This window comes from Mesorhizobium intechi (genome assembly GCF_002879535.1).
In the GTDB taxonomy this organism is placed as follows: Bacteria; Pseudomonadota; Alphaproteobacteria; order Rhizobiales; family Rhizobiaceae; genus Mesorhizobium; species Mesorhizobium intechi.
Window position 1 is genome coordinate 1 of the sequence record NZ_PNOT02000198.1, and the last position, 40,678, is coordinate 40,678.

Sequence of the window (40,678 nt, forward strand, 5' to 3'; positions counted from 1 at the left end):
ATATAGGCCCGCCCTCCCAAATGATTGAAGGTCACGACCGTCGTGGCGACAAGCCGGCGGCACAAAGCGGACTCTTCAACCAAAACGGACAAACGGAAGTCGAGATGGCGATCGTCCTCGCCAAGAATAATCTCATGACGCCGCCGATCGTAGACGCGAAAGAAATCGATCCTGTCGGTCGCAACGTCATCGCGCAACTCAGACGATGTCTTAAGACCAAACCCCGCAACCAAAGTGTCCCTGAGAGCTATCAGCCAGCCGACCCACCGCGCCTGACCCATAAGCACATGGGCGGCGAGACGTTCGGCGTCGCCCGTCGCATGGCTCGGCAGATCGATCGCGAATGCGTCAGCGAAACCTGCCTCGGCGTAGAGCGGCCGAAGTGCGGAATGTTGCGGCAGATCGACTCGAGCAACGCGCGCCATGGATGTTCCGCCCCGGACTGAATGGAAGCGAAGAGTTGGAGCATTCCACTAGCACGAACGGGCTCTCCATCAAACGTATCAAGCAACTTCTGCTGTTGACCCCTCCCAGGCCGGCGGCCTTTCCCCGGCATCCAATAGCCATTGCCGCACGGCCTGTGTCGGCTCGGGGTGGCGCTGCTTTCTCGGCATCACGACATGAAAATCCTGCGTGCCGCGCATTTCGCCGCTGACCGGCTGGACCAGGCGGCCAGCGGCGAGGTCGGCGGCGACGAGGAAGCGGCTGGCCAGCGCTATGCCCTGGCCGGCGATGGCCGCGTCGATGGCGAGGCTGGTCTGATTGAAGCGCATGCGCTTGAGTTCGGCCGTCATCTTCAGGCCGACTGCCTTTTCCATGAATTCCGGCCACAGATTGTGCGCGTCGTGCAGCAGGACGTGATGCTGGATTTCGGCCGCCGGGATTTCGGTTGCGCCGGCCGGCAGCAGGGCCGGACTGCAGATTGCGACGATCTGCTGGGGAAACAACAGGTCGACGATCAGGCCCGCGCCGAAGGGCGGGCGGCCTTGCCGCACCGCGATGTCGACGCCGTCGGCCTGGAAGCTCGACAGGCTCTCGCTGGCCAGCACGCGCAGGTCGACCAGCGGATTGTCGGCCATGAAATCCTGCAGCCGGGGGATCAGCCATTTGGTGGCGAAACTCGGCGTCACGCTGATCGTCAGGCGTGCCGGCTCGGGACGCAGCAGCAAGGTCGCCTCCGAGATCAGGTCGAAGGCGCGCCGGATGTTGGGCACATAGGCGCGGCCCTGATCGGTCAGCGCCAGGCCACGCGGCAGCCGCTCGAACAGCTTGGTGCCGAGATGGACTTCCAGGCCGCGAATGTGCTGGGCCACCGCGCCCTGGGTCACGTTCAGTTCCTCGGCGGCGATGCGGAAGTTGAGATGGCGCGCCGAGGCCTCGAAGGCGCGCAGCGCATTCAGCGGCGGCAGGCTGAGGAAGGCTTCGGGCATGCAGGAGTTTTTCTACTGGTTGATTTCAGGCATTCTGGTTCGAACCGGGTAACAAAACCAGCTATATCACCGTTCCAATCCTGAAAACACCGGTTGCGGTGCCCGCCAACCCTGGAAGGAAAATCCGATGAGTGTAGAAAAAGTGGCTGTTGTCGTGGCCGGTGGCAGCGGCATGGGGGCGGCGGCGGCCAAGCGCCTGGCGGCGGATGGGTTCAAGGTCGCCGTCCTGTCCTCCTCGGGCAAGGGCGAGGCGCTGGCCAACGAGTTGGGCGGGCTCGGCGTCACGGGCTCCAACCAGTCGAATGACGATCTGCAGCGCCTCGTTGACCTGACACTGGAGCGCTTTGGCCGCATCGACGTGCTGGTCAACAGCGGCGGCCACGGCCCGCGCGCGCCGATCCTGGAGATCACGGACGAGCAGTGGCGCACCGGCATGGACGTCTATCTGATGAACGTCATCCGACCGGTGCGCATCGTGGCGCCGCAAATGATCAAGCAGAAGGGCGGCGCCATCATCAACATCTCGACGGCCTGGGTCGCCGAGCCGAACGCAATGTTCCCGACCTCGGCGGTGTTCCGCGCCGGAGTGACCGCCTACACCAAGATCTTCGCCAACACTTATGCATCGGACAATGTGCGCATGAACAATGTGCTGCCGGGCTGGATCGACAGCCTGCCGACCGTCGAAGAGCGCCGCGACAACGTGCCGATGCAGCGCTACGGCACAATGGAGGAGGTCGCCGCGACGATCGCGTTCCTGGCATCGGAGGGGGCGGGCTATATCACCGGCCAGAACATTCGCGTCGATGGCGGTGTTATCCGGGCACTGTGAGGCGTCGACCAGGCTTGGGCTCCTCGCTCCCGCGGAAGTGGGGGGAGGTGGCCGCGAAGCGGCCGGAGAGGGGCCCTCGTACGCCAACGCGGCCTGCGCAGGGGCATTCGCCTGGGACGACGAAACCATCCGCCAGCTCGCCGCGACGCTGGTGCGGGCCAGCCATGCCCACCCGGCGCTCAAGGCACGGATCCTGGCGGCCTGGCGGGGCTAGGGGCCGCTGCCGATTTCGCAATCGTGCCGGCTGGCGGATTACGCGGTCAGGGCTTCATGCTGGTCGAAAAGCGTGGGAAGCTCGGAGGCCGGCATCGGGCGGCCAAAATACCAGCCCTGGACGTCCGTGCAGCCATTCTCCCTGACCAGCCTGTACTGATCCTCGTTCTCGACGCCTTCGGCGGTCGTCGTCATGCCGAGCGTGGTGCCGAGTTCGGCGACGGCCTTGACGATCGCCCGGCTTTCGCTGCTCTCGCACATCAGGCTGACGAAGCTGCGGTCGATCTTGATGCGGTTGAACGGGAACGACCTGAGATAGCTCAGCGAGGAATAGCCGGTACCGAAGTCATCCATGGCGATGGAGATACCGAGGGCGCGCAGACTGTACAGCGTGTTCAGCGTGTTTTCGTTGTTCGCCAGCAGCACTGACTCGGTGATCTCCAGTTCGAGCCGTGACGGCAGCAGGCCCGAAGCCGCGAGCGCCGCGGCAACCTGAAGCGACAGCCCTTCCTGTTTGAACTGGGCCGGCGAAAGATTGACCGCGACCTTGACGGGTTGGGGCCATTTCGCCGCGTCGGCGCAGGCACGCCGCATGATCCACTCGCCAAGCGCGTCGATGGCGCCCGTCTCCTCGGCCAACTGGATGAACTCCGACGGCGCCAGCAGGCCGAGGCGCGGATGGTTCCATCGCACCAGCGCTTCGAAGCCGGTCAGCTGCGAGGTCTTTGCGTCGTGCAGCGGTTGATAATGCAGGATGAACTGTTCTTTTTTCACGCCGAGCGCCAGCTCGGATTCGAGTTGGCGCCGCTCCTGCAGTCTTGCGTCCATGCCCGGCTCGAACGACCTGCAGGTGCCGCGGCCTTCCATCTTGGCCTTGTACAAGGCAAGGTCGGCATTGCGGATAAGGGTTTCCGAATTTTGCCCGTCGTCGGGAAAGACGGCGATGCCTATGCTGCCGCCGATGTTGATCTTGTGGCCCTGGATGGAGAATTCGTCGGACAGGGCATGAATGACGCGGCTTGCCAGCACGCCGGCCTCGTCGTTGCCGTCGAGCAGGAGCTGAAGGATGACGAACTCGTCCCCGCCAATTCTGGCGACCATGGCGGTTTCGCCGGCATGGTGTTTCAACCGCGTCGCCACCGCCCCGAGCAGTTCGTCGCCGATCGGATGGCCGAGCGTGTCGTTGACCGGTTTGAAACGGTCGAGATCGACGCAATGGACGGCCAGCTTCTCGTCGTCCCTGAGGCTTCGCAATGCCTCGTCCATGGTTTCGGCCAGGAGGCCCCGGTTGGGCAGGCCGGTGAGAATATCATGCGTGGCGAGGTGCTGAATCTGGGCGGTGCGTTGCTCGACCCGACGCTCAAGGGTCTCGGCGGCCTCGACCTGCATCGTCATCGTGCGCCCGATCGCGTACCAGCAGGCCAGCGCCAGCAGCGTGACCACCGCGACCGCAGCATAGCCGGCCAGTTCGAATTCACGCACGGACTGGACTTCCAGGTTGTTGTCGAACCGGCTGTTGGGGAAACCGGCCCACAGACGCCATGCGCTTCTGGGATCGTTGAGCGAGAGCGGGATGACTTCGGAATAGATCAGATCGGGGTCGGCCGCCGTGAAGGCACGGGAATCCGCCGCCAGGGCCGTCGACATCTTGTGCTGGTCGGATTCAAAGCCGTAGCCTGAATTGACGATGACATAGTCGCTGCTCGGCAACAGTTTCCGCAGCGCCGAGGTGAGCATGATCGCCGAAACCGAGCCGCGCAGGTTGCCATCCTGGCCGAACACCGGGACCGAAAGGATGAAGCCTGAGCGATCGGCATCATTGCCGGTATGGATGAAATCGGTGTTGTCGCAGGTGATGAGCTCCTTCGTGCCGATGATCGGCACGTTGAGCCCGTCGATGGCGCTCGAATTCGGATAGTTCGTCTTCAGCCAGGCGAGCTGTTTGGCCAGCTCGTGGTATTCATAGGTCTCGACCTCTTCCGGCGGGCGGGTCAGTGCGTTCTCGTTCAGCTTCGCGTGTTTGGCATCGGCAGCGGCATCAGATCTCGCCTTGGCATTCACGATCAGCTGGTCGAATTGGAGGATCGGCTCCTCGAGCTTGCCGGTCACCGCATCGAAACGGTCCGGATTGAAATCCAGCGGCAGGAAATAGACCTCGGAAATCGAGACATTGTTGGCGAGGTTGTTGTAAATCTGCTGGATCGTCGCGCGGCCCTCATCGCCAAGGTTCGTGCCGTGCCGGTCGAGGTTCCGCACGCTCGGCAGATAGCTCAGGGTGCGCACATTCTCGTAGACGGCCCGCAAGGCGTCCTCGACGGTCTTGGCCGTCGCCCTGGAGGCTGCCTGGGAGTTCTCGACATAGCGCTCCCTGGCCAGCGCGAAGTTTCGCTGGGCATCGATATGCAGCGCCGCCAGCGTCGCCGCCCCGGTTAACAGGATCACAACAAATCCGGCCGCTCGCCTGAATGCGTTCATCTGCGCCCCACTATCGATCAACGAGGATTACCGCAGGGCGGTTTAGGAAGCGCTAATGGAGAAGGTCTTTCTTTACTTGTCCCAAGCGTGCGGCGCATCCAATCCGGCAAGATCGAGGCACCTTCTTTTGACCGGCGGACAGGCCAAACCGGCCAAGGCGGTTCAGTTCGCCGGCGCCGCCCGCTGGTCGGCGTCGGTAAGCGTTTGCAGGAAGGCCACGATGTCGTCGATCTCGACGTCGTCGAGTGCCGGCCTGTCGCCGGGCTTTCTGCCGTCGAAGGGCGGATCCTGATTCAAGTTTCCCCAGTAAGCCTTTGGCAGATCGTCGTATTTCCTGACCGTGCCATCGGCATTCCTGGGGTACCAATGGCCTGGATCGGTGTCGCGGCTGGCGTAGAAGGCGACCACCTCGCGCAGCGTGTGGAAGGCGCCATTGTGGAAGAAGCTCTTGCGCAGTGCGACGTTGCGCAGGGTCGGCGTCTTGAACAGGCCGCAATATTCGGTCCGGCCCTTGAAATCGGTGCGCAGCGGGCCGCACAGGCCAAGATCGACATAGGCGGGGTCGGCATTGGCCGGAATGGCGGCATTGCGCGGCACGGCGATGGCGATCAGGCCGAAATCGGTGAATTGCGGCGGCTCGCCGTCATTGGCCGGTTCGCTCAAGTGGCAGCTGGCGCAATTGCCCTTGGTCTCGTCCTCGAACAGCGCTCGGCCACGCAATTCCTGCGCCGTCAGTTGCGCCTTGCCGGCCAGGAAGGCGTCGTAGCGGCTGGAATAGGGATAGAAGTCGGCAGCGCTCTGCTCGAACGTGCCGAGCGCCTCGGCGGCGGCGGCGAAGGCATCGCCCGCGTGGTCGAACACGTCGTCGCCGAAGGCCGCCTTGAACTCCGCGGCATAGGCGGCCTTGCGCAAGGCGGCGGCGACGGCGGCCTCGTCCTTGTTGGCCATCTCGAAGGGCGAGAGCAGGGGGATCCTTGCCTGGTCCTTGCCATGGTCGGCGCGGCCGTCCCAGGTCAGCCCGCCGGTCGGGCCATTGTCGACGCTTTCGTCGCCCTCATCCTCGGAATCGTAGAAATGCTCGGTGAAGGCAGGCGCCGCCTGCAGGTAGCGCAGCGACGGCACGGCGCGCAAGCCCGGCCGGCCGAGGTTTGGACCGCCCATCTCGACCGGTGCTGCCGACGCCGGACCGAAGGCGTGGTGCGGGTCATGACAGGACGAGCAGGCCTGCCTGCCGGAAGCCGAGAGAGCCGGATCGAAGAACATCTTCCGGCCAAGGGCGGTCAGCGCCTCGGCTCGGGCGAAGGCGTCGGCGCGTAATAGCGGGCCAGGGTGGACGCTGCCTGTTCCGGCATGGACAAGGGCCACCGGCAAGGTGATGGAAAAGCCGAACAACGATGCGGCGGCGGCCGCGATCATCAGGCGTTTGCCTCGTCCTGCCGTCATGAATTCCACGTCCATTTCGCTCAGCGGTTAGGGTCGCACTGCAACCGATTGATGACTGGTCCGGCCCTCACGAAACCGAATTCGCGCGGATCAGCGCGCGGCCGATCGGCTTCGGCGTCTCGCTGCGCAGCACCAGTGCCGTGGTCACCGCGCCATGGCGCGCCACGGCGTCGACGATGGTTTCAAGGTGGGCGGGCGAGGGCACGACCACTTTCAGGATGAAGCAGTCCTCGCCGGTCAGCCGGTGCACCTCGGTAATCTCGGGCATTTCGGCGAACTGCTTCAGGCAGGGGCGGATGTGCTCATGCGTGGTGCGCACGCGGATGATGGCCATCATGCCCAGGCCGAGGGCGGCGGGATCGATCAGCGCGGTGTAACCGGCAATGACGCCGCGCTCCTCCAGCCGCTTGACCCGCTCGGAGGTGGCCGGCTGAGACAGGCCGACCCGCCGGCCAAGCTCCGATATGCCGATGCGGCCGTTCTCCTGCATGGCCTCGATGATGGCGATGTCGGTCGGGTCGAGCGGCGCGCGCTCATCGCTGATCTTCACGGTCACATTGAATCCATCGGCGAGGGAATGATTTTTCCGATGGTTTCCCATTCTCGATGCCAGCGCAAGACGCCACCATGCGTCTGTGATCGATAGGAGCAAGGCGACATGACGCATTTCATCATCCTGCCGGGCAGCGGCGGTTCCGGCCCGGCGCATTGGCAATCGCGCTGGGAAGACGCCAATCCGGCGATGCGGCGCTTCCGGCCCTCAAGCTGGGACCTGCCCGATTTCACCGACTGGCTGGCGGCGCTGGAGGCCGCCGTGGTCGCGGCGCCCGAGCCGCCTGTATTGGTCGCGCACAGCCTTTCTTGCCTGCTGATCGCGCATTGGCAGACAGTTTCGCAAAGGCCCGTGACGGCGGCCTTGCTGGTCGGCGTTCCCGATCCGGCGTCGGCGGTCTTTCCCCGATATGGCATGGCCTTCGCCGGGATTCCGCAGGGCAAGCTGCGCTTTGCCTCGCTGGTGGTGACCAGCACGGACGATCCCTATGGCTCACAGCAGTATGCCGAGGCGCGGGCGAAGCAATGGGGCAGCCGCTTCGCCGTGATAGGGCCGTTCGGCCACATCAATGCCGAAAGCGGCCTGGGCGATTGGCCGGAAGGTCTCGAACTTCTTGACGCTCTGGTTTGCGAGGCCTGAAGGCGCTCAGCCGCCATTCACCAAAGCAAGGATGAGCTTCTGCAGATTGCCGCCCTGGCCGAGTTCGACGCGGTCGAAATCGCGGCTTGCCTGACGCTGCGCCTGCGAGAGAGCGGACAGGCGCGTGGTCATCTCGGCGCGGATCTTGCTGCACTTCGGATCGTCGGCAACCGTCAGGCCGACCGTCGCCGCCTCGATCTTGCGCACCATGTCGACAATGGTGGCGCCATGCACTTTTTCATGGGCGCTGACGCCGGCGAGGAACACCTCCCAGTTCTTCTGGACAGCGGATGGCAGCGGCGAAGTGGGGCTGGGCAAGGTGTAGGTGATGATCAGCTTCGGTTTCGCCGACACCAGCACGCAGGCTCCGGCCCTTGCCTGATAGTCCCTGGTCCAGGTCAGTTTGAAATTGGTGTGGGCGATGGCGCGGGCAGCGCCGACATTCGGCCCGTTCTCGCCGATCGAGCGATAGAGTTCCGCCCCGGACTGGCCTGAAATGGCATAGGTTTCGACCCTCTCGACCGGCTTCCACTGTGCATGGGCGGTGACAGGCAAGGCCACCAGGACTGCCAGCAGAAGATACAGGCGAACTCTCGACACAACGCTCTCCAAGGCGGGACCGGCCGTGCTGGACTGGCAATGCCACCGGCTCGCTTTTCCTATATGCTGCCGGCGAGTGCTGCAATTGTCAGGGGGAAGTCATGAAAGCTGGATATCTCGTCGTCGCTGGTGCCGTGGCCGCATTGCAGGCCGCGCAGCCGGCTCTTGCCGCGTCGTGCGGCGGCTGGAGCGCCAAGATGGAGGAAGACGAGGGCGGCAGCGTGCTGACCGCCTCGGTCTGCGGCGGACAAAAAGGCGACGCGCATCTGATGCTGGCCTGTTTCGACAAACCGGTGCTGAGCTACGATCTCGGTGCAAGCGGCCAGCAGTTGGAGCCCGGCCTCAGCGGCGTGTTCGACTTCAAGGCCGAGGGCAAGACGGTGACGAAGACGCTGCAGCTGGAGGCCATGTACAATTACTTCGTGGTGGACCTGGAGAAAGCCGATCCGCTGCTCGATCTGTTGCGTTCGAAGGGCGATGTGTCTGTCAGTTCGGCCAAGTATGGTTCGAACAGTTTTCCGCTGAAGGGTTCGAAGGGGGCCCTGGGCAAAGTGCTGGCGCAGTGTGGGAAGGCCAAGCCTGCCGATGATGCGGATTGAGCGGTTACCGCATCACCTCGCCCAATTGCATCGTCGCCCCCATCAACTCCTCATCCGAAAACCCGGAAAAGCCCAGCACCAGCCCTTGCTTGGGCGCGCCGTCGACGAACATCGCGGAGAGCGCCCGCGCGCCGACGCCCGCCGCCTTGGCCGCTTCGACAATGGCCACGTCCGGTCCGGCGCCCTTCAGCATCGCCATCAGATGCAGCCCCTGTTCGGGAACCGTCACCTCGAGCCTGTCGCCGCAATGCGCCTGGAGGCCCGCCACCAGTACGTCGCGCGCGGCTTGCACGCGGCGGCGCACGCGCCGGAGATGCGCGGCGAAGTGGCCTTCGTTCAGCAGGTCGGTCAGCGCGCCCTCGGCCAGCGTCGAAGGGTAGCGGTCCGAGCGCGCCCTGATCGCCATCACCGCATCGAGCAATGGTTCCGGCACCACGACATAGCCGATGCGCAGGCCGGGAAAGAGGACCTTGGAGAAAGTGCCGAGATAGGCGACGCGGCCCGCGCCGTCCATGCCTTGCAGCGAGGTCAGCGGCGGGCCGGCATAGCGGAACTCGCTGTCGTAATCGTCCTCGATGATCCAGGCGTCATTGCGCCGCGCCCAGTCGAGCAGGGCAAGCCGCCGGCGCATCGTCATGGTCACACCGAGCGGATATTGATGCGAGGGCGTGACGTAGGCGGCGCGCGCCCTTGGGCAGAGACGTTCGCCGATCTCGGGATCGAGCCCTTCGGCATCGACCGGCACGGCGACGACGCCGGCGCCGCTGCCGGCGAGCACGGCGTGCGCCATGGGATAGCAGGGATTTTCGATCCACACGGCGTCGCCGGGGCGAAGTGCCGCGCGCGCCAGCAGGTCCAGCCCCTGCTGCGTGCCCGAGGTCAACAGGATCTGGCCGGCGTCGCAGCGCACACCCCGCGCGGTCCTGAGATAAGCGGCAATCGCGGTTCGCAGCGGAAGGCCGCCGCGGGGATCGCCATAGCGGAAATGCTCGGGGCCGGGGCGGGCGAGGTGGCGCGACAGCAAAATGCGGAACACATCAAGCGTGCGCGGGTCGGACACCGCGACGCCAAGGCCGCAAGGCAGCGAGGTGGCGGCATCGATCTCCGGCGGACGCGCCTTGGCCAGCGTCGTCGGCAGATACGGCACGTCGGGCGCGACGAACGTGCCGGCGCCGACCTTGGCCACGGCAAAGCCTTCCGAGATCAGCATTTCGAAACAGGCGACCGCCGCCGACCGCGACAGGCCGAAACGTCGCGCAAGGTCGCGGGTGGTCGGCAGTTTGGCGCCGGCGGCCAGCGCCCCGGTCTCGATCAGCCGCCTGAGTGCCGCGTAGAGCTCGCGGCTGCGCGGGCCGTCGCCCGGCAGAACCGGGATCAGCGCCGACCAATCCGGCAGATTGGTCTGAATCTTGTTTCTGTGATTGGTTCTTTTCTCAACCAATGTCATGGCGCATGGTTGGCAGACAACAGCCGAGGATGCAAGCCGTGAACGACGTCGCCGCCAGCTTTCCGACCACCAGCCGCAACCGGGTCAAGCGCCTGCATGAGCGCGGCAGCTACGACCATGCGGCCGTCTTCGCGGTGCTGGATGCCGGGCTGCTCTGCCATGTCGCCTACACGTTCGACGGCCAGCCCTATTGCACACCGACCATTCACTGGCGCGAAGGCGACATGCTGTACTGGCACGGCTCGTCGGCCAGTCGCATGCTGCGCCAATTGCGCGGCGGCACGCCGGCCTGTCTCACCGTGTCGCATCTCGATGGACTGGTGCTGGCGCGCACCGGCTTCAACCATTCCGCCAATTACCGCTCGGCGATGTGTTTCGGCACCGCGCGGATTGTTGACGAGCCGGACGAAAAGATGAAGGCACTGGCCGGCGTCGTTGACCGCTTCTACCCCGGACGCAGCGGAACCTTGCGGCCGATCTCGACGCAGGAAGCCAAGGCGACGATGGTGATCGGCATGCGCATCGAGGAGGCATCGGCCAAGGTGCGCGCCAAGGGCGTCGGCGACGACGAGGAGGACTACGGCCATCCGGTGTGGGCCGGCGTCATCCCGGTGCGGACGGTGATCGGCGCGGCCGAGCCGTGTCCGAGGCTGCTGCCGGGAATAGAGCGGCCTGGGAACCTGGCCAGATATGCGGAAGGAGAGAGGCTGGACCAGGCGCTGATGCAGGCGCAAATCGCGTATGAGGGCGAGGGTTAGTTTGCGCTTCTTCCTTCTCCCACAGGGGGGGAAGGGAGGGTGCACTTGCCGCCGCCGGCTCCGCGCCGTAAGTCACCCGGCCATGATCACTTTCCGCAAGGCGCAAGCCTCCGACCTGCCGGCAATCGTCGCCATGCTGGCCGACGATCCGCTGGGCGCCGCCCGCGAGGATGCCTCCGTGCCGCTGGCGCAAGGCTATCTCAAGGCTTTTGCCGCCATCGATGCCGATCCCAACCAGTTGCTGGTGGTGGCCGTGCATGGCGCGGAGGTGATCGGCACGTTGCAGATCACCTTTCTTGCCGGGCTATCGCGCAAGGGTGCCTGGCGCGGGCAGATCGAGGCGGTTCGCGTCGCCGGCCATCGGCGCTCGGGCGGCATCGGCCGGCTGATGCTCGAATGGGCGATCGATCAGTGCCGGGCACGCGGCTGCGGTCTTGTGCAACTGACCACCGACAAGGGGCGGGCGGATGCGCACCGCTTCTATGAAAAGCTCGGCTTCACCGCCAGCCATATCGGCTACAAGAAAAGCCTTTGAACGCAACCCCGTTCCGCCCGGGCGGCGACTGGCGTATAGCGGAAGGCTTTCAGGCACTATTCAAATTGCCTGACAAAGCGGATATAGGTCAGCGACGTTGACCTATATGAAAATCGTCCGGGGAGGCCTGACTTGACGCTTTTGAACCTGTTGGCTTCGCGCGCGTCGCGCATGAAGGCCTCCGAAATCCGCGAGCTCCTAAAGCTGCTCGACCAGCCTGATATCATCTCCTTCGCCGGCGGCATTCCCGACCCGGCGCTGTTTCCGGCCGAGGCCATCCGCGATGCCTATGCCGAGGTGTTGGGCGGTGCGGAGGCTGGAGCTGCGCTGCAATACCAGGTGTCGGAAGGTTATCTGCCGTTGCGGCGCTGGATCGCCGGGCAGATGGGCAAGCTCGGCGTCGACTGCGACGAGGCCAACATCTTCATCACCTCCGGCTCGCAGCAGGCGCTGGATTATCTGGGCAAGCTGTTCCTTTCGCCGGGCGACACCGCGCTGGTGACATGGCCGACCTATCTCGGCGCGCTGCAGGCGTTCAACGCCTATGAGCCGCGCTATGACCGGCTGCGACCGGAAGGCGGCAACATGACGCCGGACGCCTATCGCGCCGCGGCCGCCGCCAATGGCGGCAAGGTCAAGTTCGCCTATCTGGTGCCCGACTTCGCCAATCCGACCGGCAACACGCTGGACCGGAAGCAGCGCGAAGCGGTGCTGGATCTTGCCGGCGAACTCGACATCGCAATCATCGAGGACGCCGCCTACCGGGCGCTGCGCTATGACGGCGAGGGCGTGCCGCCGATCCTGGCGCTCGACTGCGCGCGCTGCGGCGGCATCGACAAGGCGCGCACGCTCTATTGCGGCTCGTTCTCGAAAATACTGTCGCCGGGGATGCGCGTCGGCTGGGTGTGCGCCCCGCGTCATGTGGTGGAAAAGCTGGTGCTGATGAAGCAGGCGTCCGACCTGCACAGCCCGTCGATCAACCAGCTGGTCATGCACCGCGTCGCCGAATCCGTGTTCGACGGCCAGGTCGACAAACTGATCGGCGCCTATCGCCAGCGCCGCGACGGCCTGCTCGGCGCGCTCGAAGCCAACATGCCGGAGGGCGTGACCTGGAGCCGCCCGGAAGGCGGCATGTTCGTCTGGGTGACGCTGCCGGAAGGCGCGGACGCCACCGAACTCCTGGCGCGGTCGGTAAAGGAGGCGCGCGTCGCCTTCGTGCCCGGCAATGCTTTTTACGCCGATGGCACCGGACGCAACACGCTGCGGCTGTCCTTCACGCTGGCTGACCGGCGTGCCGTCACCGAAGGCATTCCACGGCTGGCGGCGCTGCTGAAGGGATAGGCCGGTCACGGAAGGGGTATTCTATGCCGCCACGGTGACCAGATGCCTGAGTATCGCAAGCCTGGTGCGCGCCAGTTTTCGGAGCGGTTTTTCATAGGCTTTCTCGCCGGTCTCGACGACGAAGACCAATGTCTTGAAGTCGAGCATGAACTCGTCGATGGCCGCGTCGACCGCCTGCGACCTGCCCTTGAAGCGCCGCAGCAAGGCGGTTGCCTCATCGACGTCGCCGGCCCCGGCGCTGTCGACAAGCGCTTCCAGTCTCTGAAAACAATCCAATCGTTATTCCTCCCGCCGCGCCACGAAACTCCGGTTCGATCGGAAAGTTCCAGTCGGGAGAATTTTCTCCTGGGAAGATGTCGGCGTGGAACTTCCCAGGCCGACAGGTGTTCCAAGGTGTCTGCCCCCCCCCCCGCAGACATCTGAAGGCCTGTTCAATGAGGCTTTCCAAAGCCCGCCGGCTTTCCCCTCTCCGGCGGGCTTTCGCATTTGCAAAGGACCCAAGGACTTCGGCGACGACGCCGGAAGGCAGTGCCTGTCAGTAGCCTGCGCCCGGCTGCATTGACGGCGCCCCGAGCGAATTTAGATTTGCAACATTGCGAGGAGGAATTTTCGTGGAAACCCAGGAACTGCATCGCGGCCGGCTCATCGACCACATCCAGCTGGTGGTAAGGGATCTCGCCGCCAGCCGGCGTTTCTACGAGGCGGTCTTCCGTGTGCTCGGCGTGCCGATCGGCGGGACTGGCAAGGATTACTTCTGGTCCGATGAGCTGTTCATCTCCAGCGCCGATAGCCGGGCTGCACTGGGAAAGCTCACCGGCCGCCACCATCTGGCCTTCCAGGCCAGGGACCGCGCGATGGTCGATGCCTTCTACAAGGCCGGGCTGGCGGCCGGCGGCACGGACAATGGCGCGCCGGGCGAGCGGCCCTATCATCCCGGCTATTACGCCGCCTTCCTGCTCGACCCCGACGGCAACAACATCGAGGCCGTCCATCACGGTGCGCACACGCGCAGCGTCGCTTCGGTGAAGATCACCTTCTAGGGACTTTCAAGGAACTCAGCCGCCGCCGCTGGCCGGTGGCATTTTGCGCGCGTCCTGGCCCAGCGGGGATCGATGGTTCCCGTCGTTGCCAGATCGCCGACGCCAATGCTAACCGTGCAAAGGCGGTGGGAATCGGCGTCCAGGCAAGGTACGTCGTAATTTTCCGCCGGACAAAGGCATCCTTTCCCCTCGTGGAGAAATATATTTCATGCAGAAATCGATCAATGCAATCCGCGCTGCCACGCTTTTACTTGTGAGCGGAGCCATCTTGCCGACTATCATATTATCAGTTTCTTATATTCCATCGGCGCAGGCTCAGGAGGAGTATCTTCCGACCAAGAAGGACTTTGTCGGTAAATGGAAGCTCAGCGGCTCGGCCATCCGGCCGCCGCGCGACATGACGGATACGCCGACGCCGGAACAGGAAGCGGCAGCCGCCGAGTTTCAGCAGACGGTAACCGCCTTCTACGGCGCGTTCGACTATCTGGAGATCACGGCGGACGGCCGCTACAATTTCCATCAGCCCGGCGACCCCGCGTCGGGCGCCTGCGTCTGGTGCGGAACCTGGTCCTTCAGCAAGAGCTCGCTGTGGCTCAAGCTGGACACGGCGCCCAGGCTCGACATCTACGCCAAGGACGGCGACATCCAGATGACCTACACCGCCGAGCCCGACGAAAAATCGAAATACGCCTGGCTGGTCTTCGGCTGGACGAGGGCCGAGTAGGCGGGGCGGCGCACCAGCGGATCTGGCCGTCCGGAGCCCGAAGCGGCTTTCCAACCATCTCGTATCTCGTATACGAGATGGTGCCAACTGCCCGGGAACCCCTATGAACCCATCGCCTGAAGCCGTGCCGTTTTTCAGCCAGTGGGAAACGCCTGACATGACGCTGGCCGTGCTCGCCGATGGCGCCGAAGTGGCGCTGCGGCGCGATCCGCTATGGCAAGGGTCGGGTGCGGAAACGCCAGGCGAGTATGCGGTCTGGGCCGCCAACATCTGCGGCATGGCGTGCCTGAAAATGATCCTGGCGACGCGCGGCGAGATCGTGCCGACGGTCGTACTGGCCAGACGCTGCGCCGTATATGGCGGCTATGTCGTCAACGAAGGCTCGATCAAGGGCCTGATCTACGCCCCCTTCGTCACCTTCGTGAAGGCGGAATTCGGCCTGGAGGCGCAGGTGATGACCAATGTCGCGACGTCGGACATTCCGGCGATCATCGCCCGGTCACGCTTCTTCATCGCCTCGGTCAGCAGCGCGATACGCTGGCCCGAGCGCGAGCCGCCGTCGAAGGGCGGCCATCTGGTGCTGGTGACCGCGGCCTCGGAGGACGGCTTTCGCTTCCACAACCCATCCGGCCATACCAGCGCCACACAGGCCAACGCAGTGTTGGCGCCAGCCGATTTCGACCGTTTCTTTGCCAATCGCGGCATTGCCGTCACCATTTGATTTCAAGGGATTTCGATGAAGAACGAGGTTTTTCAATGAAGGACAGGATCAGGGTCGCCATCCTCTATGGCGGGCGCTCGGCCGAGCACGACGTGTCGCGGCTGTCGGCCGCCAATGTGCTGAAGGCGATCGACCGGACGCGCTACGAGGTGGTGCCGATCGCCATTTCCAGGGACGGCAGATGGCGGCTGCAGCCGTCGTCCGAGGACGGTGCCGACGGGGCAGGGGCTCCGGTGTCGGAGGATGGCGTGGAGGTCGCCCTGCTGCCCGGCGGCAGGGGCCGGCTGGTGGCTCTCGCCAAGAATGGCGAACAGCCCGACCCCGTCGATGTCGTCTTTCCCGTGCTGCATGGGCCGTTCGGCGAGGACGGTTCGGTGCAAGGCTATGCCGAGGTCGCCGACGTCGCCTATGTCGGTTGCGGCATCCTGGCTTCCGCCGCCGCGATGGACAAGGATGTCGCCAAGCGGCTGCTGCGCGAGGCGGGGCTTGCCGTCGCCCGCTCGGTCACCGTGCGACGCGGCGATGTCGGTTCGTTCCAGGAAATTGCCGGGGCGCTCGGGTTGCCTTTCTTCGCCAAGCCGGCGCGCCAGGGCTCGTCCTTCGGGGTGAGCAAGGTGCATGACAGGGATGGCTTCGGGCAGGCCGTCGAAACGGCTTTGCGCTATGACAGCAAGGCGCTGATCGAAGAGTTCGTCGACGGCCGCGAGATCGAGTGCTCGGTGCTGGAGCGGGCCGACGGCTCGCTGACGGTATCGCCGCCCGGCGAGATCATTCCGGCCGACAAGCATGGTTTCTACACCTACGAAGCGAAGTATTTCGACGCCGACGGCGCGGTGGTGAAGGTGCCCGCCAATGTCCCCGTGGATGTCGTTGCCAGGACGAGCGAGATGGCGGCGCGGGCTTTCCGGGCGCTCGGCTGCGAGGCCATGGCACGCGTCGACTTCTTCCTGCGCGCCGACGGCTCGCTGCTGGTCAACGAGGTCAACACGCTGCCCGGCTTCACCGACATCTCGATGTACGCCAAGGCGCTCGCGGCGGCCGGCATCGGCTACAGCAAGGTGATCGACGTGCTGATCGAGCACGCGCTGGCAAGGCATGCGGCGCGCTGACCGGCTCCGTGCAGCGTCACGCCAGGGTTGCCGCCCGCCCTGCAACGTGGATCCCGACGAGCCGACAACAGCACTTCTCGCCATTGCCTCGGGTCGCAGGGAACATACCGGCCCGCACGGAATTGAAGGGTGACCAGCGGTCCGCCCGCGAATGTTGCACGCCGGCTCAATATATCGGACCATGGCCGCTGGCAGGGGGAGAGGCATCAAGTGGCGGCCAATCGTCGAAACGAGACGGCGTCCGGGACGCATGGGCTGGACGATATTCTTTCGGCCGCCGCGCCCCGTCCGCGAACCGCATTGCCCAATGTGGCGACCACCGTGACGACGGTGGCGGCACTGTATTTCGGCCGCGAGGTGTTCCTGCCGATCGCGATCGCGCTGCTTTTGACCTTTGCGCTGGCGCCCTTGGTTTCAGCGCTCAAACGGGTCGGCATTCCCCGGACCGCCGCCGTCATCGCCAGTGTGCTGGGCGCATTCGCGGCCCTTGCCCTGTTCAGCTTCATCATCGCCACGCAGGTCAGCGAACTGGCGCAGAACATTCCGGTCTACCAGACCAACATCCTGGCCAAGATCCGGTCGCTCAAGGAGACCGGCGTCGGCGGCGGGATCATCGCCAGATTGAGCGACGTGGTCGAGCGTGTCGGCCAGGAGATAGACAGGCAGGACGCCACGCTGCCGGCCGCCACTCCCGACAAGCCGCCGCGCGAACCGGTGCCGGTCGAGATCGTCGCGCGGGAAAGGCCGCTCGAGGTCCTGCAGAACATAGTCGGTCCGCTGATCAGCCCGCTGGGATCGGCCGGACTGATCATCGTCGTCGTCATCTTCATGCTGCTCGAGCGCGAGGATTTGCGCGACCGGTTCATCCGGCTTGTCGGCTATGGCGACCTTCACCGCACCACCGAGGCGCTTCAGGATGCAGCCAAGCGCGTGGGCCGATACCTGCTCATGCAATTGGTGGTCAACATCGTCTACGCCATTCCGATTGCCATCGGGCTGTGGATCCTCGGCATTCCCAATGCCCTGTTGTGGGGGCTGCTGGCGCTGGCGCTGCGGTTCGTTCCCTATATCGGTCCGGCCATCGGCATGCTTTTGCCGCTGTTCCTGGCGCTGGCCGTGGCGCCCGGCTGGTCGCTCGTGTTGTGGACGGCGGCCCTGTTCGTGGTCATGGAACTGGTCACCGGCAATGTCGTCGAGCCCTGGCTCTACGGCTCGCGTACCGGACTGTCGCCGCTGGCGATCATCGTCGCGGCGATCTTCTGGACATGGCTGTGGGGTCCGCTCGGGCTCGTGCTGTCGACGCCGCTCACCGTCTGCCTCGTGGTGCTGGGCAGGCATGTGCCGCAGTTTGAATTCCTCGACGTGCTGTTCGGCAACGAGCCGGTGCTGGAACCGCATGCGCGGCTCTACCAGCGGCTCCTGGCCGGCGACCCGGACGAGGCCACCGATCACGCGGAGGAAATGCTGGAGGAAAAATACCTGGTCGAATTCTACGACAAGGTCGCCATTCCGGCCCTTCTCTTGGGCGAGCGCGACCGCGTGCGCGGCGTCATGGGCGACCTGCAGCGACGGCAAGTGGCGGCCAGTGCCCTGACGCTGGTGGCCAATCTCGAAGACGATGCGAAAGAGGAGGCCGACGGGGACGATGCGCCGCACGTCGCCGAGGCAGAGGGCGAACCTCGCGACGCGGCCGAAGAGGACGAGGCCGAACTGCCCGACGGCACCGGCATGTCGGTGCTTTGCGCCGGCGGGCGCGGCGAACTCGACGATGCCGCCGCCGCGATGCTGGCGCAGGTGCTGGAGGTCCAGGGGGCGGCCGCGTCGAAGGCCGGCTTTGCCGACATGGAACCCGCCAGCATCCGCCGCCTCGAACTCGATGCTGTCGACACGGTGGTGGTCGGCTTCCTGAATCGCGATTCCGTCAAGCACGCCCGCTTCCTGGTTCGGCGGCTGAAGCGCGCGAAGGCGGCGCTTCGGGTGGGCATCGTATTCTGGTCGGAAAACGGCAATGGGGACGAGGAAGCGGCGGCCAAGCTGGCCCAGGACATCAACGCGGATTTCGTCGCCCACGGCATGGTCGACGCCGTGACCGGCGCGCTGTCGAACGAGCCGCCGGTGGCGCTGAAGCTCGTCGCCAAGCGGCGCATGCGCCGGCCGCGCGCTACGCCACGGAAAGTGCCGGCCGCGGCGGCGGGCTAGGGGCGGAAGCCGATCGCTGGTTCGACCTGCCGGTAAAGGCGCTTATCGTGGCTTTACACCGTATCCCGGTCGTCGGCGCCAGCGGATCGAACTCGGCAGGACGAGAACCCATGATGCATGACGATCAGGTGAATATCGACATCGATATCGCCCGCCAGATGATCCGCGATCAGTTTCCCCGGTATCGTCATGAGGACATCACCTGGATCGGATCGTCGGGAACCGTCAACGCCATCTTCCGCGTTGGCTCGAAGAGCGCCGCGCGGTTCCCGCTGCGGGCGATGAACCCGGCCGAATGCGCCGATATGCTTCGGTCGGAGGCCGCTGCCATGGTCGAGTTTGGAGAACATTGCTTGTTTGCGACGCCGCAACCGATCGGGCTCGGCGAGCCCGGCCCTCGATATCCAATGCCATGGACATTGCAGACATGGGTCGAAGGCGAGGTCGCCACGCCGCACGGGCTAAGCGGATCGACGACGTTCGCCCTTGACCTTGCACGCCTCGTGGCATCGTTGCGCCGGGCGGACACACGAGGCCGGCGCTTCGACGGGCAGGGACGTGGCGGACATCTGCCCGATCATGACGATTGGATGGCTGTTTGCTTCGAACACAGCGAAGGCCTGCTCGATGTGGCTCGACTGCGCGATTTGTGGGCTCGGTTGCGGGAATTGCCCGCCACGGGGCCTGTCGTGATGAGTCACAAGGACCTTATCCCGGCAAACCTTCTCGTTCGGGGCGAGCGTCTCGCCGGCGTGCTTGATGGCGGCAGTTTCGGGCCGGCCGATCCGTCGCTGGACCTGGTGGCCGCGTGGCATCTTCTGGACCGCGAGCGAAGGGCGATCTTTCAGCGCGACCTTCAGGTCGGGGACCTCTCATGGAAGCGCGGTGCCGCCTGGGCATTCCAGCAGGCCATGGGCCTCGTCTGGTATTACCGCCGCACCAATCCCGCCATGAGTGCGCTGGGGCGCAGCACGCTCGCTCGCATTCTCGACGATCCTCACATCTGAGCTCTGGTTGTCGGCGGGCCTCGGCCATGCCGGGGGATGCTGGCGCGGACCTGGTTTGAAGGATCGCCAACGTGTTGCTCGGCGCCACATCAGCTATCCCTGGTGATGTCCCAGTCAGTTCGGACCATCCTGGCATGGTCTTCGATATAGTTCGCGATGACGTCGGCGCCGTTGGTCCAGGGGACCGCCTCGCAGCGCGCCGCCATTCCTTCGCGCTCGGTGGGGTCGAGCAGCTGTTCGATGAAGCGGTCAACATGTGGGAGGTCATGGTCGCGCCGCATCAGCAGGCCAAAACCGCCAAGCTCTGCCCAGCGGGCGCGGTTGAGCTGCAGGTCCATGTCCTCGCTCTCGTTGGGCACGAACAAGGTCGGCACCGCGCCAAGGATGTTCTCATGAAACGTGTTGTAGCCAGGCGCGACGACCGCGGCGTCGAATGCGCGGCTGTAGCGGAAACTCGGGAACAGCTCGACGATGCGATGCCTCGGGCCGACCGGATCGTCTGACTCGAAATCGGCGCGGATCGGCGAGCGGATGTCCAGCACCAGCGTGTCGGGACGGTCTAACAGGGCCTTGAGAACGCCGTTGCGGACGCCGCGCATGTCGAAATTGCTGCCGGAGCCGAGTTGCAGGGCGACGACGGTCGTGCCATCGGGTATTTCGAGGACGTTGCGCGCGGCGGCCCTGTCCAGGCGCTGGTTTGGCTCCAGCAACAGCACCGGCGGAACCAACAGAACCTTATCGCGCACTTCCGACGTGGGGCCGTGATCGAATTCATCGGCCAGTTCACCAGGCTCGATCACAGCGTCGAATGCGTCCGCCATCTCAAGGAACGGGCGGTGCGATTCCCGCCACATCGGTCGACGTACCCAGATCGAGAACAGGTTGGGTTCCATGGCCAGGGCCGCGACGACGCCGTCGAAGACAGCCGTGGCGTCATAGGCAAATACCGCGGGACGCAGATGACTGATCAGGTCGAACAGCTCTTCGGCGAGCACGTCGTTCCAGTCCTTGGGCGCGGCATCGATGCCGCGGTGATGGGGCAGGAAGTGAGCGTGATACCCCTGCTCGGCTGCAATTTTCAAGGCGTAGGACATTGTCGCAAAGACCGGCTTCAGCCCTCGCGGCAGCCGCTGGGCGACAGCCATCTGCTGCGCGAGATGCCCCATTCCGATGCCGTTGGACGATGCAAACAGCACCTGACGTATCGGCAGAGGCCGGGTCGCGGACGCGCGCACGCCCGCCGCATCCCGTGGCCGGGAAATGTTGAACAGCCTCTCAAGGCGTTGCGGAAACAGCTTGGCGGAATGGTGACGGGCAACGAACTCCCTGGCCAAGGCCGATTGTTGTGCGTAGGCGTCCGCGTCGGTGGCGAACTTGCCGATGACGCGCTCAACATCTCTGGGCGCTGCATAGACTGCTGCGTCACCGAACAATGGCTGGAAGTGCGCGGGCAGAATCGTGACGAGACCTACCGCGAGCGCTTCGAGGATCGTGCGGCCAAAGGCCTCCGACCAGGAATCGCTGTGGTAGTAGACATAGAAATCCAGCCCTTGGAGAAACCCGGGAATGCCGGTCCATGCAAAGGGCATTGTTTCCCAGTTGGCCGGCAGCGGACCATAGAGTTGCTGGAGGAAGGGGCCGCCGCCCAGGATCCGGATGCTGTAGCGGCTTGCGTCGGCGGGATAGATACGCAGCGCGTCGGTGGTCCTGCTCGGCCATTTCAATTTATCCGGGCGGGCATGGCGGCCGATGATGACCGGATTGTGCGGGGGGCCGTCCGGCCTGCGAGGCCAGTCGTCGAGATCGATCAGATTGGTCCAGTCTTCAGGCAGGAGGTCCGCGTCCTCAGGCAAATGGCGGGGCAAGGCGTCCCGAACGACGGCGCTGACGGGGGCGAGCCAGACCTTGACGCCAAACGCCCAATGGCAATTGCTTACGACGCGCGCGAGGTCGTACTGCAGTTTGCCCCGCCGGTCGACCATGGGATGATGGAGAACCATGACCATGCGTTCGGTCCGGATGCCGGTCCGCCTGGTGAAGCGGTTGGACATTATCGCCGGATGATGCGCCAGGACGAGGTCGGCGTCGACTTTCGTCTCCGGGTCGATCCGTTCTGTCGCACCGCCATCAACGAGTGCCCGCAAGTCCGGATGCATCGGGTAGGGGTGACGCAGCAATGGTCCCTTCACGGCAAGCAAGCCGGTCTTGAAACCCGCGCGGGCGGCCGCACGGATTTCCACGGCGAGCGCCGTGGAGGTGCCGCCTTCGAAGCGGACATCAGCGACAAATAGAATGTCCAGCCTCATGATCTGGGCACGTCGGCGGCGTTGGGGATGGATGCAGTCGGTGCCGCCGCCAGGAAACTGTCGATGGTCGTGCCGTAAGCCAGGACACGGCGGGGGCGCCATTTTGCAAGAAGGAGCCCCCAGCGCTCCTGCAAATAAGCCTGCCAGGGCATGTCGGCTGCGTGCAGCCGTTGCTCAGCCAATGGAGGCAGATATTCGAAAATCACACCGTGACGGCGGAATATCGTGAAGTCCGAATTGTCGGTCAGATAGATGAGCCGGTCGCTCTTTCCTGAAAGCTTGCGCTTGGTCGTAACAATGATTTCTTCGAGGAAATCAGGATTGACACCTAATGTCGTAACGATAATTGTCGAAATTTCTTCCTTGGATTTGTATACATAAATATCACCCGGAGCTTCATCTCCTGGGTCCTGCTTATCCTTTCGAAGGAAGAGTTCCTTGAGCTTTCTCATCTGAATGGCGCTCACATGAAGGATGCAGGAATCTACCAATGGCGATTTGTACGTGTCAAACGTTTCAGGTCGATGCGCCGCGCCGGTGATGCCGGCACATTGTCGTTGCGCTGCAACCTTTGCGGCCATGGCGAGAAAGCCCCGCAACGGCGGCACACTCCGGTTACATGTCTTCGCCAAACTCGGCGGGCAGTCCGTCACCAAGCAGGGCTGGTACACTCGCCTGCGTTCCCCTTGACTATGGGGAAGTAGGCGTATTTTCTTGTTACGGCGTGACGTTGGAAGTCCTGGTGCGATACCGCGGCCGTTTTGGCCGAGGCTGGAGCGACGCAAATGGCAAGATTGCTGCTGGCAAAGATGGCTTCGGCCGCCGCCTTGGTTTCGACCTCAGTCATGCTGAGCGGATGCTGGACGATCGCAGGAAGGCCCATCCTGTGCGATTTCGGTTTTTCGCTGAAGGATGGACGGTGCGCCAAGGTCACCAAGGTCACCAAGGTAACCAAGGTAACGAAGGTAACGAAGGTAAGTGCGCCTCGACGCGACAAAGCGAGCCCGACGCACGGCGATTCGCACTATTGATCCACCGTCTTTTTCGGCCCAGTTTTGCCGGAGTGATCTTTGATATCCGGTTGTGCTGCAAGAAGATATAGAGACTTTCCTCGTCGTATAGCAAAATCGTTTCGAATATGGCGCGGCGGCTATCGCGCGTTACGGGCCATTCTGTTTGATGTATAGTTCGACTTCTCCGTCTATTTCTTTTCGAGTCGCGGGGTCTATCTTCTTGGCTATCTCTGCCTTCGCCTGTTCTCCCTGATCGGCCCGAAGCCTCGCGGCGAGCGAGGCGTCGAAATAGGCTCGGCGCAGGTCAGGCTTGCCGGTGAATACCCCGTCGCGATGCCCCCAGGCGAGACGGACGTAGGCGTACTCGTTTCCCCGGTTCGCCGAAAGCTCAAGGAGGGTCAAGGCGCGGCGAGGATCGGCAGGTAGCTTGCGGTCGCCTTTCAGATACAGCTGCGCCATAAAATAGGGCGCGTACCTGTTGCCCATGTCGTTTGCGCGCTGCAACAGGTCCAGTCCCCGCGGTACGTCCTTTTTCACGCCTTCGCCCGCGAGATACGCCTGTCCCAGATTTGCCATCGCATCGATCTGGCCGGTATCGGCTGCTGCTGAATACAAGGAGGCCGCCTGGACGTAGTCTTGCTTGACGCCCGTGCCGAGGCGGTACGCGTCGCCGAGCGCGGTGATCGCATTCGCCCAGCCACTTGATGCGGCCAGACGATACCAAAGAACGCCTTCCTCCGGCAGCTTTGGTACGCCCTGGCCGGCAATATAGGCGGAGCCGATGTCGGTCCTGGCTCTGAGGTTGCCAAGCGCAGCGGCGCGAACGTAAAAGTCGAACGCGCGGCCGTAGTCGATCTCGCGCCCCATGCCGACGCGCGCCATGTAGCCCATGTTGATGAGCGCGGCGCTGTATTGCTGATTGCCGGCCAATTCGTAGAAATGCTCGGCCCAGCTGTAGCGCCTGGCAATTTCCAGAACACGGCCGAACTGGAACTGCAGGCGCGGATTGTTGATGTCGGCCGCCAGTGCGAAGGCACAGGCGCGCAACGCGTCCCGAACGTTGACGAGCCCGTTGGTGACACCAGGCACCGCGCGCTGTGGATCGTTGGGGTCGGCGGCGTAGAGATCGCAATCCGTGACCATCGTCCGCATGCCGCGCTGCGTGTCGGGCAGGTTGCTCGGCCAGATACGAAAGGTCTCGCTGACGGCGCGCTCGCCGGCCTGCTGGAATACGAACTCCTCGCTTAGCGCCTTGTCGCTCGCCTCGACCGGCGCCGCGGCCGCGATCGAGCTGGAGACCAAATTGCCGTTGACATAGAGTCCGCGCTTGGTCAACGCAGCCACCTTGAAGCGGCTCTTCTCCGTCGCCTCGGCCGCGTAGCGGCTGTTCGGAAAGACCTTCACAAAGCGCTCGAAGTCCTCCGGATTCTGGCTGTCGCTGATGAAGGACCATAACACCTCATCGATGGTCAGGCCGCCATTCGCTTCGGCGGCGTGCTCGTTTTGCGCAACCTGCTTGCCGGCGTCACCCTGCCGGAAGACGAATTTCGTTTCGATCGAGCCGGTGATCCAGGGAATTTGGGAGCCGCCCGTCGCCTGGCGAACGTCGCCGCGCACCGTGCGGAATGTGTCGTACACATCGAGATTGGGCATGAGCAGGGCGTTGGCGAGCGCCGACGAATAGGGGCTGTTGATGCCCGTCCCGTCATAGGCGACCTCACCGGCGCTGGTGGCAAAGGCCACCAGCACCTGGCCGCTGCCGGCCTCCGTGTAGGCGAGGCCTTGCTGCAACCCCTTCTCCTTGGCCACCGGATTGTTGCGGCAGGCATCGAGGATGAAGACTTTCACGCCGACCGGATCGTTCTTCACGATGTCGATCAGATCGTTGAGCCTCATGGCGTCGGCCGCGACGTCCTTGGCCGACGAGATACGCGTATCGACGGGGAGCAGCAGGTTCTGGCCGTTATACTGCAGGGCATGGCCGGCATAATAGAAGACCGCCATGTCGGCGCCTATCAGATGCGCGCGTATCGCGTCGTTCAGGTCTTTCTCCGCCGATTTCTTGACATCGTAAAAGAGCAGGACGTCGAATTTGAGCTCGGTCAAGGTATTGGCGATCAGCTTGGCGTCGTTGCGGGGATTGGTCAGCGGGGCAAACGGATATTCGCTGTTGCCGACGACAATGGCCGCACGCCGCTCGGCGTGGGCCTGGGCGAGCCATAGCGCGCTGAACGTGGCCAGGAGCGCGAGCAGGAGGCCTTGCCTCAAATAGCTGGAAAAGCTCGTTCGCAACATGCCTTCACCGCCATCTTCCAGAGGGAAGCATCCAGCTGATCATAACCCAAGCAACGGCAAAACTCCAACGCCCGCGGGCGCCGTGCACGGCGGGCGTCGCAACCTCACATACCGCTGGAGCCTCGGATCAGGCCGGAAAAACCGAGCGCCGCCGACGTCGCGAGGCGCGCCGCGCCGAACATGTTTCGGTATTCGACCGACAGCACGCGCTCTCCCATGACATCAGCGCGGATTTCGTCGCCAATGACAGGGTCGATGCCGTGACAGGCGCGCCGGCGACGGAAGCCGCCGCTCACCCTCAAGCTCGTCGCCAAACGGCCCGGCGAGCCGGGGTAGCTCAAGCCCGCCGGAACACAATGTCATGCCACCGCGTTTCATTGTCCTGGAAGGGACGATTTTGATGGAGGCTGAACAATGCGCAGCTTCGAAATGGTCGATCTGCTGTACGTGGTCGAGGCCTGCAAGCACGACCGAGTGGTCGGAAATTTTGTCTCGATGGCCGAGGGCGTGGAAGAGTTGCGGGTGCTGACCGGCGATTTCGTGTCGCCGGACGATGTGGTGGCAAACGCCCTGTCCAGCGTGGCCCTTGCACGAGGCTGCTCCGTTTTGTTCGACGAACAGGCAGGCGCTGAAATCCAGCTTTGACTCCCTGGCAGCCCCCAGCACGTGGTCGCTGCCGCAAAGGCGGCGAAGGACGATGGGTTTCCGTCCGCCCGCAAGTTCGGTGCGGGAATCTGCTTGCGCGCATAAGCCATTCTGGTTCCGTCGCCAATTGTTTCAACTGCAGAATTCAGGCAAACGCCCGCCACCTTGATGTGGCGGGCGGTTCGAAGCCCTGGCCCAAGTCAGGTCAGGATAAGCACGACCTTCAACGTATCTGGATCGACGATGACGATCCGGCCGTCGGCCAATACGAAATACTCGTAGCTTTCATAGGCCGGTACGATCTTGACTATGCGGGCGGGCAGACGATGCAGCCGGATCTTGTGCCGGGGTACCTCGACGCCGACTGAAATGTCGAAATCGACAGTGGACACCGGCTCGACCTTGGTCTCCTTGATGACCTGGGTGATCTGGGTCTTCTGTTCGACCGTCACATTGCTGATGGAAGCAGTCGACCCCTGATCAGTCTGTGCAGAGGCCTTGCCCTGAGCCTGCTGGTCGGTCTGGACCTTGGCCTTGCCCTGCGCCTGCTGATCGGTGGTCGCATTTGCCTTGCCCTGAGCCTGCTGGTCGGTCTGGACCTTGGCCTTGCCCTGCGCCTGCTGATCGGTGGTCGCATTTGCCTTGCCCTGAGCCTGCTGGTCGGTCTGGACCTTGGCCTTGCCTTGGGCCTGCTGATCGGTGGTGGCGTTTGCCTTGCCCTGGGCCTGCTGGTCGGTCTCGACCTTGGCCTTGCCCTGAGCCTGCTCGTCGGTCTTGAGCTTCGGCTTGCCTTGAGCCTGCTGGTCCGTCTGGACCTTTGCCTTGCCTTGGGCCTGATCGCCCATCTTCATCTTCGAGCCTTTTTGACAGTCGGCCGTGCCGGCGGCGCAATTGGCGTCGCCGCCAGACTGGGTTTCAGCCGGCTGGGTCTGAGCCACCGCGGCACCGCATCCAATGCCGAGCGCGAGCATGCTGGTCATCAAAATTTGCTTCATGGGAGGTCTCCTCGAAAGCATCAGTCCCTTCGAGGGGTAAACCTCAACGAAAAAATTTCGTTCCAGGCGAATCGGCAAAAGGGACAGGTGGAAATCTAGCGGAACAAGCCACATCCGATGGCGTTACGGCGAGAGCCCGCGGCTGCCAATGATGTCAATCGCGCAGCGTCGCGGCTCGCACTTCCAAAGGAAACTCGCACTTGCAAAAGGAAAGGAGACAACCATGAGGATACATCTTACCACTGCCGCGGCAGGACTTTTGCTACTCGCCGGCGTCGGTGCCGCCGCCGCTCAGGATGTGGTGATCCAGCCAGAGCAGGAAACGGTGATCAAGAAGTATGTGCACAAGCAGCCGCTGGCTTCCGTCAAGCTTCCCGGAGTTGAACTCAATGTCGGCACTGCTCTGCCCGACACCGTCGAACTCCATGAAGTTCCCAACGTCAAATACCGCTACGTCGTGGTGGACAATCAAACTGTCGTGGTTGATCCCACCACACGCAAGATCGTCAAGGTCATTCAGTGATCCAGGCCCATCAAGGCCCGCCGCTTCCTCGGTGGCGGGCCTTGCCGCTGACGACGGCGACCGACGGTTTGCGGGCAGAATATCCGTCTGGCGTTCCTCGTGGTTTGCGGACAGCTGCCATCGTCAGGCGGGGCCTTTGAGCCATCACCAATAGACTTCAGCGGCAGTGCGCGGAAAAGCACCGGCCCCCGCATCCAATGCCGCGATGAACGTGCTGGAGCCCAGCTACCGATCGACCATCGCCATGCCGCGCTCGCCATAGCGCGGGCCGGCGATCTTTCCCGGTGCTAGCGCCTCGTCGAGCGCGGCCATTTCGGCGGCGTCGAGTCTCAGCGAGGCGGCGGCGATGTTCTCCTCCAGGTATTTCCTGCGCTTGGTGCCGGGGATCGGCACGATATCGACAGCGAAATCGCCGCTTTTGCCGAGCAGCCAGGCCAGCGCGATCTGTCCCGGCTTGACGCCCCGGGCGGCCGCGATGTCGCGCACGGTGCCGGCCGCCTCGACATTGGCGTCGTAATTCCGCCCCTGGTAGCGCGGGTCGTTGCGACGGTAGTCGCCTTCCGGATAATCCTCCGCGCGCTTGACGTCGCCGGTGAGGAAGCCGCGGCCGAGCGGTGAGAAGGGCACGAGGCCGATGCCGAGTTCCTTGAGCAGCGGGATGATCTCCGGCTCCAGATTGCGCTCCCACAGCGAATATTCACTCTGCAGCGCCGAGACGGGAAAGGCTGCATGCGCCCGGCGGATGTTGGCGCTACCTGCCTCCGACAGGCCGAAAAAGCGCACCTTGCCCTCGGCCACAAGCTTGCCGACCGCGCCGGCGACATCCTCCATCGGCACGCCAGGGTCGACGCGGTGCTGGTAAAGCAAGTCGATATGGTCGGTGGCGAGCCGGACTAGCGAGGCTTCCACAACCTCGCGTATATGCTCGGGCCGGCTATCGACGCCGCCGATCTGCTTGCCGTCTTCGATGCGGAAGCCGAATTTGGTGGCGATCGTCACCTGGTCGCGTCTGCCCTTCAGCGCCTTGCCGAGCAGTGCCTCGTTGGTGTGCGGGCCATAGACCTCGGCGGTATCGAGAAAGGTGCAGCCAAGTTCGATGGCGCGGTGCAGCGTGGCGATGGACTCGGCCTCGTCGGCCGGGCCGTAGGACTGGCTCATGCCCATGCAGCCGAGGCCGATGACCGAGACTCTCAATCCCTGGCCGCCGAGTTTTCGTGTCGCGAGGGTCATGGTTGCGCTGCTCCGGTTACGGTTTGCAGCACCATATAGAGCACGCGCTCAGTTGCCATAGGTGTCCGGCGCTGTCTCAACCGACTGTGATCAAGGGCGCCAGGCAGGCCCAGGCCGGAGCCACGCGTCAGTCCGGATATTGGACGCCGCGACCGGAGGGCGCGACGCTAGGGCGACATCACTGGATCGAGGCCGGCTGGGAGAGATCGAGGGGGACGTTCGCTGGTTCCTCACCCTCGACAATGCCGTTTCCAGACAGCGCCAACCCATTGCCCAAAGCGTCGAATTCGATCGCCGCGCCAAGCAGTTGGGCAGCTCGCAGAACCAGATATTCAACATCCTCGAGGGCGACGTTCTCGGCCAGATTCTTGACCCTGACCTGCTCGGCCGTCGCCGTGATGTTGACGATGCCGGCCGTCTTGAATGCCCTCTCGACCGCCGAATTGACGTCGCCGCGCAAGCGCATGGAGTAATCGTAACGCATCGAAACCTCCCAATGCGAATGGTTTTCCGTTCAGGCTGAAGCATGCGCCCGGGGTGTCGGTCTGGCAAGTGAAATCTTCAAAATATACAAATAAAATCAGTTAGTTAGTTTAATTACAGGAATGGGCATCAGGCGTCTGATACGCATCATGCGCTGGATGCGCGGAGACCCCACTGGCCGGTCTTGACGCGTCATGTGGGCTATCATAATTATAAGCCGAATGAGCTAGATACTAACTCAGCGTATTTTAGTCCTGAGCGGGGAGCGCGCACATGGCTGAACTGGAACGTCCGGAACGGCTGCAGATCATGCTCACCACGGACGAATTGGCGGCGCTGGAAAACTGGCGTTTCGAAAAGCGCATGCCGAGCCGCTCGGCAGCGGTGCGGGAACTGTTGCGGCGCGGTCTTTCCTCGGACGGGTTCCTGATGGCCGAGCAGGGCGTCAAGTCGCAGGAGTTCGGCGTGCTGCCCGACGGCAAGACAGGCGATCAGCCTTCGGAGTGAAGCTGGTTTCATCGGTGGCGCGCGCATGCGAATTGACACGGCATGCGAATTGACTCGGGGAGATTGTCTTGATCCGCTTGCGCACTACCTCATGCCGATGAGCGAAATGGTGGCGGCGACGGTGGACATCGCAAACAACCAAAAACACGACGCGACCGCGGACGCACGCCTCGCGGCCATCGTCGATTCCTCTTTCGATGCCATCATCAGCAAGGATTTGACCAGCATCATCACGAGCTGGAACCTGGCGGCAGAACGCATGTTCGGCTACACCGCCGAGGAAGCCGTCGGCCAGTCGATCCTCATGCTCATCCCCGATCACCTCAAGAGCGAGGAGACCGAGATCATCAGCAAGGTTCGCGGTGGCCACCGCGTGGCGAGTTATGAGACGACGCGGAGGCGCAAGGACGGCGTGCTTATCTCCGTCTCGCTGACGGTTTCGCCGATCAAGAACGCCAATGGCGAGATCGTCGGCGCCTCCAAGATCGCCCGCGACATTTCCGCCGCAAAGGAGAGCGAGCGCCGGATCAGGCTGCTGATGCGCGAGGTCAACCATCGCGTCAAGAACCAGTTCGCGGTCATCCTTTCGATGGTCAGGGAGACGAGCAAGCGCTCGACCGACCCGCTGGAGTTCGAGGAATTGATCCGCGCCCGGATCATGGCGCTGTCGCGTTCGCATGATCTGCTCGTCACCTCGGAGTGGGCCGGCGCCAGCCTGTTCGACCTGATCCAGGAACATCTGAAACCCTTCGGCCGCGAGGAGCAGATCCTGCTCTCCGGCCCCGTCCTGACGCTGCAGTCGAATGCGGTGCAGAATCTAGGCATGGCTTTCCACGAACTCGGCACGAATTCCTCCAAATATGGCGCGTTGGGCAGCGAAGACGGCCAGGTCAAGATCACCTGGACAATCAGCTCAGGCGCGCAGGAATCCGGCGCCCAGGATTTGGGTGCCAAGGACTTTGGCACCAACAGTGTCGCTGCATCGGGCGGACGCGACTTCCAGCTTTGCTGGACCGAGACTTCGACGCCTCGCCCGGACGACAAGGCTGACGAGAGCGCGCGCAAGGGGTTCGGCACCGTTGTCCTGCAGCGGGTGGCGCCGCAGTCGCTGGGCGGTTCGGCTCAACTGGAGCGCTCGCCCGGCCGTCTCAGCTGGCGCCTCAATGCGCCGCTCGCATCGATCATCGTGCCGCAAGCCGGCGTCGACGCCGACGACGACGCAGCGCCGGGATTCGGCCGCTGAGCGTCCGGTATGCCCCGTAGAAGGGAATTGGCGTCGTCTCTCCGTCGGGCAACGGTTGGATTTTGACCGGCACTGCAATCGCCGCGCTGTTCCGGACCAGCGATAATCAGGGGCGGGTGGGCATAGCCCGCAAAAGGGCGTCGTGCCCAACCGGGGCCGCGGGTTTATCGCCGCCCCGGTTTGCCGATCCCGGGTGATGAGGGAGATGCCTTTCGGCATCGACTTCCCCAACGGTGATGCGGCGCGGCCTACTCGACCAGTATATGCGCCTCGCGCGCGGCCTCGATCAGAGCCTCCCTGGCGGCAGCGGGAGGCAAGTCGCCACTCGTCGCCCGGCGGCAGGCGCGCAGGGCGGACTGATGTTTCAGGCTGCCTGCGTCGCGCCAATGCGTCGTCAGCAATTCGATGGCCTGCTGTGTATTGGAGAGGTGGCGCGTGGCGCCGGCCACACCGACCGAAACCACAACTGGCTTGGAGAACCACGCAGTTTCCATTGGAACCTCGAGAAGGTTGCCGGCTAAAACGCGTATGTCGGCGCAAGGTTTCATCCTTTCCAATCACCGTCGCGTGAAGCCGGGCACTCCTGTTGGCGCAACGCCTCGTCCCTGGCTGCGCCAACCCTGCACGATGTCGGCGCTCACCTCGACGATGGCGGCACCTTCGGACGTTCGCTCGGCCAGGTCCTGCGGGTCTTCTCGATGGAAAGAAAAACGCGTTCCCCAGTCCGCGGGATCGCCTGGAAAATGGCGTCGGTAGCGCACTGGAAACCACGCGTGGTAACTGTTGATTCAACCATTGATGGTATTTTACATGTGTGTGGTGGCGGCTCCGGCTGTGCAACGGGGGCCGGGTTACCGGAGCCGCCTACGCGGTCCGGTTGGGGTTTGACCGCGCTGTTCCAAAATAGGACAGCGCGGTCAACGATTCGTTAAAATCCAAAACGGCTAATTAAGTTGCCGCTAATTGAACGGCGATTTTGCCGCGATGGGATCCGATCAAAGGTGAAATCGCCGGTTGATTGGAACATTAGTCATATCTAATTGTTTGTGTTTGTCGGCGGGGCGGGGCATCCCGCCGAAGATCGGGTTTTCCGATCGGCCCGCGCGCCTCTGGCCGAGAGCGCGGGCCTGCACCCCGGCATGAGGGCGGCCCGGCACACCTCTGGTTGGGGAAAGCAGCGCACCGGGCCTAACCGGCCTGGGGCGGCTGCCGGCTGGCCATATATGCGGCAGGCCTCGTAGAACTGAAGCATTCAAATGAAGGAGATGTGTATCGCGATTGGATAAAGTACCGGAACGTCCAATGGACGATACCGGAACCAAAGCGGTTACATCGGACCTTTGCCTGAGGGCATAGGACTTTGGTCCCCATGGTAAGCCCGCCACGGAGCGACCTGCACGGGGTTGCAGTGTGGCTAGGTGCCGGGGGAATCGACTGCTTGCGGTTGCACCGTGAACCACGTGGCCGCGTTATCCTATGGTGTGATCGCGCAGCGCCAGCCTTGGATTGCCGCCGCTCGATTGCGGTGGATATCCGACAGGAGGAAGTTCCAGAAGCCGGCGATCTGGTTGGGCCTGGTTCCCGCTCATGGGCTCGAACCACGATTCACGCCTTCAAAGGGCGCTGTCCTACCATTAGACGAAGCGGGAGAAGCTCCGATATTTATGCCGTTGGTACGGCGAAGCGTCAATTCGGGAAGTTGTCGACCGGCTCCTCGCAGCGATAGACCGGGCAGTGCCCGTCGCGCGCCGGGATATAGGCCGACATCGGCACTTCCGGCCAGTCGCATTCATTGCCGAACTGCCTGACATAGCGGTCATAAGTGTTCGGTCCCGTGGTCAACACCACCGCGCGGCGGCTCTGGATCATGGCCCGGATCTCGGCGCAGCTCATGCCGCGGCTGTCGGGCCGGGCCTCGGCGGCGGCGGTCGCGGCGAGGAAGGTGCCCAGGGTCATCAACAGGACAGGAAGGCGAGGGGACATGGCGGCTTCTCTTGGTTCGGGTGCTCAATGCATTGTCCCATAAAACCCCATGATTTGTCCGCCGGTTCCGCGATGGGCCGCGCATGGCGCCGAACAGACGCGGCGCGAGGCCGCCGGCGCAAACCAAATCAGGCGTCGCGCATTGCTGGTCATCGATGGCAGGAAGCCTTACGAAACGCCGCAATGGTGGCCCGGAAACGAGGGCCGCGAAGCCATGTGCTGTTCCTTTTGCGGCGGCGGCGACCACCGCTTCGAGGATTGCCTGCAAAGGACTGATCCGCCTGCCGCTCCATCCAGGGACGATGCGGACAAACCTCGCTGACCGGTTTGCGGGAACCGGATAGCCACCACCGTTTGACCGCTTCGCAGCAGTCATAGAACGACGTCCACCGCCAGGTGGACGGAACCGCCGTCCGTCACTCACGTTGTGGCCGGCAGCTCTTCAAAGGGAAATCATGGAACAGCTCGTCGAGGAATTTGGCCATCCGACCTACACCCCGTTTCCAGTCATCGCCGCGCGTTTGCTGCTGGCGACGCTGTACGGCGCGGTGATCGGCTTTGAGCGCGAATGGCGCAACCGTCCCGCCGGGCTGCGTACGCATATCCTGGTCTGCGTGGCCGCCGCCACCTTCGGTATCCTGACCATCGAGATCGTCCACGCGCCGATGTTCGCGCAGGAGTCTGTCAAGGTCGATCCGATCCGCGTGGTCGAGGCGGTGACCGCAGGCGTCGCTTTCCTCGCCGCCGGGTCGATCCTGTTTTCGCGCGGAGAGGTGCACGGGCTGACGACAGGCGCCGGCATGTGGCTCGCCGGTGCGATCGGCGTCGCTTGCGGCCTTGGCCTCTGGCAAGTGGCCGGCCTTGCCACACTGATCGTGCTGATCGTCGCGGGGCTTGTGTATCGGCTCGGACCCCGACCGCAGGGCACAAAGGGCGAAAGCCATTCGGCGTCTCCTCCCTCGAGCAGCGGCGCTGGCAAGGTCGACCGCTAGGCCCGGCCCGGTTCGCCGAAGAAGTCCGCCAATGCCTGAGCGGTTTGTTGCGGCGCCTCCTCCGGGAAGAAATGGCCGCCGGGCATGGCCCGGCCGCGGACATCGTCGGCCCAGCCTCGCCAAAGAGCCAGCGGCCCGCCTTCGCCCGCGTACCAGTCGGCAAGCGCGCCCTGGCCGCTCCACAGCGCCAGCACCGGACAGCGGATACGCCGGCCGGCCGCCCTGTCGGCATGGTCATGCTCGCGGTCAAGCGTCGCCGCGGCGCGGTATTCCTCGCAGATGGCGTGGATGTGGGCCGGATCGCGCAAGGCCTCGATGTAGGCCTGGCGCACCTCGCGCGGAAATGCCGATGGCGGCGATCCCCAGCCGCCGAGCGCGTTGTCGACGACCGCCTCGGCGGATCCCGCCAGCATCAACTCCGGCAAGGGCTCGGGCTGCGCCAGCAGCGACCAGGGCCAGTAGCCCTGCGCCAGTCTGGCGTCGGCCCGATCCCACGCGTCGGCGGTCGCGACGATGTCCAGCACCGCAAGCTTTTCAACGCGGCCGGGATGATCGAGCGCCATGCGGTACGCGACCCGCCCGCCGCGATCATGGCCGGCGACCATGAAGCTGCCAAAGCCGAGGTGGGCCATCAGGGCCGCCATGTCGGCGGCCATGGCCCGCTTGGCATAAGGGGCATGAGCGCTGTCGGACGACGGGCACGCGCTGGCGCCATAGCCGCGCAGGTCGGCGCAGATGACGGTAAACCGCTCGGCCAGGGTCGGTGCCACGTCGCGCCACATCAGATGGGTCTGCGGAAAACCGTGCAGGAGCAGCAGCGCCGGACCCTTGCCCGCACGGCGGATAAATATGCCGGCATCGCCGGTATCGATTTCCATCGATTGAAAGTTACGGAACATGGTGGTGCCTCCTTGCCGGCAACGGCCGGAGGCCGGATTTGGTTGCGGGCGATCGCATGGCGCCGACCCTGGTTCGCCAACCTTTCGCGCGGTTGGGCGTTGTCCCTGCGAGGAAGGCCGCTGGCGGCCATCAAAGCAAAAGGAGGCTCAGATGAAAAAACCTCTGGCCATCGCGTCGCTGATGCTGGCCCTGGCTGTGCCGGCGGCGGCACAGACGGAGCAGCAGCAAGGCGCCAACAAGGCGGCCCCGCAGGCCGACAAATGCCGGGTCGAGACGGATCAGGGCGGCAAGCAGCAGCAATCTGGCGGCGATCTGAGCGAAAAGCTCGATGACTGCGGCGGTGTGCTGAAGCCGCCGGCCACGGGCGACCAGGGCATGGCGACACCGGCGCCCGACGAGGGCAAGACACCGGTGATCAAGCCGGGCCAGGTGCCGGCTCAACCGCCCGCCAAGTAGAAAGCCTGCGGCGGCATTATTTCCGCGCGCTGGAACCTCGTATCCCGGGAAACGTTTCTTTCAAGAACTCAATTTGAAAGGACGGGGTGTTGAGAGATATTGCCAGCACAGCCACGTTTATTGCCTCCATCGCCATCGTCATCGTCCTGATGCTGATCGTGCCGAAGAGTTTAGGGTTCGAGACCTCTCATCCGATCGTGGATGGGGATTTGCCCGCGCAAAAGTAGGGATGGCCTCAACAGAAGGCGAGGGCGCCGCCTGCTTGTCGGGGTTAGCGAACCAGCAAGCCGGCATGATCGCACAGCGCCGTAAAGGCCTCCTGCGCCTGCGCCGCGCCGTCCTTGTTTGCCAGCGCCGCTTCGATCTTTGCGCGCGCGGCCTGGTAGAAGGGACCGCGGCTGGCATGCGGCCAGTCGATCAGGACTTCACTGGCGTCCTGGAGGGTTGCCACCTCACGGATCGTGTCCGAGCCATGCGGCTTGATCCGCACCGGTGTCGACAGCATCACATCGGCCATTGTTTTTCCCGCCCTCTGGTTTCCGCTATTGGAGGACGCGGGCTTCGCGCGCGGCGTCGATCATCGCCCGCATCGCCTTTTCCGGCGGTATCCAGCCGTCCAGCGCATCGCGACAGCAGCGCAGCGCAGCCCGATATCGCCGGCCTCGGCCAGCAGGCCAGTCGCCCAGACATTCCAGGCCCTCCCAGGCGCTCCGCACGACGCGTTCACGCTCGGGGGCGAATTTCAGCCGGATCGGTCGGGGAAAAATCTTGTCGTTCAACTGACATCTCCGTGGCATGTCGCCCGACGCTGACCGCGGTTGTGGACGACGGTGCGCGTGAGGGCGCCGGATAACGCCGTCGACAAGGGAGGGGTTCCAGGCTCGGAAGATCAATTTTCAGTCGTGCGCGACGGCGTCGGACAAAGGTCTCGGTGACGGCGGCGCGGCGCCTTCCGGCGTTGGCCCGTCATAGGTCCGGTCATGCTCGAATTGCTCGGTGCCGGGCAAGGCGTGCAGCCAGGTCTCGCGGCGGCCGATCCACAATTCATACTGCGGCTCCAGGTCGGTCGGCGCGACGTCGAGGCTGCCCAACATCACCTCGACTTCATCGTCCCCGACCCAGGCGACGCGGCTGCCGCAGGTCGGACAAAAGCTGCGCGTGCCGTAAGAGGCGACTTCGCCCGATGTCTCGAAGGCGTCGCGCGGCCATATCGCAAAGGCCGCATAGGCCGAGCCGCTGGCCTTGCGGCAGTCCTTGCAGTGGCAAAGGCCGACGCGTGTCGGCTGGCCGGTGACGACCAAACGCACGCCGCCGCACAGGCAACTGCCGGTTCTGCGTGAGATGTCGGACATGATCGCGGCCCTCCCTCGGCCTGGCTCTCGTCAGTCTGGCACGCCAGGGGCCGGGCGGAACAGATGGCTAGCCATTTCGTTGGCCAGCACCCGGGAAAAAATCCCCGTTTATCGTACCGCCGACCGGGTTGGTGCTCCCGACCCGGTCTATGCGGCCCGCGGCATCCTTCAGCGCAAATGCCGGCGAAATGCTAGCAGCTCGCGGCCGCCGCCGTCTATCCGCGCGCGGCCATGTGGTTGTCGAGCTTCTTGCGCGACGGGCCGTAGCGCTTGATGATGGTCTGGGCTTCGCTCTGCGGGATGCCGTATTTGCGCGCGAAGGCGGCGACCTCGTAGGTCTCCTCGCTCGAAACCAGCTTGCGGTCCTGCTTGATCTTCGTCTTGTCGTCGGGCATGGCGTGCCTCGCTTTCTGTCAGCCGCACGGTCGCGGGCATCAGTATATAGGATGCCGCGATCAGACATAACAGCGATCGGCGCTGCTGGTTCCATGGCTGACGGCGGACCGGAGCCCGGCCCGACGCGGATCGCAGGCTGTCAGGCCGATGCGGGGACGGGGCCAACGGCATGAGGACCGGCCTCGCCGCATTCGGCGCAAGGAGCGCTGGCGCCGGGACAGCCGCGCCGATGGGTGCCGGCGGGACAGCAAAGCCCGTTGGAGCTTGTCCAGCGCGGGCACTGGAAAACCTGCCCGGTGCCGCCACAGCCGTTACACTCGAGGACCGGAGACCGGACCAGACAGGACCTCGTCCTGAACCTGACGCTCGCGCCCAAACTTACCCCCCAAATGGATGCACCGGACATGCCTGTATATTAGCCGCATCTAACAATACCACTTTGCTGGTCACGGACAAGTTGCGGGATCGCCAATCCTGTTGATCGGTGGCGCCCATCGCCGGATGTCGCGACGCGGCGACGGTCAAGGCCTTGGCCCTCTCGATTCTCCCCCGGGGGGAGGAGGATCATAGCATCGGCTGGCAAACCGAAATAATCCGATTTTACTGGCGCGGACAGCCGCGGCACTCCACATCTTAGCAATGTTGCCGGCATGATTCCGCGTAATCGCGGGATCGGGCAACGACAACGGGGGGGTGGCAATGACTGACACGCAAGGGAATTCGAACCGTGCCCTCCAGCACGGGGCCGTCGGGCCGCGCTCGATCGGCAGCGGCATTGTCGCGCTGGCCATCGTGCTGGCGCTGGTCGGTGCCGTCATGGGATCCTGGTACACGATCGACCAGGGCGACCGTGGCGTGCTGTTGACCAATGGCGCATTGAGTTCGGTCGTCGATCCCGGCCTGCATTTCAAACTGCCCTGGCTGCAGCGGGTCGAGAAGATCAGCCTGCGCCAGCAGGTGTTGAAATGGGGCTGCGAGAACCAGAGCGATTGCGGCAATCTGCCGGCCATGCAGGCCTATTCGCGTGACCAGCAGCCGGCCGATATGCGCGTCACCGTCAATTTCCACGTGCCGGAGGCGGAGGTCTCCAACGTCTACACCAATTACGGGTCGATCGAAGCGCTGGCCGACCGGGTCATCGCCCGCAAGGCGCCGCAGGAGATCAAGACGGTGTTCGGCCAGTACGACGCCGTATCGGTGATCCAGAACCGCGCCAAGTTCAACAAGGATGTCGCCGACGCCATCTCGTCGGTGACCGACGGCCCGGTGATGATCGACAGCGTCCAGGTCGAAAACATCGACTTTTCCGACGCCTATGAGCAGGCGGTCGAGGCGCGGATGACGGCGCAGGTGGAAGTGCAGAAGCAAGAACAGAACCTGCAGCAGGAAAAGATCAAGGCCGACATCGCGGTCACCCAGGCCAAGGGCCGTGCCGACAGCGTCAAGGCGGAAGCCGAGGCCAGCGCCTACAAGACCAAGATCGAAGGCGAGGCGACGGCCGAAGCGATCAAGGCGCGCGCCGCCGCCCTCGCCAACAATCCGTTGCTGGTCGAATTGACCAAGGCCGAGAAGTGGGACGGGCAATTGCCGAAGTCGATGATCCCCGGCTCGACGGTGCCGTTTCTGGAACTCGGCACGCCGGCCCCGGTGGCGAACTGAGATCCAAGCGCGGCAACGAAGAGCCAGATCGTGATCCCGAACGAGCTTCGGAAGGGATCACGCCCTTGGTTCAAAAAGCTCGACCACGTTGCCGGACGGGTCCTCGCAAAGGATCTGGCGGCCGCCCGGGCCGTCGACGATCTCGTTGCGGAACGGCACACCGGCATCGCGCATCCGGGCGGCGAGCGCCGGCAGGTCCCGCACTTCGATCACGATGCGGTTCCAGCCGCCGGGCTGCGGCGTGCGGCCATCCGGCATCGGCCTCGCCGCCGACGCCATCGGGCCGGCGAGCCAGAACGTCAGGTCGTCACGCTTCAAGATGGCCATCGCCGGACCGAACTGCTGCCGCAGCGCGAACCCCAGATGGCTGGTGTAAAATTCTATCGCCAACTCGACATCGCTGACGAGATACCGGACCGTCGCCATTGCTGGCTCTCCTAGCAAACCGATCAAGCGCCCCTTGTCAGCGTAGCCATCGGGGCAGGCAGCGGCAAGGGTTGGAGCCGCGGCGACGGCCTGCTGTCCGTGAGCGCCGGACCTGTGCCGACGTCCGTCGCGGCAGCGCTTTCGGACAAAAAATTACGGGCCGGTGTCGGAACCGCGCGGCATCGCTCGTCCTTGGGGTCGATATCCAATGCAACCCTGGAGAGACAATATGCCGGACATCATTCAATCGCCGTGGCAGACCGCGGCCCTTCTCATCGCCCGCCTGATCTTCGCCGCCGTCTTCCTGATGGCGGTGACCTTCAAGTTCATGGGCATGGGTGCCACTGCGGACTTCATCGCCGCCGCCGGCTTTCCCTTCCCGCTTCTCCTCGCCTGGTGTGCGGCGATCCTGGAGGTGGCGCTGGTGCTGTGTTTCCTGAGCGGCGCCTTCTTCACTCAGGCAGCCTTGGTCGCGGCGGCCTATGTGCTGTTCCTCGGCTTCGCCTTCCACGGGCCCAGCCACTGGGCGGGCAACCAGGCCGAGTTCGGCTTTTTCGTCGACCATTTTTCGTTCATGGCCGGCCTGCTCTTCGCCGCCGTCCACGGGCCGGGACGGACGCTGGCGCTGAACCTGGGCTGGCCGGGCAAGGCATGACGCGCGCCGCAGCGGTTCGCCGTTTCCGCAAGAACGGTGGACTCCTCGGCCTCACATCTGATCGTTATACGGCTCCTTCATCTGGCCGACCATGCGGGCCAGTTTCGAGAAGGACGGCATGTCGGCCTCCGGCTGGCACTGGTTGGCGAGCTCCAGCAGCCGGATCGGAAAATTGACGGCGTCGCGGCTCGACGCCGACATGCCGTTGGATCGCTCCTCGCCGGTTTCGCTGGCCTCGGCCTTGCGCAGCGCGATGTCGATCTCCTGCGATGTCAGCACCCCCTTGCGAACCAGGACGTGGTTGATCGAGGCGACGGCCATCAGCAGGCCTTCGAGTTGCAGATTGGCGACGTTCATGGTGATTGCTCCCTCCAGTGACCAAGGGGGAAACGCGCCAGCGGCGTTTCCGATCCGAAGCCAGGCGCGGAGCCGGTTTGGACCGGGCATGCCGGGCAGGCGCCGGCTCGTGCTGCCGGCCTATTCCTGCGTCAGGCGCTCGCCATATTCGCGCCACACCTCCTTGACCTCCAGGTTGCCGAGGCGCGGGATCGACGGATCGCCGCAGGTGACGGCGACGTCGGTGATGTCGTAGTTGGGGTAGGCGTTTGCGACGAAGCGGATCGCGTCGCCGAGCGAGTTCACGCGGATGATCGGATCAGCCTGACCCTGACCGGTGCTGCGCACACCGGAAACCGTGGCTGGAGCATGCCGCATCCTGAAGACGGATGCCATGGCTGGTCTGTCCATCGCCCTCTCCTAAAAGGCCGTACGACGCGAATCATTCCATGAGCTTCTGCTGATGGTCCCACAGCTGCCGGCTGATGAAAAGCCGGTTATCCGGTTCGGGTTTCGGCGGCGGCGCGGAGCTGATCGAGGCGGAAGCTCGAGGGCTTCAACGATCTAGGAATTTTTTCCTTGACCGGGTGAGGGCAGCCATGCTACATATTTGTCCAT

At 64.0% G+C, this 40,678-nt stretch carries 47 protein-coding genes and 1 tRNA gene; 22 read left to right on the plus strand and 26 right to left on the minus strand.

Annotated features, from left to right (window positions below; all coding sequences use genetic code 11):
• Both C1D09_RS16575 and C1D09_RS16580 read right to left on the minus strand, forming a co-directional pair.
• On the minus strand, positions 1-425 hold a 425-nt coding region (locus tag C1D09_RS16575), incomplete at its 3' end, for a DUF2867 domain-containing protein (protein WP_143975324.1).
• 78 nt (positions 426-503) lie between these two features.
• On the minus strand, positions 504-1,430 hold the full coding sequence (locus C1D09_RS16580; RefSeq protein ID WP_143975325.1) for a LysR substrate-binding domain-containing protein: 927 nt from the start codon (positions 1,428-1,430) through the stop codon (positions 504-506).
• Positions 1,431-1,557: 127 nt separating this feature from the next.
• Between C1D09_RS16580 and C1D09_RS16585 the strand changes: the two genes are divergently transcribed.
• Positions 1,558-2,262 carry an SDR family oxidoreductase gene (locus C1D09_RS16585; protein WP_143975326.1) on the plus strand — a complete coding sequence of 235 codons (705 nt, stop codon included), beginning with the start codon at positions 1,558-1,560 and terminating at the stop codon, positions 2,260-2,262.
• A 252-nt stretch (positions 2,263-2,514) separates the two neighbouring features.
• Here C1D09_RS16585 and C1D09_RS16595 read toward each other — a convergent pair whose 3' ends face one another.
• From C1D09_RS16595 to C1D09_RS16605, 3 genes are all read right to left on the minus strand, one after another.
• Positions 2,515-4,917 carry a putative bifunctional diguanylate cyclase/phosphodiesterase gene (locus C1D09_RS16595; RefSeq protein WP_246135772.1) on the minus strand — a complete coding sequence of 801 codons (2,403 nt, stop codon included), beginning with the start codon at positions 4,915-4,917 and terminating at the stop codon, positions 2,515-2,517.
• Positions 4,918-5,112: 195 nt separating this feature from the next.
• A complete protein-coding gene (locus tag C1D09_RS16600) occupies positions 5,113-6,393 on the minus strand; it encodes a cytochrome-c peroxidase (protein WP_143975327.1) in 1,281 nt (426 codons plus the stop codon).
• 67 nt (positions 6,394-6,460) lie between these two features.
• Positions 6,461-6,943 carry an Lrp/AsnC family transcriptional regulator gene (locus tag C1D09_RS16605; protein ID WP_143975362.1) on the minus strand — a complete coding sequence of 161 codons (483 nt, stop codon included), beginning with the start codon at positions 6,941-6,943 and terminating at the stop codon, positions 6,461-6,463.
• A gap of 108 nt (positions 6,944-7,051) precedes the next feature.
• Here C1D09_RS16605 and C1D09_RS16610 point away from each other — a divergent pair, with 108 nt between their 5' ends.
• Entirely contained in the window at positions 7,052-7,585 is a 534-nt protein-coding gene (locus C1D09_RS16610) for an RBBP9/YdeN family alpha/beta hydrolase (protein WP_143975328.1), read from the plus strand.
• Positions 7,586-7,591: 6 nt separating this feature from the next.
• Here the strand turns inward: C1D09_RS16610 and C1D09_RS16615 are convergent, their stop codons facing one another.
• Complete coding sequence (locus C1D09_RS16615; RefSeq protein WP_246135773.1) at positions 7,592-8,185, minus strand: DUF922 domain-containing Zn-dependent protease; 594 nt, start codon at positions 8,183-8,185, stop codon at positions 7,592-7,594.
• Between the two features lie 134 nt (positions 8,186-8,319).
• Here C1D09_RS16615 and C1D09_RS16620 point away from each other — a divergent pair, with 134 nt between their 5' ends.
• Positions 8,320-8,784: a hypothetical protein gene (locus C1D09_RS16620; RefSeq protein ID WP_246135774.1), complete on the plus strand. Its 465-nt coding sequence runs from the start codon at positions 8,320-8,322 to the stop codon at positions 8,782-8,784.
• A gap of 4 nt (positions 8,785-8,788) precedes the next feature.
• On the opposite strand, the gene pdxR is transcribed toward C1D09_RS16620, so the two are convergent.
• Entirely contained in the window at positions 8,789-10,231 is a 1,443-nt protein-coding gene (gene pdxR, locus C1D09_RS16625; RefSeq protein ID WP_143975330.1) for a MocR-like pyridoxine biosynthesis transcription factor PdxR, read from the minus strand.
• Positions 10,232-10,236: 5 nt separating this feature from the next.
• Between pdxR and C1D09_RS16630 the strand changes: the two genes are divergently transcribed.
• From C1D09_RS16630 to C1D09_RS16640, 3 genes are all read left to right on the plus strand, one after another.
• Positions 10,237-10,989, plus strand: coding sequence for a pyridoxamine 5'-phosphate oxidase family protein (locus tag C1D09_RS16630; protein WP_167514645.1), 753 nt, complete (start codon positions 10,237-10,239; stop codon positions 10,987-10,989).
• An 82-nt stretch (positions 10,990-11,071) separates the two neighbouring features.
• Entirely contained in the window at positions 11,072-11,524 is a 453-nt protein-coding gene (locus C1D09_RS16635) for a GNAT family N-acetyltransferase (protein ID WP_143975332.1), read from the plus strand.
• Between the two features lie 171 nt (positions 11,525-11,695).
• Entirely contained in the window at positions 11,696-12,865 is a 1,170-nt protein-coding gene (locus C1D09_RS16640) for an aminotransferase-like domain-containing protein (RefSeq protein ID WP_208760396.1), read from the plus strand.
• 21 nt (positions 12,866-12,886) lie between these two features.
• On the opposite strand, the gene C1D09_RS16645 is transcribed toward C1D09_RS16640, so the two are convergent.
• Positions 12,887-13,141, minus strand: coding sequence for a hypothetical protein (locus tag C1D09_RS16645; protein WP_246135775.1), 255 nt, complete (start codon positions 13,139-13,141; stop codon positions 12,887-12,889).
• 335 nt (positions 13,142-13,476) lie between these two features.
• Here C1D09_RS16645 and C1D09_RS16650 point away from each other — a divergent pair, with 335 nt between their 5' ends.
• The 6 genes from C1D09_RS16650 to C1D09_RS16675 all read left to right on the plus strand — a co-directional run bounded on the left by C1D09_RS16650 (position 13,477) and on the right by C1D09_RS16675 (position 19,665).
• Complete coding sequence (locus tag C1D09_RS16650) at positions 13,477-13,905, plus strand: VOC family protein (RefSeq protein ID WP_143975334.1); 429 nt, start codon at positions 13,477-13,479, stop codon at positions 13,903-13,905.
• Between the two features lie 208 nt (positions 13,906-14,113).
• Positions 14,114-14,629, plus strand: coding sequence for a hypothetical protein (locus C1D09_RS16655; RefSeq protein WP_143975335.1), 516 nt, complete (start codon positions 14,114-14,116; stop codon positions 14,627-14,629).
• 103 nt (positions 14,630-14,732) lie between these two features.
• Entirely contained in the window at positions 14,733-15,350 is a 618-nt protein-coding gene (locus tag C1D09_RS16660) for a C39 family peptidase (RefSeq protein ID WP_143975336.1), read from the plus strand.
• Between the two features lie 35 nt (positions 15,351-15,385).
• Positions 15,386-16,459: a D-alanine--D-alanine ligase family protein gene (locus C1D09_RS16665; RefSeq protein WP_143975337.1), complete on the plus strand. Its 1,074-nt coding sequence runs from the start codon at positions 15,386-15,388 to the stop codon at positions 16,457-16,459.
• A 210-nt stretch (positions 16,460-16,669) separates the two neighbouring features.
• A complete protein-coding gene (locus C1D09_RS16670) occupies positions 16,670-18,658 on the plus strand; it encodes an AI-2E family transporter (RefSeq protein ID WP_143975338.1) in 1,989 nt (662 codons plus the stop codon).
• Positions 18,659-18,768: 110 nt separating this feature from the next.
• The gene (locus tag C1D09_RS16675; RefSeq protein WP_208760395.1) at positions 18,769-19,665 is read left to right on the plus strand and encodes an aminoglycoside phosphotransferase family protein; all 897 of its coding nucleotides are present in this window, start codon (positions 18,769-18,771) and stop codon (positions 19,663-19,665) included.
• Positions 19,666-19,754: 89 nt separating this feature from the next.
• Here the strand turns inward: C1D09_RS16675 and C1D09_RS16680 are convergent, their stop codons facing one another.
• Positions 19,755-22,073, minus strand: a complete 2,319-nt coding sequence (locus C1D09_RS16680) for a glycosyltransferase family protein (protein ID WP_246135776.1) — start codon at positions 22,071-22,073, stop codon at positions 19,755-19,757.
• Positions 21,968-22,552 (minus strand): hypothetical protein, encoded by a 585-nt coding sequence (locus C1D09_RS16685; protein ID WP_167514646.1) that lies wholly within the window; start codon positions 22,550-22,552, stop codon positions 21,968-21,970. The genes C1D09_RS16680 and C1D09_RS16685 overlap by 106 nt, the downstream gene beginning before the upstream one ends.
• A 204-nt stretch (positions 22,553-22,756) precedes the next feature.
• Between C1D09_RS16685 and C1D09_RS16690 the strand changes: the two genes are divergently transcribed.
• A complete protein-coding gene (locus tag C1D09_RS16690; RefSeq protein WP_143975340.1) occupies positions 22,757-23,002 on the plus strand; it encodes a hypothetical protein in 246 nt (81 codons plus the stop codon).
• 129 nt (positions 23,003-23,131) lie between these two features.
• On the opposite strand, the gene C1D09_RS16695 is transcribed toward C1D09_RS16690, so the two are convergent.
• A complete protein-coding gene (locus tag C1D09_RS16695; RefSeq protein ID WP_143975341.1) occupies positions 23,132-25,279 on the minus strand; it encodes a caspase family protein in 2,148 nt (715 codons plus the stop codon).
• 104 nt (positions 25,280-25,383) lie between these two features.
• Entirely contained in the window at positions 25,384-25,575 is a 192-nt protein-coding gene (locus C1D09_RS16700) for a hypothetical protein (protein ID WP_143975342.1), read from the minus strand.
• A gap of 118 nt (positions 25,576-25,693) precedes the next feature.
• Between C1D09_RS16700 and C1D09_RS16705 the strand changes: the two genes are divergently transcribed.
• Positions 25,694-25,924, plus strand: a complete 231-nt coding sequence (locus C1D09_RS16705) for a hypothetical protein (protein ID WP_143975343.1) — start codon at positions 25,694-25,696, stop codon at positions 25,922-25,924.
• Between the two features lie 200 nt (positions 25,925-26,124).
• On the opposite strand, the gene C1D09_RS16710 is transcribed toward C1D09_RS16705, so the two are convergent.
• Complete coding sequence (locus C1D09_RS16710; RefSeq protein WP_143975366.1) at positions 26,125-26,919, minus strand: DUF1236 domain-containing protein; 795 nt, start codon at positions 26,917-26,919, stop codon at positions 26,125-26,127.
• A gap of 223 nt (positions 26,920-27,142) precedes the next feature.
• On the opposite strand from C1D09_RS16710, the gene C1D09_RS16715 reads away from it, so the two are divergent.
• Positions 27,143-27,442, plus strand: a complete 300-nt coding sequence (locus tag C1D09_RS16715; RefSeq protein ID WP_143975344.1) for a DUF1236 domain-containing protein — start codon at positions 27,143-27,145, stop codon at positions 27,440-27,442.
• Between the two features lie 225 nt (positions 27,443-27,667).
• Here the strand turns inward: C1D09_RS16715 and C1D09_RS16720 are convergent, their stop codons facing one another.
• Together C1D09_RS16720 and C1D09_RS16725 are read right to left on the minus strand one after the other, a co-directional pair.
• Positions 27,668-28,672 (minus strand): aldo/keto reductase, encoded by a 1,005-nt coding sequence (locus tag C1D09_RS16720; RefSeq protein ID WP_143975345.1) that lies wholly within the window; start codon positions 28,670-28,672, stop codon positions 27,668-27,670.
• A gap of 178 nt (positions 28,673-28,850) precedes the next feature.
• Positions 28,851-29,156 carry a hypothetical protein gene (locus C1D09_RS16725; RefSeq protein WP_143975346.1) on the minus strand — a complete coding sequence of 102 codons (306 nt, stop codon included), beginning with the start codon at positions 29,154-29,156 and terminating at the stop codon, positions 28,851-28,853.
• A 272-nt stretch (positions 29,157-29,428) separates the two neighbouring features.
• Here C1D09_RS16725 and C1D09_RS16730 point away from each other — a divergent pair, with 272 nt between their 5' ends.
• On the plus strand, positions 29,429-29,662 hold the full coding sequence (locus tag C1D09_RS16730) for a hypothetical protein (RefSeq protein ID WP_143975347.1): 234 nt from the start codon (positions 29,429-29,431) through the stop codon (positions 29,660-29,662).
• Positions 29,663-29,753: 91 nt separating this feature from the next.
• Positions 29,754-30,905 carry a sensor histidine kinase gene (locus C1D09_RS16735; RefSeq protein ID WP_167514647.1) on the plus strand — a complete coding sequence of 384 codons (1,152 nt, stop codon included), beginning with the start codon at positions 29,754-29,756 and terminating at the stop codon, positions 30,903-30,905.
• 248 nt (positions 30,906-31,153) lie between these two features.
• Here the strand turns inward: C1D09_RS16735 and C1D09_RS16740 are convergent, their stop codons facing one another.
• The 3 genes from C1D09_RS16740 to C1D09_RS16750 form a co-directional block, all read right to left on the minus strand.
• Entirely contained in the window at positions 31,154-31,399 is a 246-nt protein-coding gene (locus tag C1D09_RS16740; RefSeq protein WP_143975349.1) for a DUF982 domain-containing protein, read from the minus strand.
• A 1,081-nt stretch (positions 31,400-32,480) separates the two neighbouring features.
• Positions 32,481-32,554: transfer RNA gene (locus C1D09_RS16745), tRNA-Gln, on the minus strand.
• 37 nt (positions 32,555-32,591) lie between these two features.
• Complete coding sequence (locus C1D09_RS16750) at positions 32,592-32,888, minus strand: hypothetical protein (protein WP_167514648.1); 297 nt, start codon at positions 32,886-32,888, stop codon at positions 32,592-32,594.
• Between the two features lie 455 nt (positions 32,889-33,343).
• Here C1D09_RS16750 and C1D09_RS16755 point away from each other — a divergent pair, with 455 nt between their 5' ends.
• Positions 33,344-33,880, plus strand: a complete 537-nt coding sequence (locus C1D09_RS16755; RefSeq protein ID WP_143975350.1) for an MgtC/SapB family protein — start codon at positions 33,344-33,346, stop codon at positions 33,878-33,880.
• On the opposite strand, the gene C1D09_RS16760 is transcribed toward C1D09_RS16755, so the two are convergent.
• Complete coding sequence (locus tag C1D09_RS16760) at positions 33,877-34,779, minus strand: alpha/beta fold hydrolase (protein ID WP_143975351.1); 903 nt, start codon at positions 34,777-34,779, stop codon at positions 33,877-33,879. The genes C1D09_RS16755 and C1D09_RS16760 overlap by 4 nt on opposite strands.
• 151 nt (positions 34,780-34,930) lie before the next feature.
• Between C1D09_RS16760 and C1D09_RS16765 the strand changes: the two genes are divergently transcribed.
• A complete protein-coding gene (locus tag C1D09_RS16765; RefSeq protein WP_143975352.1) occupies positions 34,931-35,236 on the plus strand; it encodes a hypothetical protein in 306 nt (101 codons plus the stop codon).
• An 89-nt stretch (positions 35,237-35,325) separates the two neighbouring features.
• A complete protein-coding gene (locus C1D09_RS33185) occupies positions 35,326-35,463 on the plus strand; it encodes a hypothetical protein (protein WP_167514649.1) in 138 nt (45 codons plus the stop codon).
• A gap of 44 nt (positions 35,464-35,507) precedes the next feature.
• Here the strand turns inward: C1D09_RS33185 and C1D09_RS16770 are convergent, their stop codons facing one another.
• From C1D09_RS16770 to C1D09_RS16785, 4 genes are all read right to left on the minus strand, one after another.
• Entirely contained in the window at positions 35,508-35,753 is a 246-nt protein-coding gene (locus tag C1D09_RS16770) for a DUF982 domain-containing protein (RefSeq protein WP_143975353.1), read from the minus strand.
• A gap of 25 nt (positions 35,754-35,778) precedes the next feature.
• On the minus strand, positions 35,779-36,015 hold the full coding sequence (locus tag C1D09_RS16775) for a DUF982 domain-containing protein (protein WP_143975354.1): 237 nt from the start codon (positions 36,013-36,015) through the stop codon (positions 35,779-35,781).
• 117 nt (positions 36,016-36,132) lie between these two features.
• Positions 36,133-36,588 carry a GFA family protein gene (locus tag C1D09_RS16780; RefSeq protein WP_143975355.1) on the minus strand — a complete coding sequence of 152 codons (456 nt, stop codon included), beginning with the start codon at positions 36,586-36,588 and terminating at the stop codon, positions 36,133-36,135.
• A 215-nt stretch (positions 36,589-36,803) separates the two neighbouring features.
• On the minus strand, positions 36,804-36,983 hold the full coding sequence (locus C1D09_RS16785) for a DUF3606 domain-containing protein (RefSeq protein WP_010910426.1): 180 nt from the start codon (positions 36,981-36,983) through the stop codon (positions 36,804-36,806).
• A gap of 700 nt (positions 36,984-37,683) precedes the next feature.
• Between C1D09_RS16785 and C1D09_RS16790 the strand changes: the two genes are divergently transcribed.
• Positions 37,684-38,643: a prohibitin family protein gene (locus C1D09_RS16790; RefSeq protein WP_143975356.1), complete on the plus strand. Its 960-nt coding sequence runs from the start codon at positions 37,684-37,686 to the stop codon at positions 38,641-38,643.
• A 57-nt stretch (positions 38,644-38,700) separates the two neighbouring features.
• Here the strand turns inward: C1D09_RS16790 and C1D09_RS16795 are convergent, their stop codons facing one another.
• Positions 38,701-39,069 carry a VOC family protein gene (locus tag C1D09_RS16795; protein ID WP_167514650.1) on the minus strand — a complete coding sequence of 123 codons (369 nt, stop codon included), beginning with the start codon at positions 39,067-39,069 and terminating at the stop codon, positions 38,701-38,703.
• A 229-nt stretch (positions 39,070-39,298) separates the two neighbouring features.
• Here C1D09_RS16795 and C1D09_RS16800 point away from each other — a divergent pair, with 229 nt between their 5' ends.
• A complete protein-coding gene (locus C1D09_RS16800) occupies positions 39,299-39,724 on the plus strand; it encodes a DoxX family protein (protein WP_143975358.1) in 426 nt (141 codons plus the stop codon).
• Positions 39,725-39,775: 51 nt separating this feature from the next.
• Here the strand turns inward: C1D09_RS16800 and C1D09_RS16805 are convergent, their stop codons facing one another.
• Together C1D09_RS16805 and C1D09_RS16810 are read right to left on the minus strand one after the other, a co-directional pair.
• On the minus strand, positions 39,776-40,081 hold the full coding sequence (locus tag C1D09_RS16805; RefSeq protein ID WP_143975359.1) for a hypothetical protein: 306 nt from the start codon (positions 40,079-40,081) through the stop codon (positions 39,776-39,778).
• A gap of 120 nt (positions 40,082-40,201) precedes the next feature.
• Positions 40,202-40,471, minus strand: a complete 270-nt coding sequence (locus C1D09_RS16810; RefSeq protein WP_143975360.1) for a hypothetical protein — start codon at positions 40,469-40,471, stop codon at positions 40,202-40,204.
• Between the last annotated feature and the right edge of the window lie 207 nt (positions 40,472-40,678).

Excerpts from the sequence above, each read along its gene's own strand:
- C1D09_RS16785 (WP_010910426.1), bottom strand. The coding sequence starts at position 36,983 with ATGCCCGACGACAAGACGAAGATCAAGCAGGACCGCAAGCTGGTTTCG.
- C1D09_RS16725 (WP_143975346.1), bottom strand. The coding sequence starts at position 29,156 with ATGCGTTACGATTACTCCATGCGCTTGCGCGGCGACGTCAATTCGGCG.
- C1D09_RS16740 (WP_143975349.1), bottom strand. The coding sequence starts at position 31,399 with ATGGAAACTGCGTGGTTCTCCAAGCCAGTTGTGGTTTCGGTCGGTGTG.
- C1D09_RS16795 (WP_167514650.1), bottom strand. The coding sequence starts at position 39,069 with ATGGCGACGGTCCGGTATCTCGTCAGCGATGTCGAGTTGGCGATAGAA.
- C1D09_RS16675 (WP_208760395.1), top strand. The coding sequence starts at position 18,769 with ATGATGCATGACGATCAGGTGAATATCGACATCGATATCGCCCGCCAG.
- C1D09_RS16600 (WP_143975327.1), bottom strand. The coding sequence starts at position 6,393 with ATGACGGCAGGACGAGGCAAACGCCTGATGATCGCGGCCGCCGCCGCA.
- C1D09_RS16715 (WP_143975344.1), top strand. The coding sequence starts at position 27,143 with ATGAGGATACATCTTACCACTGCCGCGGCAGGACTTTTGCTACTCGCC.
- C1D09_RS16770 (WP_143975353.1), bottom strand. The coding sequence starts at position 35,753 with ATGGCCGATGTGATGCTGTCGACACCGGTGCGGATCAAGCCGCATGGC.
- C1D09_RS16665 (WP_143975337.1), top strand. The coding sequence starts at position 15,386 with ATGAAGGACAGGATCAGGGTCGCCATCCTCTATGGCGGGCGCTCGGCC.
- C1D09_RS16685 (WP_167514646.1), bottom strand. The coding sequence starts at position 22,552 with ATGGCCGCAAAGGTTGCAGCGCAACGACAATGTGCCGGCATCACCGGC.
- C1D09_RS16800 (WP_143975358.1), top strand. The coding sequence starts at position 39,299 with ATGCCGGACATCATTCAATCGCCGTGGCAGACCGCGGCCCTTCTCATC.
- C1D09_RS16750 (WP_167514648.1), bottom strand. The coding sequence starts at position 32,888 with ATGTCCCCTCGCCTTCCTGTCCTGTTGATGACCCTGGGCACCTTCCTC.
- C1D09_RS16705 (WP_143975343.1), top strand. The coding sequence starts at position 25,694 with ATGCGCAGCTTCGAAATGGTCGATCTGCTGTACGTGGTCGAGGCCTGC.
- C1D09_RS16810 (WP_143975360.1), bottom strand. The coding sequence starts at position 40,471 with ATGGACAGACCAGCCATGGCATCCGTCTTCAGGATGCGGCATGCTCCA.
- C1D09_RS16760 (WP_143975351.1), bottom strand. The coding sequence starts at position 34,779 with ATGTTCCGTAACTTTCAATCGATGGAAATCGATACCGGCGATGCCGGC.
- C1D09_RS16730 (WP_143975347.1), top strand. The coding sequence starts at position 29,429 with ATGGCTGAACTGGAACGTCCGGAACGGCTGCAGATCATGCTCACCACG.
- C1D09_RS16765 (WP_143975352.1), top strand. The coding sequence starts at position 34,931 with ATGAAAAAACCTCTGGCCATCGCGTCGCTGATGCTGGCCCTGGCTGTG.
- C1D09_RS16585 (WP_143975326.1), top strand. The coding sequence starts at position 1,558 with ATGAGTGTAGAAAAAGTGGCTGTTGTCGTGGCCGGTGGCAGCGGCATG.
- C1D09_RS16755 (WP_143975350.1), top strand. The coding sequence starts at position 33,344 with ATGGAACAGCTCGTCGAGGAATTTGGCCATCCGACCTACACCCCGTTT.
- C1D09_RS16695 (WP_143975341.1), bottom strand. The coding sequence starts at position 25,279 with ATGTTGCGAACGAGCTTTTCCAGCTATTTGAGGCAAGGCCTCCTGCTC.
- C1D09_RS16635 (WP_143975332.1), top strand. The coding sequence starts at position 11,072 with ATGATCACTTTCCGCAAGGCGCAAGCCTCCGACCTGCCGGCAATCGTC.
- C1D09_RS16780 (WP_143975355.1), bottom strand. The coding sequence starts at position 36,588 with ATGTCCGACATCTCACGCAGAACCGGCAGTTGCCTGTGCGGCGGCGTG.
- C1D09_RS16630 (WP_167514645.1), top strand. The coding sequence starts at position 10,237 with ATGGTTGGCAGACAACAGCCGAGGATGCAAGCCGTGAACGACGTCGCC.
- C1D09_RS16580 (WP_143975325.1), bottom strand. The coding sequence starts at position 1,430 with ATGCCCGAAGCCTTCCTCAGCCTGCCGCCGCTGAATGCGCTGCGCGCC.
- C1D09_RS16655 (WP_143975335.1), top strand. The coding sequence starts at position 14,114 with ATGCAGAAATCGATCAATGCAATCCGCGCTGCCACGCTTTTACTTGTG.
- C1D09_RS16790 (WP_143975356.1), top strand. The coding sequence starts at position 37,684 with ATGACTGACACGCAAGGGAATTCGAACCGTGCCCTCCAGCACGGGGCC.
- C1D09_RS16680 (WP_246135776.1), bottom strand. The coding sequence starts at position 22,073 with ATGGCGCCCCCGCCGTGTCCTGGCTTACGGCACGACCATCGACAGTTT.
- C1D09_RS16610 (WP_143975328.1), top strand. The coding sequence starts at position 7,052 with ATGACGCATTTCATCATCCTGCCGGGCAGCGGCGGTTCCGGCCCGGCG.
- C1D09_RS16710 (WP_143975366.1), bottom strand. The coding sequence starts at position 26,919 with ATGAAGCAAATTTTGATGACCAGCATGCTCGCGCTCGGCATTGGATGC.
- C1D09_RS16690 (WP_143975340.1), top strand. The coding sequence starts at position 22,757 with ATGGCAAGATTGCTGCTGGCAAAGATGGCTTCGGCCGCCGCCTTGGTT.
- C1D09_RS16735 (WP_167514647.1), top strand. The coding sequence starts at position 29,754 with ATGCCGATGAGCGAAATGGTGGCGGCGACGGTGGACATCGCAAACAAC.
- pdxR (WP_143975330.1), bottom strand. The coding sequence starts at position 10,231 with ATGACATTGGTTGAGAAAAGAACCAATCACAGAAACAAGATTCAGACC.
- C1D09_RS16720 (WP_143975345.1), bottom strand. The coding sequence starts at position 28,672 with ATGACCCTCGCGACACGAAAACTCGGCGGCCAGGGATTGAGAGTCTCG.
- C1D09_RS16660 (WP_143975336.1), top strand. The coding sequence starts at position 14,733 with ATGAACCCATCGCCTGAAGCCGTGCCGTTTTTCAGCCAGTGGGAAACG.
- C1D09_RS16805 (WP_143975359.1), bottom strand. The coding sequence starts at position 40,081 with ATGAACGTCGCCAATCTGCAACTCGAAGGCCTGCTGATGGCCGTCGCC.
- C1D09_RS16640 (WP_208760396.1), top strand. The coding sequence starts at position 11,696 with ATGAAGGCCTCCGAAATCCGCGAGCTCCTAAAGCTGCTCGACCAGCCT.